Raw genomic sequence first — 43,053 nt, forward strand, 5'->3', positions numbered from 1 at the left:
CTCCAGTGGATCGATCCACTGTTACAAGAAACCGGCCATCGCTGGTAGGATTACCCTCGGAAGAAGGTTTAATTTCGAATAAAACAAGTGAATCATTGGCGTAGCTATGTTCTGTTGTTGTAATTTGTACTTCTTGAACACTAACGTCCAAGAATTGTTGAGCCAATTGAGTCGCTTTCTCTTTACTTTGGTCTATTGAAATCCATTGTTCTTTTTGTATTTCATTGATTTTGTTTGATTCTTTAGCTGCCTTCATATCGTTAATACCAATTATTTTATTATTTTGACCAACCCATACACGCATACTGTCGTCTGCGGTTACATAAGTGGCAGTTTCTCTTTCATCTTTTATAAGTGAAAATCCAGTCAGGTTAAAATACTTCTGCAATACGAGAGTAGCTTCTTCTGCAGTATTGACTGTCAGGCTTTGGATTTGGCCGCCTCCAGGCTTCGATAGCTTTGCCACTTCCACTGTTTCATTTGATTGGGTATTCCCTTGAGCATTTACTAATGAGAATGAGCAGACAGTTAATAGCGTTGCTAATCCTAAAACAGATAAACGCATAGAATTTTTCTTAAAATGTTTAATCATGAGTATTCTCCTCTTGAGATGCTTGTAATTACCCGATAATCCGACCAAACCTGGATATCTCTGGGCTCCTGTATAATGCTCCAATAAATTAATGATCGTCTGGCCGTAAGCTGCTTTGTGTTCAGCATGGATGTAGGACAAGGCTAATGCATCACAGGCTATCTCTTGATCTGCTCGCATTCGTGCGTAGACAACCCACATTATCGGATTAAACCAATGTAAAATAACCAGAACATGCATGAGCCAATTCATCGCAACGTCCCTGCGCTTGATATGTGCCAGTTCATGATTGAAAATATAACGGAATTGATCGGCATCCATCGGACGAATCAACGAACTGGATAATAAAATCCTTGGTTTCATAAACCCATAAACCGCAGGACTCGGCACTGCATCTGTTACGGTCAGAAGAATCGGTTGTTTGACCGACATTTGGCGCTTGCATTGCTCGAATACTTGTAATACCGCTGGATGGGTTACATTGGGCTGTTTTTTAATTCGTCTATACACGTTGATATTGGCTATAAGGGTTACAAGGCTCAAGATTATGACCCCTAGCAACCAACCAAACAACAGGATGTCTCGCAGCGTTATTTTGGATAATAGATCCACAAACGATTGCTTTGCAAGGACTTGTTTTTCAGGAACATTCGCAGAGGAATGAACTATGACATCGGATGGATCTTTGAGTGTCCATTCGCTCGGTGAATCCACGTTGTTCTTCAACTGATTCTTTCGTTCATAAAGATTGGAAATATCATCGAGCGATCCTAAAAGGGATTCATTAGACAACTGCTGCTTCATTGGCAATAGATTGTATACGCTGTACGAGCTTTCTGGCGCCCAAGGCAATACGAGCCGAATGACAACAGGAAACCATAGGAGATAATGCCACTTCGGCTGCAACTTGTTTCTGAGCATCCATTTGATCATGACAATGAGAGCAACCAGCACACTTGCCATCAACGAAGCGCGAATCACCCAGTCGAAAAAAAACTGCATATACATCTGCACATATGTCATGGCTATTTGCCTGTCTTCGATTTGTTATCATCGAATAATTGTTTCAGCTCATTGATTTCCTGTTCCGTCAGTTTTTTCTCCTGAAGGAAGTTCGCAAGCATCGGTTTAATGGCTCCACCGTACAATTTTTGCAAAAAACTTTTTGTTTCACTTTGCAAATACTCATTTTCTGAAACCAAAGGATAAAACATTTGGGCTCGTCGAGATTCGTCTTTGTTGATTCCAACCGCTTCTTTCTGCACCAGACGGTTAAGCAGCGTACGAATCGTCTTCGGACTCCAGTCCATTGTTTCCGTTAGTTGTTTAACAATTTCGCTGGATGGACATTCCTTCCTCGCCCAGAGGATTTTCATAACTTCCCATTCTGCATCTGTGATTTGTGGTAATTTTGTCATACTCGAAACCTCCCGTTACATGTAAAAGGATCACAATTGTAGGCCTACAAATCATATACTACACGTGTAGTCCTATTGTGTCAACGAACATCTCGTACCATTCACTTCCTATAACGACGAAAATAATAATAATTATGATGTGTAATACCTCTAGGTGGGAGATCCAGTGCAGCGAAAAATGCGCTCAGGCCGTCTAATAGGTGGAGGTGATGATTCAGTGATGCCGGCCGGCTCGAATAACAAGGAAAATTTCGCGAAAGATCCCACTCAAGCTCTAGAGCAGCTGATGGAAAGCTTTGGCTCGACGATCATGCGCACCGCGTATTTTTATACCGGGGATCGGCATTTTGCCGAGGATATCAGTCAGGAGGTATTTCTTCGCGCTTATCGCAACTGGAACTCGTTTCGTGGAGATAGCGCGGTTAAAACCTGGTTGACGACAATCGCTATCAACGTTTGCCGGGACAAGATGGGCGTACGGATGTTTACGGAACAGCCGACCGATCCCAGCCTGATGGAGCGGGGACGGATATTCAACGTAGAAGAAGAAGCGCTTAAAAGATTGCAGAAAAGCGAGATTTTGCGGCATATGCTGCGTCTGCCTCTGCCGTATCAGGAGGCTTTGTATTTATATTATTATCTGGACTTGGACACACGGGAAATTGCGAAAGCGACGTCGTCGCCCGAGGGTACCGTGAGAAACAGACTGCACCGGGCGCGCGAGGCGTTGGCTCGGGAAATGCGCAAGGAGGAGACAACCGATGACGGACATGGAGCGTAATTTACGTCAACATTTGCAAAAGGAGTCGGATGATATGTTGTTTTCTAAAATGGAATTGAGCGATAGCGTTAAACAGAAGATCAGGAAACAAGCCGCCGCGGAAGCGAGAGGCCGCCGCCGATTCGTTCTTCCGAAAGCCTGGCTTGTAGGAGCGGCAGCGCTGGTCGCGGCAGTCGTCATAGTGGCGGGATTGCCGATGCTGCAAGAGCCCGCCGCAGTCCCGACGCCAACGGATAATTCGTCGGAAATCGTGCCGCCAGGAAACGGAGGAGCCACAGGCTCGGAGTTGTCCCAATTGATTACAACTCCATTAGGAACGGCGGAGGCAGCGAAAGCAGCTTTCGGTTCCGGTGTGCTTGTTCCTCAAGTCGCCCCGGAAGGCTTCAAGCTGGCTGAGATCGTCGGCGTGGGAATGAAGGACCAACCGCTCAGAGATTTAAACTTCACATACGGCTCGGGTGATAAGACGGTGACGTTCAGCGCGAGCCGCATGCCGGCGGCGTTCCCGATGGACCTGTTCACACAGACCAAAGTGGGCGGAGCGGACGGCCTAATTTTCGAGCAAGCCGAGTTCACGGAGCTATTTTGGGTGGTTGACGGCATTCAGTATAGCGTGTCCGGTCCGATTTCGGGCGACGAGGCCATGAAGGTAGCCGAATCGGTGGAGCCTTAATGAGTTGATGCGTGTATATCGTGAATGAATGGAACGCCCCACCCGTCGAATGCTAGATAAAAGGGGTAGTGTAATAGCCCCACACGGGAGAGCATATCACTTGCAGATATGAGGTCAGGGGTGAGGGTCGCCCTAGGCACCTCCAAACAATTAATTCAAACCACTTCATCTGAAGTGGTTTTTTTGGTGAAGCCTAGTTGCTTCAGATGATTACAGGAAAAATTGAAATTTAGGATTGGAATCAAGATTGAATGCAATCTACGGTTGAGCCAGTTCATTGGAACGAGGGGGCAGGGGTTGACGAACTGGTAGATTCGAAAATTACAAGTTGAATTGTGATTGGGGACGATACCACATGATAGCGAGACGGCGCTCTGTTTTCATTAAATTAATATTGCCCCTGTAAAGGATAAGACTACCTCATTGGAACTTTATTGCAACACTCGTATGATAAGATAAGTCCCCAATATACAAATCGTGTTCCGGGAACTTATTACAGGGTTAAAAGAAGTAGTGAGATTACGTTATTTGCACGTACGCTTATCGCTCTTTGAATCTTGTTATTTTTTTGAGCTCGTGAAAACGCTAACATCGGGTCAATTGTGGACGGGATTGCATTTACAAGACTAGACATATGGAATAGTAGAGGTGATGCGGCAGCCAGCATAAAAGCGGGAAAGTGTTGTCAGGCCACACATGAGGGGTTCATATTGGGTGTAAAGGATCACTTTTTTTTGTGCACTACATAAAATCATAGAAAGTTTTGAATTTAGTATTTAAGTGAAGAAGTTTGAAAGAGTTATGGGATCTCTTCAAAACCTAAAAATAGGATATATGGAGGAAATTTGAGAATGAAAAAAAGACGATTATTAGCATCTTTACTTGTGACAGCGATGCTATTTACTTTGTTTTCTCCGCTTATGGCAGTCAGCGCGGCATGGGGAGATGATGTATCTCTTTTGACCGTAAATGCAGGCGCAGATGGTAATACGGCGACAAACGCCGATGCGCAGGACGGACAGAAAGCGTGGAGTTTAAACACCGGAACCTCAAAGGGCGGGGGGCCTTGGGATAACCTCTTCACGCCAAGCGTAGCGCCTCTAAAAGATGTATCCGCTTACAAGGACGGATACTTCGTTTTCGAGATGTATATTCCAAATGCGAGCTTTAAAAATATGCTAGGCAATAACTGGCTCGTCATCGTAAGCGACAGTAATCCCGCTGCGGATAAGTTCAACGCAGATTCTCGTCTCCAGCTTGATTTGAGCGGAGTCACAAATGCTGCAGTGGGAACATGGGCGACGGTCTATACGAAGTTATCTACGTCAAGTGCCGTAGCCGGGAATTTCAATGACGCCTGGTTAGACAAGGTGACCAGACTAGCCATGCATCTGCAATGGGATACGAGTGTCCCTAGCACTGACGTTTTCATAAAAAACCCGCGTTTCCAGAAAAGTACGTTAGGTGTTCCGGTTTCGCCGTCAACGGCTCCCGCACTTGATGTAGCAACAAAAACAGTAACTGCGAACGCACCGGCTAGCGGGCAAGCTGTTGAATTTGCAATAAGCGAAGATGGGATCGCTCCCGCATCCGGGTGGGTGGATGGAAGTAAAAACGATAATGTTTATTCTCATCAATTTGCCACATTGCCTTCAGCGCAGACTTATTATGTATTCGCGCGGGCGAAAGCAGACAACAGTTACAACTTCATCGGCGCATCTTCAAGAATTACGGTAACGTCTATTGATGAACAAACATTGGTTAATGAGGCGGCGGCGTCTCTGACATGGGATGCGATTAAAGGCAGTAATACTTCGAATAACGATGTAAAATCACAACTTAGCCTTCCGACAGCAATAGGAACAACTAACGTAGCCTGGTCTTCGGACAATGCGGCAATAAGCAGCACCGGAGGCGTAAATCGTTTATTGAATAGAGAAGTAGACAAAACCGTCGTACTCACGGCGACAATAACCAAGGGCAATGCAAGTGCTACACAAACGTTTACCTTGACGGTGAGAGCCGTGCCGGCGGAGGTCAACGCCCGGGCTGCGACGTATTTTCCTAATATAGAAGAGGGAACAAGCAGCGCTATTGCGCCGGACGGAAATAACGCGGTTAAGTTGGGCGCTGGAAAAATAGGCGCCGGCGTTGAACGGCTTTGGGATGCCCGCTTTGTTAGCAGCAGCGGCAATCAGGATTTATCAGCTTATGCGAATCAATATTTTGTCTTTGATATGTATGTTACACATACGGACCTTTTAAAGCTCAGCGGCAATAACTGGATCGCGATGGCAAGTGGCGGTAACAATCTTGACACCAATTCGCGTCTTAACCTTAATGTTAACGAAATCAAAAATGGAAAGGTTAATGAATGGATTACGGTTTATGCGCAATTATCAACGGCCAATTCTCCGAATGGTTTCAATCCCATTCATTTGGACACGGTACAGGCAGGGAGATTGCAAATGCAATGGTCATCCGTGCCCCAAGGCGACATCTATATCAAGAACCCGCGTTTTCAGAATACCGTGGATTCTCCGAAACCTATTCCCACGGCTGTTGAGACAACGGGCAACGTTACGTTATCCTCAGCAGCGCCTGCAAACGGCCAGGCTGTGCAGTTTGCAATCAACACCACTGGTAACGCTCCTGCGGTCGGCGATTGGACGACGGGTACTCTGGGTACAGGCGTTTATACTGCTTCATTTACAAAACCAACAGGCAACATCTATTATACATTCGCACGCACGGCTCAAAATACGCAATATCCTTTCGCAGGAACGCATACAAGAGTTAAAGTGGAGCATCTTGACGACAATCAAGCAATATCGGACGCAGCAAATAAGCTGACATGGGATACGATCAGGAATTCGAATGCTATTCAATCCGAAGTAAGAACAGGGTTGACACTTCATGCAACCGGTGCGAACGATACGGCTATTGCATGGACTGCTGAACCGGCAGGTATTATAGATCCCGCAACTGGCAGTGTAACTCGCGACCCTGACGTAGGAAAAGCCGTAACCCTTACGGCGAAAATAACCAAAGGCAATGCAGCACCTGTTCATAAAATTTTCAATTTGACAGTAGCCAGTACGACTAACGTACTTGCTGAAGTGTTCATTAACTTCAACGATCCTGAATCATTTGATGCCGTCGATACCATTGGAAGCGGTTTCGGCGACGGTGGAGATCCAGCTGGACCGTACAAAGGACTACAAGGCAATGGCATAGGCATCAGTCTTATCGGAGACGGCGGTACCGCAGTGGATGTAGTCACTCAAAGCGGCGTAGACGCTGTGAAGATCGGCAACTTTATGTACGTCATTGTAGACGATCTTAAGCTTAAGCAAGCAAACAAGGTCGAATTAGCGGTCACATACTGGAGACCGAGCGCAGCGGGCGGTATTTCGTTACAGTATAACACCATATATCCCGGCAGTTTCTCTGGATTTGAAGCGTATAGATCAGCGAGCCTTCCGGCGACAGGAAGCGGAAACGCTTGGGTGACTTCAAAGGGTGTGCTTAACGGAGCTAATTTTGCGATAGGAGCACAAAACCAAGGCGCGCACTTCCGGATCGGTGCAGCCGGAGCAATCATACAGAGCATACGAATAACCGAAATTCCTCCAACGGATGAAGAAGCGGTAAAACTTGTTTCGGACGCGCTTACTTGGGACGCGATCAAGGGTACGAATACCAGACAGGACCTGGTTGAAACCAATTTGAATCTTGCTAAGGCGGGTTCAGCGAGTACGAGCATTGTGTGGGCATCTGCCAATAACACGGTGATCAACAGCAACACCGGCGCAGTAGTTCGTCAAGGAGTGAATACATCCGTAACACTTACGGCGACAGTAAGCAAAGGAACGGCAACACCTGTTGTTAAAACTTTTAATATCGTCGTTCGCGGAACAGGGACCGGAACCGACGAGGAAGCGGTAAACGATATGTTGAATAAACTGACATGGAATTTAATCAAAGGCATGAATGCTTCTGAGACAAATGTGACGACGAACTTAGTTCTCCCGTCCATGGGTGAAAATATGACGGATATTACATGGACGACATCCGCTGCTACCCTTATAACCACTGCAGGCGTGATACCGACAAACCGTCCGGACGGCGGAGGCGAGGTAACGCTCACGGCGACGGTAAAAAGAGGTCCGGTAGCCGCTCCTGTAACCCAGTCTAAAACATTTGTGCTTACAGTTCCGGATCGATATGATTACGCAAAACACATGAGAGCGGCAATCGTTCAGGAACACGACGCGAAAGATTGGGCAATATCGGACTTTAACGTACTCGCTTTCGGTGCGAAAACAGCAGAGATGGCCGAAGCGGAGGGCTTAGTTGATTTCGATAATAGAGAGGCTTTCCAGGCCGCGATTGATGCGGCTTATAATGACGGCGGCGGCGTAGTCTATATTCCGGCGGGAACCTTTGCGTTCTACACGGAAACTACCGGCACAATAAGCGTTCAAAGCACGACAGGCAGTACAACCTACGAATATAAACAGGTTTTAAATTTGCGGGCAGGCGTACAGCTCCGCGGCGAATGGGATAATCCGGATGCGGACGATTACGATGGTAAAATCGACGGAACCATTCTCGCAGTCTATGCCGGACATAATTCCGCCAATTATGATACGTATGTTGACTCTGACGAGAGAGAAAATCAGACAGGCGGCAAAAAAGTAGCTAACGTGTCCGATAGATTCATAGACATGGAACAAGGCACAGGTGTAACAAACCTTTCCGTATGGTATCCGAATCAAGATATTAATGCTACAACCACTGTTGAAAAGAGGAACGCAGATGGTCAGAAGACAGGGGAATTTGAGGACATCAAAGGAATTCCGTATCCGTGGACGTTCTATCAGAGAACCGGAAACAGCGTGACGCTTGATAACGTTACTCTTGTAAACGCTTGGGGAGGATTCATTTCCCTGCCGAGCGAAATGCATTATGTTGTGAACAGCAATATGACGGCTCTCTACAAGGGCATCGTGGTTCACACCTGTACAGATATCGGACGTATCGAGAACGTTGACATTGACCCGAAATACTGGGCGAATTCAGGTCTTGACGGCGCACCGTCTCTATCGGACGCGAGAGCGTACACAAGAGCGAATGCTACTGGATTCATGATGCACCGATCAGATTGGGAATATGTCTCGGGATTAAATATTTCCGGGTATAAGACGGGGATGTGGATCGGAAGAGAACCTGGCGGCGACGAAGCACCGAACGCGCAGTTCTACGGATTAAAAATCGAAGACAGTCAAACGGGTATATACATTGACAACGTTAACGGTTTCGGTCTGCTGCTCTCGAACTCGGAATTCGGAGGCGACACAGCAGTATATTTCAACGAACGTTTCGACACTTCTGTTCAATTCAACGGAGTTGCATTTAAAGGTCCGATTGTAAGCAACGCCAGAGGCGGAGTGATATCCTTTGAGGATAGTACGTTTGACGAATATGACAATTATGCGCTGAACTTCCTGGGTCGAGGCAACGCATTAGTCAGTCAGAGCAATTTCAAACAGGCAGACAAACATGCACATTTGGGAGTAAACTTCGGAACATTCAAATCAGTAAATTCAGGTTATAACCTTAACATCGAGAGCGCTAACCTTGCCGCTCACATCGATAACCTTGAACTTGATGTTAAGGCTGACGGCAATAACACCGCTGTACAAATCGTTAATGATGTTGATTATCTGTTTGAACCTATTCCGAAAGACGTAAAAACAGATATTGACGTACACCCGAGACCAACATCAAGCGCAGTGCTTAGACTTGACTTCCCGCGCTCGTTAACAGGCAACGCACCGACCGTGGATATATCTGCAAAGCTGCAGGAAGCTCTTGATTATATTAAAGCTAATCACGGTGGCGGCACGATCTATTTACCTGGTGGAAGATATAGACTGAATAATCCCGTCATCGTTCCCGAGGGTGTTGAACTCAGAGGAACATGGGACGTACAGCATCATACTCAAGGCGGCGGCACGGCGATCTTTACAGCGTACACCGGCGGGAATGAGGGAGAAAATGGAAATTCTCTTATTCAGCTTAAGGCAAACGCAGGGCTCAGAGGACTTAACATTACGCAAACAAATATAACCAGCGTCAATCTCGACAACCCTAACCTAACGCTAAAAACTCCGTTTTTGGTACAGGGACAAGGCGCAGGCGTATATGCAATCAATTTAACGATCCCAATTGGGGATAAAGGGATAGATCTGGCTTCCTATAAAACAGATGGTCACTATGTTGATTATTTAGGAGGCACGCTCCTCAGAGCAGGCATTTGGGTCGGAGGAGGCGCGGAAGGCGGATTTATTAGAAATATGCAATTCAATCCGCATTACGCTTTGAGACTTCCGGGAGGCCAAGGATATTCGGCACCTACCGGCGATTTGTACGGTTTCGTACAAAGATACATGAGTGCGCTCAAATTCGCGGATGTGGAAGACCAGACGATTTTCAACAATTTCGTTTTCGGCTCGGTATACGGCATACACTTCCTGAAAAGAGACCTGGGGAACGGCGAATTCGCATACCCCGGAAAAATGACGATGATTGGCCACGGTTCGGACGGAACCACGTACGCTCTCTATGTGGAAGACGCGGACGAACACACCAAAATAATCGCGATCAACTCGGAATTGGTTAATACGAACATCACGACGGAGCCGAATAGAGCGTATGTCAGAATGGGAGATGCAGCTAATACCGCGAAAATCCACCAAGACGCTGAACTTGTCCTGTACAACAGCGCGTTCTGGGGTAGCCCGACCGTAGCGGGAGCAATCGTAAATAACGGTATCGTTCGCTTACAGCAAGCAAACTTCACTCAGCTGCCCGGCAACAATCCGGGTATTGATGTCCACGGCGGTAAGGCGCATGTATACACTTCTTACTTCCAGCCGTCCAAGAACGGCCAGAATAATAATGTGTATGCCATGCTGCGCGAGAGCGGCACATCGGTAGAACTTAGCAACAATTATTACGCATCCGGTTTGAGAAACAGCACTCCAGCGGACAATCCGTACGGCATTTACGGCTCGGATTTATTGGCGGAACCGTTTGTATTCAACCTAACCAAAAACGGAGATAAACAACAATTCATCGTTAAGTATAATGTCGGAGGAAGAGCCTCTGCACCCGGAACATTAACAATTGTATCCCCGGCTGCTTATGCTAAAGATTTCACTCCCATTACATTTAACGCGCTTGCGGCAGGCGAATCCGTAACCGTAGATTTACCGTATTATGCCGCAGGTCTGATTACATTCAAGCTTCAACTCGATGACGGAAAAGCATACACCTATACGGCAAAATTTGACGCAGCATACGCTGAAAAGGTAAGTTCTGCAGGTGCAGAAAATCCGGCAAAGAGTGCTGCAACGCCGGCATTTGTAATGGACACCAAAGATTATGTCACTTCAGGGACGTGGGATGGTCCGCAAGACCTCAGCGTTGGATCGCATTTCGCATGGGACGACAGCAATTTATACGCATACATTGTCGTTACAGACGACGTGCACTTCAATAGCCAAACTGGAGGAAATATATGGAGAGAGGATAATTTGCAGTTAGGCATTGATTTACGCAATCCCGCAACCAACAATACTACGCGGAATGAATTGGGGTTCGCGCTCACCAATGACAACAAAGATGTAATATGGGCATGGACTCGTCCCACAGGCGCCAATGCACCGACTGCTCCGATAACTGATATCGCAGCAAAGATTACGAGAGATGAAGATACGAAAACGACGATTTACGATTTAAAGATTCCGTTTAATACCGTTCATAATAATCCTGCATCGGAGCTTACGAACGGAAGAATCGGAATATCAATCATGCTCAATGAATCTGACAGCTCGCGTGAATCAGACAGCACCAGATCCACCTTTGAAGTTGAAAGTGGACAATTAAAAAATTCAAATTCATTTACAGACGTATATCTGTTAGGCGCAGGCAAATACAATGAAATGCTTGAAGCATCGGCAAGGGCTGCCGTTTCAAAGGCTCTCGCGTCTGGATTAGCTGCCGATAACGCTATAGCTCGCAACTTTGTTACGATTATGGCAGACGGCGAAGTTAAAACGGATCTTCTTAACAAAATCAAACCTATCGTTCAGGATAGTGAAATCAGCCCAGCAGCTGCTGAATTTGATTTGAACCCTAGCAAGCAGCAAGCGGCTACAATAAAGCTGGAGCTTAAAGGGAATACACTGACAGCCATTAAGAACGGCAGTGCATTGCTGCAGGCTGGCACAGATTATGTTGTGAATAGCGATCAGATCATGATTACGACGGCTTACTTGGCAAAATTACAAAAAGGCACTGCGAAGCTAACGTTTGAGTTTAGCGCAGGACAGCCGCAGGTGTTGACGATTACAGTAGTTGATACAACGCCTGACACCAACAACGGCGGTAACAACGGCGGTAACAATGGAGGTAACAACGGTGGCAACACCGGCGGAAATCAAGAGAACCAGGTTGAATTGAAGGATATTGCCGGACACTGGGCAGAAGCTGCGATTCGTAAGGCAGTGACTAAAGGTTTTGTGGTTGGCTACAAGGATCAAACCTTCAAGCCAAATGCGGCGGTAACCCGTGCGGAATTTGCAGTGATGTTATCCCGTGCATTGACTGTACCAAGTGATGGAAAGCAGCATGCCTTTAATGATGAAGCTGACATTGCTCCATGGGCAAAAGAAGCGCTTGAGCAGGCTGTATCAGCGGGGATTTTAAGCGGCTATGCGGATGGAACGCTGCGTCCTAATAGCGGTTTGACACGCGCTGAGCTTGCAGTTATGATTGCTCGTTCTTTGAAGCTGGAAGACCAAAAGGACAAAGCAGCAAACTTTACTGACCAAGCTAAACTGCCAGAGTGGGCAAAGGGCGCGATTGGCGCAGTAGCTGCAAAAGGGATTATGCAGGGCAAGGAAGGCGGCAAGTTTGACTTCAATGGCGTGGCAACTAGAGCGGAAGTAATTACAATTCTGCTCCGTATTTTGGAGCTGGAGGAGTATTAAAAAGATCAGTCAGCAGAATTATTGCCAGCGGATCGTAGAGTCTTAAACAGTGAGGATGTCAGCGGCGATTAGCCAAGGCTGACATCCTTTTTATTTGCCTTTGTATAGTTAGGCATTGAAGCGCCATTACAATGGCTGAGCGTACTTGACCAGAACACTAATCACCTATGAGCACGGCATCAAAATCGCTCAGCATTCCATCATTGAATGGACTTCTATGAATGTTAAATCAAATAGAGGGTTTGGTTTGTAGTTGGTGAAGTTATAAATCGGATGTTAGGATGAATGAAGAAACAATTTAATTATGATTAAATGGAACAAAAGAAATGAAGTTTAAGCGCAGCGACTAAAAGGTATGAATGGCGCGTAACCTTGGATTTGTTATACGTCTATAAGAAGAGAAAATTCGACTAACTCCGTATATATTTACATTTACATAGCCAAATTCCTCTTATACGATTAAAGGAATTCGTATAAAGTCAATTCCTCTATTTTAAATTCAATCTACAGCTAAGAGAATACTTCATAGACCACATGTCCTGCTTCAACAATTTCGACCCAAGCAATATGATTGCGCTTTCAAATATTCCTGTTAACATCTTAGATCGTTGTTGTAAACATGCAAAGTACCTTAGATAACAAGGCGGGGATCTTATGTACAAGTTGTTAATTGTCGACGATGAGGCGCTGGTTCGAGAAGCGATAGAAGATCAAATGGATTGGGAAAGGCTAGGTTTTGAATGCATAGGCAGCTGCGAGGACGGCAAGGAAGCGCTTGATTTCATTAACCGTCATACGCCGGATGTCGTGTTGACCGATATTGGAATGCCGTTCATGAACGGCATTGAGCTGACGCGCGAGCTTTCGACCAGTTTTCCGAAAGTGAAGGTCATTATTTTTACAGGCTACGATGATTTCGATTTTGCCCAGCAGGCTTTGAAATTGCAAGCGGTCGACTATATTTTAAAACCGGTTACGGCAGCGGAACTTGAGCAGGTCATTTGTAAGCTTCGTTCTGAGCTTGACAGCGAAAGAAATCAAATGCAAGATTTCGAGCAGCTGAAGCGTCAATTGAGGGAGAGCCAGCCTTTGTTGAAAGAGCGTTTTTTGGAACGATTTGCGACTTCGCCGATGACAGAAAAACAAAAGAATGAGAACTTCAGTTATTTTGATATAGAGTGGGACGGCTCCTTCGTGATCGAGCTTGCCATAGAAGTAGACGAGTTCGTATGGAGCCAGCCTGAGACGTTGTCCGACGAGGAACTTATTCGTTTTGCTGTTTATAACATTGCCCAGGAAATTATAGCTGACCGTTCCGGGACACTTATTTTTAGAGATCGGGAAAACCGTGTGCATGTCATTATTTCTAGTCATCAGAGGGATGAACTGCATGATCTATCGACGCAGGTGGCTGAAGAAATTCACAGTACGATAACCGATTATTTGCCTGTTAAGCTTTCTATAGGCATCGGACATGTATGCAGCTTAACGGACAAAGTGCAGCGTTTAAATCAATCTGCTTTGTCAGCGCTTGATTATCGTTTTGTCATTGGTACCAATCAAATTATATGCATATGGGATATGGAGCAGCGTAAGCGTCCGGAGTTGTTGTCGCTCATTGATTGGGAAAGTGAACTGGTCACGAAACTGAAAACCGGATCACCGGAAGAGATGGATGAATGGATTGGGCAAATCTTCATCATGTTCCGCGAACATGCTTTTCCATTCGATATTTGCCACATGTATCTGCAACGGATTGTATTGACGATTATGCACACGCTCTATGTCATGGGCATTGACAGTGCACAAGTGTTCGGAGCAAACCAAGCACCAATGAATGAAATGACGAAGTTTGCGTCGATGGGTGAAGTTGAAGTGTGGCTGAAGGAGCAATGTGCGAAAGTAGTCGGATCAATCAAAAGCATGCGGGAGCATCAATGCGTGTTCCAAGTCGCGAAGGCGATAGAGTACATCAAGCTGCATTATATGGACCCGAAGCTATCATTAAAGTCGGTGTGTTATCACGTATCGATGAGCTCAAGTTACTTCAGCACCATATTCAAGCAAACCAACGGTAAAACGTTCGTGGAATTCGTAACCTATCTGCGTATGGAGAAAGCGAAGGAGTTATTAATCGTGTCAGCTTTAAAGAGCTATGAGATCGCATATGCAGTTGGATACAGCGATCCTCATTATTTTAGCGGCGCATTTAAGAAGCATACTGGAGAAACCCCAACGGATTATCGCCATAAAAAAATAAAAGGGTTAGTGTGATACGAGTGAGAATGTTTTCGCGATTGCCTAGTATTCAGACAAATATGGTGCTTGCCTCGGTCGCGCTCATCATTATGACGAGCATTATGATGAGCGTTACTTCCTTTTACTTAACTAAGGATTCCGTCAATTCCACAGCGCAGACGTACACTACTGAGCTGGTGAAACAGGTAAACAACAATATTAAATCCTACATTAACGGCATGAAGTATATGTCTGATCTTGTGGCTGGCAATTATGCGGTTCAAGCTTATTTATCCTCAGCTTCTTTTAATAGCTTAAAGGAAGAGAAGGATTATAAGGAAGCGATCTCCGAAATGCTAGGTGCGATGCTGGTATCCCGAACGGATATTAGCTCAGCAAATATTTTCGGTTATGGCGGACAGTTCGTGTCCGGCCGCAAAGAGCTCGAGCTAAATCCAAACGTCGATATTACAAGTATGAACTGGTATAGGAACGCTAAAAGCATGGGCGGGCAAAGCGTTATTTCCTCTTCTCACGTGCAGCCTATTTTTAAAGACATGTATCCTTGGGTCGTATCATTGAGCAGGGAACTGGTCAGCAAGAACGGGAACAAGAAGCTGGGCGTTTTTTTGGTCGATTTGAATTTCAGCGTTATGAATGACATGTTCAAGGATATTCGACTAGGCCAAAGAGGATATTTATTCATCATCGATTCAGATGGGAAAATCGTCTATCATCCCCAGCAGCAATTGATTTATAGTAATTTGAAAACAGAGATGATCGATAAAGTGCTGGAGGTCAGAAACGGAACGTTCATAAGCAACCAAGGCAGCGAAAGCCGAATGTATACGGTTCAGGATTCTGAGTTTGGCTGGAAAATTGTCGGTGTCTCCTATGTAAGCGAATTAGCTGAAAATCAAAATAATGTGCTGCTGTCTATTATTGTTTTGGGAATCATCTGTATTATTATCGGAATTATTATTTCATTATTCTTGTCTCATAGAGTCAGCCAACCAATCAAACGATTGCAGGGCTATATGAAGGAAGTGGAAAAGGGGAATTTCGATATCCATGTCCCCGGTCACAAAACGGTAGAAATCCAGAGGCTTGCAAGAGCTTTTAATATGATGGTCGGGAAAATTAAAGAGCTGATGCAGCAGACGGTACTCGATCAGGAACTAAAACGCAAGAGTGAGATCAGTGCCCTTCAAGCCCAAATCAATCCTCATTTCCTTTATAACACCCTTGATTCCATTGTATGGATGGCCGAGAGCAATAAGTCTAGGGAAGTTGTGTTGATGACTTCGGCGCTTGCCAAGCTTTTCCGCTCATCGATCAGCAAGGGCGAGGAGCTGGTTTCGATTAAAACTGAAATTGAGCATATTACGAATTATCTAATGATCCAGAAAATGCGGTATAAAAATAAGCTGGATTATCATATCGAAATATCCGAATCCATTCAGGAATATCGGGTCATCAAAATCATTATGCAGCCGCTTATTGAAAATGCGATCTATCATGGCATTAAGATGAAGCAGGGACCTGGTTTCATCCGGGTTGCTTGCGAAGAAACGGACACGGACATTATTCTGATTGTTGAAGATAACGGGAATGGGATGGATGAGGAGAAATTAAAGTCGCTTCATCTTCCAGCTTCCATTACGGAGGGCGAAAGAGGAGTCGGCGTGCAAAATGTTCAGGAACGGCTTAAGCTTTATTACGGGGCGCAATACGGATTAACCTACCAGAGCGTGCTAGGAGAGGGAACAATCGTATATATTCGTATTCCTAAATTACGCCAAGTTTTGGAGGACGAGAGACATGGCAGGAAGTCATAAGTGGGTAACAACCGCCGTTGCACTCCTTCTCATCGCAGTGGCTGTTTTTGTATATGGGCATAATGGATTATCTGCGAAAAAGAAGATAGAGGTTACGGTCATCCTGAAAACAATCGATACGTCGGTAGAATTCTGGCAGGTATTAATCGACGGCGTGCATGAAGCTGCCCAAGAGTTCAATGTAAACGTTCAGGTATGGGGGACAAAGTCGGAAACGGACGTTGATGAACAAATTGCCCTTGTGGAGAAGGCGATATTAAATAAGCCAGATGCAATCGTATTGGCGGCGACCGATTACGAGAGACTCGTACCCGTCGCAGAGAAAATAAAGAAAAGCGGAATTAAGCTTATTATCGTCGATTCGGGAATCAAGTCAGATGCAGCCGACAGCATCGTAACGACGGACAACGTCAGCGCTGGCAGAGAAGCGGGCGAAGCGATGAAAAGCTTGATCAAAGATAAGGCTAAAATAGCGATTATCAGCTATGTCAAAAGCGCTGCTTCTCATATCGACAGGGAAAAGGGCGTTCATGAAGTATTAGAGAATTATCCTGGAATCGAAATGCTAGGTACGTACAATGGCGAGGGTTCCGAGCAAAATTCCTATTTGCTGGCTATGGAAATGCTGCAGCAGCATAAGGATGTGTTCGGAATTATTGGTCTCAACGAGCCGACTACGGTTGGAGCGGGAAGAGCCATTCAGGAACTGGGATTAAAGGGGAAAGTGCAGCTGATTGGATTCGATAGTTCTTTCAACGAGATTAAGCTTTTGGATGAAGGCGTCATGAATGCTACGGTGCTACAAAGGCCTTTTCAAATGGGCTATCTCAGCATCAAAACAGCCATGGAGGTTGTTAAGGGCAAGAAGGCTGCGAAGCTTATCGATACGGGCTCACTGCTTATAACGAAACAAAATATGTATGAAGAGGAGAATCAGAAGCTGTTGTTTCCGTTTGTTGGAAATGAATAGATGAACGAGATTGAGAATAATGGGAGAGTGGCAGAGTAGGCGAAAGCCTGCTCTGTCTTTTTGTTGTTAACGACTAAATAGGTTGAACTAGTAGTTTAAGCGAAGCGAGAAGATCGTTCTGGAGAAACGAAGTGTTCGCCTTTGCGGCCGGATTCTAACCTTTAAATGTCTAATCAAATCCAAGAATCTGGCTGCAACCGCGATCGTAAGAATGATCTGCTCGCATAGCGTCCAAAACAAATTGTTTAGTTTCCTCTAATGAATTGAATCCCAAAAATTATTCGACTCTTACAAGAAGAAATCACATGTAAGTGACGGAATGAACCGTGTAAAGTTATCGGTAACAACATGAATATGGAGAGGGGAGATGAAGCGATGAGTGAAAGCCTTGTACAGATGGAAGGAATCGTGAAAAGCTTTGCCGGGGTTCATGCCTTAAAGGATTGTAAGTTCGACCTGCGGCCTGGCGAGGTACACGCACTTGTTGGGGAGAACGGCGCCGGGAAATCGACCATGATGAAGGTGTTGACAGGCGTGTATCAGATGGACGAGGGACGCATTCTCTATCAGGGCGAAGAAGTACGTATTCCGGATACAAGAGCCGCTCAAAAAAAGGGAATCAGCATGATTCATCAGGAGATGAATCTCGCAGCCGATCTAACCGTCGCGCAAAACATTTTTATCGGCAAAGAGCCGCGGAAAGCGATAAAACTGTTTCTGGACGAGAAAGAGATGAATCGACAAACCTCCATTTTGCTCAGACAAATGAATCTCGATATCGATCCTACCACGCTTGTATCGAAGCTGACGGTCGCCAAGCAGCAAATGGTTGAAATTATAAAAGCCATTTCCTACGACTCTCAAGTGCTAATCATGGACGAACCGACAGCGGCGCTTAGTGATGCGGAAATTGAGGAATTGTTTAAGATTATCGTCCAGCTGCGAGCTAAAGGGGTAGGCATTGTATACATCTCTCACCGTATGGCGGAGCTGAAACGAATTACCGATCGCATCACGGTTATGCGAGACGGAAGCTACATTGATACGGTTGCGACCGCTGATACAAGCATCGAAAAAATTATTTCGATGATGGTGGGCCGAGAGCTCTATCAATCGGATAAGACGAACCGGTTAAAGGACGAATCGAGCGAAAGCATGCTTGAGGTACGTAATCTAAACCGTAGAAATGTTCTTCATAACGTGAGCTTCACGCTGCGGAAGGGAGAAATACTTGGCGTAGCCGGATTAGTCGGTGCAGGAAGAACGGAGGTTGCTCGGGCAATCTTCGGTGCTGATCCCCTCGATTCCGGTGAGATCCACGTGCATGGCCGCAAGGTACGGATTAACGGACCCCATCAGGCCGTGAAGCATGGCATTGGGTATTTGAGCGAGGATAGAAAGCACTTTGGTTGCCTGCTGGAAATGGATGTTTCAACGAATGCCACTTTGGCAACGACAGGCCGTTTCACAAGCGCGGGTTTTTGGATGAACGAAAAACGCATGAACGAGGTTTCGACTCAAATTGTTGAGGAGCTTAAGGTAAAAACGCCAAGCATAAAACAGAAGCTGAAATTTCTATCCGGGGGGAACCAGCAGAAGGTCATTATTGGGAAGTGGTTAACGAGGGATTGCGACATCCTGATCTTCGATGAACCGACTCGGGGGATCGATATCGGAGCCAAAAGCGAGATTTATAAGCTTCTTGAGAACTTGGCGGCTGCAGGCAAATCGATCATTATGATCAGCTCGGAACTGCCGGAAATTTTAAGGCTTAGTCATCGTATCATCGTGATGTGCGAAGGAAGAATTACCGGGGAGCTTATGAATGATCATCTCGCGACCCAAGAGCAGATCATGACTTATGCAACAGATCGAATCGGATAAGGTCGGGAGGGAAAGGAAGAGAAGCATGAATAAAACAACAGTGGTTGAGCAGAAATCGCATTTTGCGATTAAGTCAGGGCTGCAGCAGCTCTTAGTATTTGGAAGTTTGATTTTGCTCGTCATCTTTTTTTCTATCGCATCGGATAATTTCTTTCATTTCTCCAATATCATTGGCATTTTGCTCTCCACCGCGGTTATCGGCGTACTGGCGTTAGGCTCGACGTTCGTCATTATTACGGGCGGCATTGATCTTTCGGTTGGCACAGTCATGACGCTGTCCGCAGTCATGACTGGCGTCTTCATTACGATCTGGGGGCTGCCCATTCCGATCGGTATTATCGGCGGTTTGCTAACCGGGGCGTTATGCGGATTTTTATCGGGCTTTACGATTGCTAGACTGGGAATTCCGCCATTTATCGCCACGCTCGCGATGATGATGATTGCCAAAGGGTTAGCATTGGTTATCTCTGGAGCCAAGCCGATCTATTTTACCGACAATGAAGTTTTTATGGAAATATCATTAGGATCGGTATTAGGTGACCTTATTCCAGGCTTTGATATTCCGAACGCTGTCCTTATTTTTTTCATCGTAGCCATCCTCGGGAGCATCTTATTGTCCCGAACGATTGTTGGCCGTTACAACTTCGCAATCGGCAGCAATGAAGAGGCGACGCGTCTATCCGGCATTAATGTGCGAAATTGGAAAATCGTGATTTATACGATAACAGGCGTGTTTACGGGAATTGCCGGCATTCTGATGGCATCAAGGTTGAACACGGCACATCCTTCACTCGGTGCGGGTTACGAGCTGGAAGCGATAGCAGCGGTAATTATCGGCGGCACCTCACTAAGCGGCGGCAAGGGAACGATCTTGGGAACCGTAATCGGTGCTCTTATTATGAGCGTGTTGACGAACGGTTTACGCATCATGTCGGTTCCTCAGGAGTGGCAGACGGTCGTGGTTGGTTTTGTTATATTACTCGCGGTATATGCGGATATTTTGCGTCGTCGCAAGGCTTAACAGCGATATAGTCTCCTTGTGAGATTATATATAAATGCAAATATAATTCATGATGAAGGGGATATGAACATGAGAAAAGTATGGATGATGGCGGCTTTGGTACTTGTAGTATTCATTAGCGCTTGCAGCTCGAACGGAGGCAGCAATTCACCTACGAATGCACCAGAGTCAACTAAAAAACCGAGCTCTGAAGCGCCTGCTAACACGGAAAAAATGTATGTACCGGTTATTTCCAAGGGATTCCAGCATCAATTCTGGCAAGCGGTTAAGATCGGCGCAGAGAAGGCTGCAGCCGAGCTGAATGTGGATATTACTTTCGAAGGCCCAGAATCTGAATCTCAAGTAGACAAACAGCTTGAAATGCTGCAAGTGGCATTGGATAAAAAACCTAGCGCAATCGGTTTCGCCGCGCTGGACAGCCAAGCTTCAATCCCGCTGCTCAAGAAAGCTAAAGAAGCCGGCATTCCTGTTATCGCATTCGACTCCGGCGTGGACAGTGACATTCCGCTTAGTACAGTAGCAACGGATAATGCGGTTGCCGCTGGTGTTGCAGCAGATAAAATGGCGGAATTAATCGGTGGCGAGGGCGAGATTGCGATTATTGCCCATGACCAAACGAGCCGTACGGGCATCGATCGTCGTGATGGCTTCAAGAAACGTATCGAGGAAAAATACCCGAATATTAAAATCGTAGATATTCAGTATGGCGGGGGAGATCATCTCAAATCGACCGATGCGGCAAAAGCGATTATGCAAGCGTACCCAAAACTCAAGGGCTTCTTCGGTACCAATGAAGGCTCCGCTATTGGTGTTATTAATGCAGTAATGGAAGCCAAGACGGTCGGTAAAGTAACGGTTATCGGTTATGATTCCGGTAAAGCACAAATTGATGCGATCAAGAATGGCACGATGGCTGGCGCTATCTCCCAAAATCCGGTTGGTATCGGCTATGAAACGGTTAAAGCCGCAGTTGCGGCTGCCAAAGGCGAAACGGTTGAACCCGCTATCGACAGCGGTTTCGTATGGTACGATAAATCCAACATCGATAACGAAGAAGTTAAAGCCGTTCTTTACGAATAAATAGACAAGAGAATCATACTAAGGCCATATTGGGGCTGTACATAAAGGAACTTCTCTTTTAGCTACAGTCCCGATCGACTTGTCCCATTCATTATATGGAAATTAAGGAGGAAGCTCTATGCGAAAAAGGCTTGTTAGCTCTACTCCCTTTTTATTCTTTCTAAGTTACCGTAGCCGCTCCTGATTTATGTAAAATGTAGCACTTCCTCTATCGTCATAGAAAATATGCGGCGAGAGAGTAGAAGAATTAAAATGAAGTCTATAAGAGATTGTATAAACATTTGTTAAATCAGTAAATACGGAAGACTCCTGCTTAAAAAGCAAGAGTCTTCTTAACGTTGAGTCCATTATAAATTTTTTATATACTCTACTAATTCTGCCACAACCAAAACCTTTCTCCCTGACAGAGTATAATCCTTTCAAACCACGTTCTAAAATTGATTTTAAAAGAAAAGGTTTGTTGGTCAATAAGCTCTCCGAAATCTCGCCAAAATAAATAATTATCACCATCAGTTCGTGAAGAATCGATTAATAAAAGATCACCTTGGTGACTTGCTATGGGTATCCAGTTGTCAAGCATGTAATCATAATGGTTCTGTAATATTTCATCAATACTGAATAATTCAAATCCACCATAGGTTCTTACAACATCGAACAATCGCGCACCATTTGTATATAATAAAAAATGTATATAATCTATCGGTAATGACCAATTTTTTAATTCACACATGCTTTCAATTTCATGCAACGAAGCTGGTGGATTAAAAGTACAAATTGTTTGATATGTTTCTCCACCCGAAGTTTGAATTGTTAATACATTATCATTAAATCTAGACATTAAAGCTTTGATTATAGTCTCATATTCACTCACAAATAACTCCTCCTTAATAGGCAGCAAACCACGGATTGACCGTTCCAGTATGAAAAGTTTTTACTAGTGGGATTAAATTCGAATATACATTAGTACCACCTAAATTTCTTGGTCTAATATGATGAATTTGATAATCATCCCAATTCCAATTTGGAACTCCATATTGTGTTTCATACCATTTGATATATGCATCCCTGCCACTCCAGGAAATTGAAGGAACTCTAGCCCAACTCGTTGTAGCTGGCTCTATCATCACTATACCAGAATGTTGATCAGTATATGGTGGATATACTACCCCATTTTTATTGTAAAGCTGAGCTACATCGGCACCACCATTATGAACACTTACTAAAACCGTTCCGGAATAGATTTGTGCTGTAAAATCGCCTTTCCAATATTTTGTACTAGCTACTGTAGTAGGTTCAGATGCGTCTAGTACTTTTTTTATAGTTTCGCTTGATGTCGCTTCGGTAGAGTATGTACCATTTCTGGAGGTAGAAGATTTAAGACGATTAGATATTGAAATAGAAGTTGGGGCTTTACCAATATAACTTGAATATACTACTTTATGTGTGATTGTTTTATTTACCACACTAGAAGTGAGATATACATTAAATATTACTGCATTTGCCGGAGCTGCAGCAGCATTAAATGAATTTATGTTCCTATTTTTGTTTAAACTTTTCTCTTTTTCAATTAAATACTCTTCTAAAGTTAGAGATTTACCAGTCTTGTCATCATAAACAATAATATAAGTTTTATAAGAAGACGGTGATACACCAGCAGTAATTTCTTTTTTAGCTACTTCGTTTCTATATCCCGTCGTTAAATACTTCCTAACCTCTTTCAAAAATACATCATCTGGATTTTGCTCTATAGATTCAATAAGTTTTTTTTCTAGATTAAAATCCTCATATTTTATCTTCTCTGCTGATGATCTTTGATTAAAATCTATATGATGTAGCCACATCCTCGGGTCTGATTGGCATGGAGATGCAAGGAGCTATGACTATATTCGCTGTAACTCTTAAGCGGATATTGAAATTAATTGATTTAAATACAGGATAAGTAACATTATTTAGTACACAAAAAAGACATCCTTCTCCCAAAATATGAGAATGGATGTCTTTTTTTATGTTCTGCTAGGGACTGCCGAAAAAATGTGTGGGTTGTTCAGTGGCCTCAATAGATAGCGTATTTTTTTCGAAATCACAAGAGAACATATGATGAAAATACCCACAGCAAAGCTGGCTTTTCGTGGGCAGCGCAATGATTGGGCTTATGCTTGCTTGGTCACGAATCCTTCGAGCTCCATCTGCCCGAATCATCTTGGGTGGTTTTAGGGCCTGAGCTTCAGCTTTGTGTCGTGCAGAAAGCCGGGAATCGGAGAAGGCAAGCTGAACGCTCTTCTCGTATTGCTGTAGCGGAACGTCCTCCGGATTCGCTGCATCTAGCGCTTCTTGGCGAATTTACTGCGGAAGCCTGAGGGAGAGAGACCTTCTTTCTTGGAGAAACAGGTGGAATAATGCGAGATATGATGGAAGCCAACTTCATCTGCAATCTGGGCAATAGATTTGGAGGTTTGCAGCAGCAGCCGTTTGGATTGTTCAAGCCGGTAATATTGAAGATAGGTTACTGGGGTCATTCCGTACATTTTCAGCATCACTTTAGCCAGATAATTGGGGTGATAGTTCAACTTCTTTTGCAGCACCGAGTTCGTAATATCGCTGGCATAGTTCTGGCGGATGAACAGTTCGATCCGCTCGGCGAGCTGAATCGCGGTGGCGTTCGCGGGGGAAGCGAGATCGCGATCCAAATGTTGCAAAAATAACTGGAAGGAAACTTGTCGCTTCCAGTTCCGAAGCGACTGCGGTTCATTCTCCTGCTGAAAGAAGGTGTCAAGCGCCTCCAACGCTTTCGTCGACAGCTTCATGTGCTTGGGAAGGAAGATGGAACAGACATCGGCGTGATTGACATACGCTAACTTTTTGTGTTCCTCGATCAATTCCAGCTGGTTGCTCTGGCATTCGTTCATGTCGCGGCACATCTGCCAGCTGCCGAAGGTTTGAAAGTGAATCCAGATGATTTCCGTATCGGCTTTGCAGGGCGCATTGCCGTAATGATGAGCATTCGGGAGAAGGATGAGTCCTTCTCCCTCATTGACTTCCCAGCTATGGTCATTCTCGGCAATGGGGAGAACCCCTTTGCGGACGACAATCAGATCGAATACATTGATACAATTTCGGTCGATATGGGTATCTCCTACCTCGTAATAGGCATAACCGCAATCCACGAAATAGGGAATCGGTGGTGAGATAAAATGAAGAATCGTAGAGTCCACACTGTTTCCTCCTAAGATTGGAATCGTGAATATCAAGGTAGAAAATATTGTTATTTTTATAATACTTCATAGTTGTCTTTTAAATAAAGAGTTTCCTGTTGATCGTCTGGCATAAGCTCGATTTCCCGATATCGGGAAATCGGTGGCGTAAGAACGAAGGTTGAAAATATTAAAAATCAGGTTGGAAAATGTTGTTTTTTTTCAAGGTACTTCATGTCACAATTCTATTAAAGCGCTTTCCTGAATCATGTCATGTTGCAATGGAAAAACACGACGGTTTGGTCAGGCGTAGAAAGGCTAAACGTTTCATTCAAACGATTAGCATTTAACATCATTCAATTGATGAAGGGAGAACGGGGCAATGAAAGTAGGAAAAAGACTTGGGGTAGGTCTAATCTTGGCTGCACTGACATTCAGTGCAATAGGCTGTGGGAACAACGGTAACAAAGAGACAAATACAACACCATCGGCAGGAGAGGCTTCAAGTAAACCGGAGAATTCGCCTTCCAAAACGGAAAAGGTCAAGATTACGTATTCGATGTGGGGTAGCGAAGAAGAAGGGAAAACCGTCCAGGCGGCGGCAGACAAGTTTAATGCTTCCCAAGACAAAATCGAAGTAAAAGTGGAGGCAATTCCTTGGGAAAACTACATGACAAAGTTGAATACACAGGCAACGGCAGGCCAATTGCCGGATACGGGGATATTGAAGGAGGATGGCGTCATACAGTGGTCCTCCGACGGCATGTTGAATGATGTGAGCTCCATGTACGATGGAAGCGACAGCAAGCCGCTCGATAGCTTGGCCTACAAATATCAAGGCAAAACCGTAGCCTATGCTGCTGCCAATGAAATCCTCCTCCTTTATTACAACAAAGACATGTTTGACAAAGCGAATGTGCCTTATCCACCATCCGCACTGGATCAAGCATGGACATGGGATGAATTCGTAGCTGCGGCCAAGAAGCTGACGGTTGACAAGAATGGCAAACATCCTGACGAGGATGGTTTTAAATCGCAAAGCATCGTTCAGTATGGCGCCTCTATTGAAAATCTACCGTGGCAGTTGGAAACCTGGGCGCTTAGCAATGGCGGCGGTTTCTATTCGAGTGACGGGAACGAAGTGAGAATCGGAGAAGATGCCAGCACGGAAGCGATTCAGAAAGTTGCTGATCTATACTTGAAAGATCATGTTGCCCCGTTGTCGGTTGGTCAAACCGATGATGGCATTCAGCGCACTATCATTGCAGGAACGGTTGCCATGGCCACAAACGGTGCGTGGAATGTAGGAACCAGCTTAAATACAGCCAAGGAGAAAGGTTTGAACTATGGCGTTGCCTTACTGCCTTATATGAAGGATAAAGTTACCCTAAACACGGGCGGCGCCAATGTCGTATTCTCCCAGACCAAGCATCCGAAAGAAGCGATGGAATGGCTCAAATGGTACAATTCCGAAGAAAACAACTGGGGGCTCATCTCATCAGGCATTTGGATGCCAACGCTGCAAAAGTGGTATACGGATGAAACTCTCACCCATAAATGGGTCGACAATCCGAACTTCCCTCCGTATGACGAATACAAGTCTGCGGTAGTCGATTATGCGCAATCCGCCGCCGCTAGACCCGCATCGTGGTTCTATACAAATCATACGACGGACTTTAACACCTTGCTCGGATCGACTCTAGGGGATGTTTGGACCGGAAAGACGACCGCCAAGGAAGCCATAACCAAAAATCTCGATGCTTTGAATGCGGCTCATACAGGCAATAAATAACGGATAGGAGGAATGACCGCCAATATATTGCAAGTGGCGGTCTTCCTTCAAACATGAGGTGGGGAGCGAGATATGGAACCGATTAACAAACCGCTGAAGCGTCGTTCTCGCTTTTACTCAAGCGAGGCAAGAGTTGCTTATATATGCTTGATTCCGGCTTTCCTCGGACTGATCTTCCTGACCTACCTGCCTCTTCTGGGGGTGCTCGGAATCAGCATGACGAATTGGACAGGGTTAGCCAACCCCGAATTTGTTGGCCTCAATAATTATATCAAGCTGTTTACCACCGATCCGTACATTAAAGATTCGATTATCGCGACGGTCTACTTCGCCGTATTATCCGTAGCCGGAAGCATGATTTATTCGTTTTTCATCGCGATGTTGTTGAACCGTAAAATTCCGGCAAGAGGTTTTTTCAGAGCCGTATTTTATGTGCCGTTCGTTTTGCCGGCTGCGGCTATATACGTAGGTTGGTCCTGGCTTTACGAGGCGAATTTCGGTTTCTTCAACTTTCTCCTCTCCGAAATCGGGTTGAGCAAAATTCTCTTTATTGCGGATTCCAGATGGGTAGTTCCTTCGCTTTCCTTGATTGCGGTCTGGTTATCGGGGAACTTAATCGTTATTTTTTTGGCCGGGCTTCAGAACGTTCCGAGCGTCTATCATGAAGCGGCTGAGATGGATGGCGCAAGCGGATGGAAACGCTTCTGGCATATCACCTTGCCTTGCATGACGCCGATTATCTTTTACAACTTGTTGATGAGCCTGATCGCTAATCTCCAAGTCATTACGCCAGCTCTTTCTCTGACCAATGGCGGCCCGGGCAATTCTTCAAGGTTCATGACTTATCTGATGTACGATCAGGCTTTCGTCAATTACAGGCTGGGTTATGCCTGTGCGACGACCTTTGTAATTTTCGCCATCCTTGCCGCGTTTACCGGTGTTTTGTTCAAGACATCAAATCTGTGGATCTTTTCTGAAGGAGGCGATGGCAATTGAGTGAAGCAGCGTACGTCAGACTAAAGAGCAAGAAACGCAGTGAACGAACGATAAACGTGATTATGTTTGTAGTCGTTGTTTTATTTGCTTTAATCGTGCTCTTCCCGATCTGGTGGATTTTTCGTACGTCTCTGATGACCAATCCCGAGATCTACAAATATCCGCCATCCCTATTACCGGGAAATTGGTTGTTTTCCAATTATGAAGATACGCTGAAGGTATTTAAATTTTGGAAATATCTAGGCAATACGATGATAATCATCGTTCCTTCCTGTTTGGCGGGAACGTTTACGGCCACCTTGTGCGGATATGCCTTTGCGAGGCTGCGGTTTCGGGGGAAACAGTTGATCTGGACCCTATGTGTCGGTTCAATGCTTTTGCCTACCATGGTTACCCTCATTCCGCTGTACATTGGATGGACGCGGGGTTTGGGGGTACATGACAGCTATCTGCCATTGATTTTGCCATATTTTTGCGGAGGCGGCGCGTTTAATATCTTTTTAATTAGACAGTTTATTCTCTCCATACCGAGAGAACTCGACCAAGCGGCAACGATTGACGGAGCCGGATACTTCCGCATCTTGTTCAATATTATTATTCCAGCGATCAAGCCCGCCATGATCGTCGTCGCATTGTTTATTTTCATCGGCTTGTGGAACGATTTGCTCCAACAGATGATTTACATTAATTCGAGCGATAAATTCACCATAGCGTTGGGACTCACCAATTTCAGAGGTCAATTAAAGCAAGATTGGTCGATGACGATGGCCGCCACGTGCTTATCCTTTGCTCCAGGAGTCATTTTCTACCTGATTGGTCAAAAGTATTTTGTAGAGGGAATCACGATGACCGGATTGAAAAATTAGTTCGGATCATTGTCGCTTTGTCCCATTGAAAGGAGAATTATCGATATGAATGTTAGGCTTAATGACCAATTTTGGCAGCCCAGGGTTCGGCAAACTATCCAGGAAACGATTCCCTATCAATGGAAGGCGCTGAACGATGAAATCGAAGGCGCGGAACCGAGTCACGCCGTAGAAAACTTCCGCATCTCGGCAGGAGAACAGACAGGAACTTTCTACGGAATGGTTTTTCAGGACAGTGATGTAGCCAAATGGATCGAAGCTGCCGCGTACAGCCTGCGGCACTTTCCGAATCCGCAGCTCGAAGCCGTCATCGATGCGGTTGTTGATCTGATGGGACGTGCCCAGCAGTCAGACGGCTATTTGAACACTTATTTTTCAGTCGCTGCACCGGAACAGCGCTGGAAGGATTTTTCATTCGGGCATGAGCTTTATTGCGCGGGCCATCTGATCGAGGCCGCGGTGGCTTATTACGAGTCCACGGGCAAGCGGGCTTTTGTGGATATGATGTGCCGTTACGCCGATTATATAGACCGGATTATGGGTCCGGATTCGGATAAAATGCAGGTGTACTGCGGTCATGAGGAGATTGAGCTCGCGCTCGTAAAGCTGTTCAAGGCAACGAAAGAACAAAGGTATTTACATTTGAGCCGATACTTCGTTGAGGAGCGTGGAAAGCAGCCGAGTTTCCTGAAGGAGGAGCCCGAGTTCGGCGGACCTTCCAAGGATCGCTGGTTCGATCTGGATTACCATCAGGCTCACGCCCCCATAAGAGAGCAGGAAACGGCAGAAGGACATTCTGTGCGTGCCATGTATTTGTATTCGGCTATGGCGGATCTCGCGATTGCATACGGAGACGCAACGCTGACCGAAGCGCTTCGCAAACTATGGGTTCATATGACTTCCAAGCGGATGTATATAACGGGAGGGCTCGGCTCGCAAGGTCATGCCGAACGCTTTACGATTGATTACGATCTGCCTAACGACACGGCATACACCGAAACATGCGCATCCATCGGACTTGCCATGTGGGCATTTAGAATGCTCCAGATTGAAACGGACAGCCGATACGGGGATGTGATGGAACGGGTTCTATTCAACGGGGTGCTGAGCGGGATGTCGCTAGATGGCAAACGTTATTTTTACGTCAACCCATTGGAGGTTCATCCTGCTGTAACTCAATACCGTTACGATATGCAGCACGTCAAAACCGAGCGCGTGCCATGGTTCGGCTGCGCTTGTTGTCCGCCTAATATTGCGCGGCTGCTAACGTCTTTGGATACTTACTTCTTTACGCAAAAAGACAAAGACATCGCTATGCATCTTTATGCTTCCAATGAGAGTACATTCGATGTTCAAGGAAGAAAGATGATATTGCATACGGAAACACATTATCCATGGGACGGAAATATCCAGATCCGACTGCAAACGGATGAGCCGACCGATTGCACGCTTTCTTTCCGAATCCCTTCATGGTGTAGAGATCCTTACATCAAGGTAAACGGGAACTTGCAAGCGCTGGATACGATCGTCAAGAGCGGATATGCGCGTATCAGCAGAACGTGGATGGAAAACGACGAGATCAAGCTGTATTTCCCGATGATCATCGAGCGTATTGAGTCGAACCCCAAAGTGCACGAGAATGCTGGCAAAATCGCTTTGCAATACGGTCCGCTCGTTTATTGTATGGAGGAAGTGGACAACGGCCCGGATCTTACGGATATTAGCTTTCCCGAAGATTCTGAATTAACGGCAGTGTATAAGGAAGATGTTCTAGGCGGTATTGTCGTGTTAACCGGAGAGGGGCTGCGTTCAGATTTTTGTTGGGAAGATGACCTGTACAGGCCGGTCACACGAAAGAAGAAGAGCGTCCCAATCTTGGCTGTGCCATACGCATTCTGGGGTAATCGGAAGCCGGGCGAAATGACGGTTTGGATTCGCGAAAAATAAAAAAAAGTCGAACGAAATGCTTTTTGGATGAAGACGATCCTAACTGTGAAACTTGAGGTCGTACCCGTTCGTCCCAGTCTCCCTGCGCTTGAACCGATGGCCTCTTGCATTCATATAAATAGACTTGTTAAGCCGACATGAGACTTCTGCTATGCAGAAGTCTTTTTTGTATGATAATAGTAATCTTCTTGCGTTTCAGGGCGATAATACCCCTATCATTTCACCCGCGTGGACGTAGTGTAAGGTGGATGATCGACAGAAGGTTGTCAATATGGTAACCTGCAATCATGACAAACTCGACTGGAAAGCCGGATGATTCGCTTGTCCGATTCTCATATGGATTAATTCTGAACAATATGGTTTCTATGAACTGCTCATTTAAGGAGAAGGGACGGCAATGAATGAAAAGTATTTTTGATCGAAACCATACGAACGAGATTTTAGCACGTATCGATAAGTTAGAGGGTCATTCAGAACCACATTGGGGGCAGATGAATGCTGCTCAAATGCTGGCTCACTGCTCCGCATTCCAGAACATTGCCTCGGGCGTTTCTTTTCCAAAGAGAGGATGGCTTGGGGTCGTGATTGGAGGCTTCGTGAAACCAATAATGTATAATGACAAAACATTGCCTCGCAATATGTCAACGATCCCGACCATTAAATTTACAGATGAAAGAGAATTCGAGAAAGAAAAAGAATTATTGAAACAAAAAACCGACTTATTTCAGCGCAATGGACCGGAGAGGTGCACGACTCATCCCCACCCTTTTTTCGGCAAGCTTACCTCCGAGCAGTGGGGCATCGGTATCTATAAGCACTTGGATCATCATTTAAAGCAGTTTGGCGTTTAGTTTTCTCTGTGTGATGTTCGGGATAAGGGAATATTAGGATAAGCCAGTCAAGTCGACGAATTATTTCGTGGACTTTTTTTTATTTGGTGGACAACCTAGGGAGTTGAACCCCTTGTAACTTGTTTGAATCTTTTTAATTTATTAATTGAAATAATATATATTATCTGAATTAACGTGTAAGTTTGGATTCGTAGAGATTTTTTTCATACAATTTCCCATAATTTTTTGGTATTTTGGCGATAATCATTTGTTAGACTAAGCACAGAAACATGAAGGAGATCACGCTGCTTTGACACGCCAAGTGAGGCGTGTCTTTTTTGTATTGACGGAGCACATAGGTGAACCTCGGTGGGGAGTCTGCAACGTAATTGTAGTTTATATCAATCGTTGGACAAAAAAGAAACAGCGGCTGGACTAACTTGAAATAAATGATCAACTTTAAAAAATCGCTTGACCCTGACACTAGTGTCAGGCGGTATGATTACAGCACACGGAAAAGGTGATGATTTTTGAATGATAAGGAGGGCAGTTCGGTATACGTGAAGTAACGAATGTGATAGCGGAAGGACACAATAAATCACCGGAGCATAGGGCGGAAATAATTGATGTCGCCATTCGATTGGCGATTCAAACGGCAAGAATTTTGAAAGGATGGAGATGTGTAAGATGGCCATTTTAGACGTAACTGACGAAAGCTTCAAAGACGAAATTGAATCGGCGGAGACAGTTCTTGTCGATTTCTGGGCGAACTGGTGTCCACCCTGCAAAATGATTGCGCCGATTTTGGAAGAACTAGAAAAAGAAATGCCAGACTTGAAGATCGTCAAGTTGAATGTGGATGATAATCCGAAAACCACCAGCAGCTTCAAAGTGATGAGCATCCCGACGCTCGTTGTGTTCAAGAACGGACTTCCAGTAGATAAACTCATCGGTTATTTGTCTAAGGACGCACTAAAGACTCTCATTAGTCGGTATCTATAAAATTGCGCTGAAAGAATCATTCTTTCAGTTCCTCGACTGGACGTTCATTCAAGATCGAGTGGATGCGATCCTCCAAATTCAACTTGATATTTTGCAGGAGAAGGATCTGATTTTCGATCTCCGCAAGCTTTTGCCGATAAATGGGGAGCACTTCCCGGCAAAATGCTTCTTTGTTTATTAAGACGCACTGTAGAAAACCGGCTATTTGTTCCGTGGATAGTCCGAGACCTAGATAAAACTTTATTGTAGAGACCTGATCTTCCGCGAGCGACGAGTATTCGCGGTAACCGTTCCCTTGTCGAGCGGGAGCGAGCAGGCCCTGCTGTTCGTAATAACGCAACGAGCGAATGCTAACCCCGGTACGGGCGGCAAGTTCTCCGATTTTCATGCGATGTGCCTCCTTCTTGTAAGATACAGTTTCATTATAACGCCTGACATTAGTGTTAAGGTCAAGGGATTCTATATTAAGAGATGTCTGTACTTTTAACTTCGTAGGAGAGCGCATCGCTGGCAGCGATGCGCTCAAGGGTGAAGGCCCCACTAGGTTCCACCAATATAACAAATCAACCACGTTCTGGACGTGGTTTTCTGTAGGAATAGATGATGTTTTTTTAGTTTTATTTTATACTATTACATATACCGTTTATTGTAAAAACATCTGGCGCGTAGAAACCACATTTGTTTGAACGGCTTGATAATCACGAATCATGGTCATCTTCTTTCATAGAAAAAATAAGGAGAAACAATGAACAATCCGATACATATTCTAGTTGCCGAGGACGATAGCGATATCAGCCGATTGCTGTGCAATATTATTAAGAAAAGCGGTTATATACCCCAGCCGGCCTACTCAGGAACAGAGGCGCTTCTCTATCTCGAGCAGCGCCAATGGAGCATGTTGCTTCTCGATCTGATGCTGCCAGGAATGACAGGTGAAGAACTGCTCAAGCGGTTCGACGGACGTGACGACATGCCGGTAATCATCATTTCGGCCAAAGGTGAGCCGCGGACCAAAGTGTCTGTCCTACGTGGGGGAGCGGATGATTTCATTACTAAACCATTTGATGTTGAGGAAGTCTCTGCACGAATCGATTCCCAGCTTCGCATGTATGCGCGAATCGCGCAACCGCCTAAGCCTAACATGCTAAAACATAAGGAACTTATACTTGATCGAGACGCTATGTCGATTACTGCAGCTGGGGCGGAACTGACTCTCACGGCTAGAGAGTTTGAAATTCTCTCATTGCTTTTGTCGGCACCGAAAAAGGTGTTCACGAAGTCCAATTTGTACGAAAGGGTTTGGCAAGAACCTTTCTACGGCGACGACAACACCATTAACGTCCATTTGAGCAATTTGCGCAGCAAGCTGGTCAAGGCGGCACCAGGAAGCGATTTTATTGAGACGGTATGGGGCATGGGCTATCGGCTAAGACCTTAAGACATTCTTAAGTATTGGCTTTAGTACCTCTTATGTTTTTGTTTCTATACTTGGTCTATCACATAAAGGAGGCCAAGACGAAGATGCAAGAGTATGTATTAAAAACAAATCAGTTATCCAAAAAGTACAAAGGCCATACAGCGCTGGACAAAGTTAATTTGTCAATCCGCAGAGGCTCAATTTATGGATTTATTGGACAAAATGGAGCCGGAAAATCAACATTGATCCGCCTTGTGACGGGACTTGCTTTTCCAACCGATGGATCGATTGAGCTGTTCGGCGCTAGCGAAGAGCAGGCATTGATCCAAGCACGCAAGAGAATCGGCTCCATTATTGAGAGTCCTGCCTTGTTCCCTCAGATGACAGCCAGCGAGAATCTGGAAGCGAACCGGATTCTGCGCGGCATTCCTGGCAAAGAATGCGTTCCAAGGATGCTGGAGCAGGTCGGACTACAAGGGACCGGCAAGAAAATAACGAAAAACTTCTCACTTGGAATGAAACAGCGGCTAGGTCTGGCGATCGCTTTGCTGGGTGATCCGGAATTCCTGATTCTGGACGAACCCACCAATGGGGTGGATCCGATGGGCGTCGTCGAAATGCGGGAGCTGCTCATGCAATTAAATCGTGAGTTGGGCATTACGATATTAATATCAAGCCATATTCTTAGCGAGTTGCATTTAATGGCAAGCCATTATGGCATTATCCATCGTGGTCGTTTACTAGAGCAGCTCACTGCTGAGGAATTGGATTTGAAATGCCAGCAGTATGTGTATATCAAAGTGAGTGATCCGGGCAAGGCAACAACTGTTATTCAAAATGAGCTGGGCACGGCTGATTTCGAAGTGATGCAGGATGGGGCCATAAAGTTGTATAGTCCTATTGAGCAACCAAGTAAAATATCGTCGTTGCTTTTCTCCGCAGGCCTTGAAATTGAAAAGTTTACACCCATGGGTGAGGATTTGGAGAGTTATTTCACGAAGCGGATCGGGGCTAATTCGCATGTATAATCTGATCAAAGTAGAGTTTTTTAAGCTCCGCAAGAACAGATCGTTCTGGACGTTGCTGATCGCACTTGCCCTAATCTCGCTTGCTTACCCCTTGCTCTACTATTTTGATCATCGATCAAATGGAGAGACTCAGTTCACGGGAGCCGAATTTTTGGTTACCTTTATTTCAAGCAATGCCTACGCTATCAAGTTCGGAGTAGCTGTTTTGGCTGGCTTCTTTATCTGCAATGAATATTCTACAGGTATCATGAAAACAATTGCTTCGTCGGGCAACACTAGAGGGCGACTGTATGCAGCAAAGCTGACGGTGTTCGCAGTTGGTGCGATGTTGATTTCTCTCGTCTTTCCAATCGTCAGCACAGTCGAAGTCACGCTGCTTTCAAGCTTTGGTCATTTACCTGAGGGAACTACCATTCTTTTCATACCTCGAGCTCTTGGGCTGACACTATTGTACACGGCGGCCTACGCGGCCATTGGTGCGCTGTTCACTGTGATCCTTACTGACAGCGGCAAAACGATCGGGTTTACAATGATTTTCTTTTTAGTGATCGATATCGTTTTGGCTGGCATAGGTTCGAAGGTCGAATTTTTTGGTATGTTGTACGATTATTCCATCTTCAAACTGGTTGGCCAAATCGGTGAACCTAGGATCGATAGCGGAGATTTGCCCACGCTCTTACTCGTGCCGCTGCTGACAATCGGCTTATCCGCTATTATCGGTATTTTCGTGTTCCGCAGAAAGGATATTAAATAATAGATGGGAGGGGGAGGGCATGTTGCTTATCCTGACGATCTTGTCGATGGCGGCAGCAGCTCTCCTGTTTGTCCATCTGCTGATGCTAAGGCGGGAGTTAGGTCGGATGACGGATCAATTGCGAAGCTATAATGAAGGGTTGACTGGTAAAAAAATCGACGTTGCTCTATTCGATCAGAAGCTCGAGCAGCTTGCTGGGCAGATCAATCGTCAGTCCCATTTCATCATCGAAGCGGAAGCTCATAGAAAAAGAATCGAAAATGAATTTCGGCAGGCGGCCGTAAACATTTCCCATGATATCCGTACTCCGCTAACCTCCATTCTCGGATACATCCAACTGTTGGAGGTGGAGACTATAACGCCTGAGGAGAAACTCGAATACGTCGCTACTGTTAAAAATCGGACAAAGCGCCTACAGGCATTGCTAGACGATTATTTCGAACTATCCGTGATCGAATCGCTGGATTATTCCCTTAAAACCGAAAAGCTTGAGCTGACCAACCTGATCACCGACATTCTTGTCGAATTTTATGATGCATTCAACGAACGCGGCATTACGCCTGACATACAGCTTCCGGACGAAAAAATGACCATATACGCCGACGAATCGGCTGTACGGAGAGTTGTTGAAAATTTGCTTGTCAACACGGTCAAGTATGCGGTCGGCCAGGTGGAAATCTGTTTAGAACGGCAGCGATCCACGGTAGATTTGACGATTATCAACGACGCGAAGGAACTAGCTGGAAGCGACGTCAGCCTCTTGTTCGATCGGTTCTACACTGCAGACCGTGCAAGGTCCGCCCAAACATCGGGGCTTGGCCTCTCAATCGCCAAAAGTCTGATGAATAACATGGGTGGTACGCTGACAGCCGAACTGTACGGTGAAAAGTTGATGATAGTTTGTCGCTGGAAACTTACAACCGAGGTACTGATTTCGTAATGAATGGAGTATCTGTAGCGGAAAGTTAATGCTCTAGAGAAAAACCAGCGTAAGGAAAGAGCCACCAGTTTTCCCTGGTGGCTCTTTGTATGACTAACGATCTTATAAGCACTCCTTTAGCTATAAGGTACTAGGGTGTTCCTCAGGTAGTAATAATTGTTCGGCATAATCTGGATCATCCAAGAGAGGGCGGCCAATCGCGATTCCATCCGCTAGTTGATCCTCGAGTATACGATTGGCAAGACTGCGGGTATAAATCTTTCCAACTGCAATAATGGGGATGTTGAAATGCTGTTTGATCGCAGCCGCATGCGGCAGCTGATAAGCATTGTATACGTCACTAGGCTGCATTGGCATATTCCCGCCTGTAGAGACATGAATTGCATCCAATTCAGATTCGAGCGGTTTTAACATTCGAGCCCACTCTATGGGGGTTAACCCTCCTTCGCAATAATCGGTTGCAGAAATTCGAATAATAACCGGATAGTTATTGCCAACTTCTCTTCTAATCGCATAGAGGACCTCCTTTAGAAACCTAGTTCTGTTTTCGGAAGTACCACCATATGCATCCAGCCTTGTATTCGATAGTGGTGATAAGAACTGGTGGAGTAAAAACCCATGTGCTGCATGAATCTCAATGCCATCAAACCCTGCTGCCATACTTCGTTTGGCCGCAAGACGATATTCCTCAACGATTTGCTCAATACCTGCAACTGTCAAAGACTCGGGTGTGCCATAATGATCGTCGTATGCAATCGCGCTAGGTGCGACTAATGTTTTCGTAACTTCAGGTGAAGATTTTCTTCCGCCATGCGATAACTGAATAAAGACGGGAGTTTGGTTTGCGTGGATAGCGTCCGTAATTTTTTTAAAAGGTTCCACGTGCTGATCCGTGAAAATTCCGATATCATTTCCCCACAACCTCCCATTTGAAGAGATTGCAGTGGATTCCAAGATCACGAGCCCGACATGTTTTGCCCTCTGGCTGTAATGTTCAACATGATGAGCTCCGGCAAAAGCTTCGGGAGTACCCATGTACTGCTGCATAGGTGCCATAATTAATCGGTTTCTTAATGTTAACCCTCTCAGAGGCAGGGGATCATTTAATGTAAATGCCATAGCGCATTCTCCTTTTCAAATGTGTGTTTACATTTTATTGCATAAAAACTATGATTTACATAGTGTTCTTAAGGAAGAATGCATCCAAAACCTAAATTATGTAGTTCTTCTAAGTTCACAACCTTTAAAAATGAGGTGATTTCGTTAATGGATCAAATCGACTCCAAAATTTTATCTTTAATGTTCGAAAATGCTCGGATTCCGATTTCTGAAATGAGCAGAATGATTGCGATGTCGCAGCCGGCTGTAACGGAAAGGCTTCGAAAGTTGGAAGAGCAAGGCATGATAACTGCCTATCGTGCGAAGCTTAATCCTCATAAATTAGGCTTGTATACAACTGCCTTTGTACTGTTCAAAACGAATTGTTGCAATGATTTTATTACATTCAGCGAATCATCCCCTGAGATTATCGATCTTTACAGAATAAGCGGAGAGTATAACTTTTTAATGAAGGTGTTATCCGAAACTACAGAATCAATGACCAACTTTCTAGATAGGTGCAGCCCATTCGGATTTTCAACGACCTTAATTGTTCTCTCGACGGCTTTCGAAGATAAAAGTTTGGTAGGAAACAATATGTGATAAGGAATGAAACGGAATACCTAGATAGTTTCACTACAGAGACGGCAGCGATGCCGTTTTTTATTTTGATCTTTGTGTGTATGATATTCCATTAGAAAATAATGAATAAAGCCTTTCGGAATAAACTCCAAAAGGCTTCATATCTAAATTCTATAGCTAGATTTTCATCATTGTGTAGTCATCGTAGAAACCGAGGCAAGAATTCAACTACCTCGAATTATTTATTGCGAGCAGAAATTTGAATGCAGTATTGTGGTATGGAATCGGTTTGATATCAGGGTATGGTTTAGTTTACATAAGATAAAGCAGAGAGAGGGTACTCCATTTTTGTGTATTTAATGTATAAGCAGGGAAAACAGAGTTTAAAATAGAGCGTACTTGTCCGCTGAGTCAGCTGTTCCTGACTTAGCGGATTTTTTATAACTACATTGCTGGGGCAACTAGAAGCATGATAGTATTTTAAGTAATGGAATGTTGCTAAATGGTTATTAGAAGAAATTAAAGCAATCCATAAATTAATCCGAATACAACTAGAGGTGAACAGGATGCTGAAAATTAACCGTGAGGACAAGCGTCCAATATGGCAACAACTGCTTGATCAAGCAATCCATAACATCACAACCGGCAAATGGCAGCCAGGCGAGTTGCTGCTGCCTTCTCGTGAACTTGCACTATTAGTGGGTGTCTCTCGTTCAACGATACAGATTGTTTATGAGGAATTATTTAGTCGCGGCTACACGGTTACTTCAAGGCGCGGCGGAACAAGGGTGAGTGACTGGACCAGCAGAACAAGTTTTACAGAGGATGTGAAACCCCAAGGGCCTATCACCCCAGAGTTACCTTTATTAAACGAAGCAGTCAGTCATTTGCAGAGCTGGTTTAGAGGCAAAGAATATCAAAATGTTGAGATCGATTTCAGCCCCCATGAGCCTTATTTGGATCAACATTTTCAGAAAAACTGGAGACACTCATTTTTGCAAGCCTCGAAAGAAACGGACCTGGACAGTTGGACATATGGCAACGCTTATGGTTTCGTTCCACTACGCGAACAGATTGGGCGTTATCTGTCACTCGAGCGAGGTGTTCACGTTCATATCGATCAAATTATTTTAACTTCGGGCGCACAACATAGCCTTGATTTGATCGCTCAAGCACTTTTAAATGAAGGAGAAACGGTTTCCGTAGAAGATCCCGGGTTCCCCGCCGCATGGATGGCCATGAAATATCGGCGGATGAATGTTGTACCTGTCCCTGTTGATGATTACGGATTACAGGTAGACCACATTCACCCACAATCAAAGCTTGTTTATGTTACGCCTTCACATCAGTGTGCAGTTGGGGTGATCATGTCGGAGCCCCGCAGGCAACACTTGCTGAATATGGCTGCTCAGCAGCAATTTTGGATTGTGGAAGACGACTATGACAGCGAATTTCGGTATCGCGGCGACCCGTTGCCTACGTTGTTTAGCCAGCAATCTCAGAACACATTGTATATGATGAGTTTTTCAAAAATGATTGCTCCTGGTATACGAATATCCGCAATCATTGGACCCCAAAAAGCCATTCGCCAGCTAGCACAAGTCCAAGAGCTAACTTATCGTCACCTTCCGATTATGGAGCAATTAACGCTTACACACTTTATTGAACATGGGTATTTCATGCGTCACATGAGAAGGGTCAGAAACGTATATCGGCGCAGACATGAAGCGATGTCGAAAGCCATTAGCTCATCTGGGTTAGGAGAACGTTTCAAGCTAAGCGGCGTAGAAACGGGATTACACATGTTTTTAGAAGCGGAAGACTCGTTTAACGAACAAGCCTTTACGAACCAAGCGTTAGAAAACGGAGTACGCGTTTATCCGCTTAGCCATTATTGTTTGGAAAGTAATCGAAAAGGGTGGGTGCTTGGTTTTGCTAAAGTAGATGAGTCAGCAATAACAAAAGGGATTTATCGTCTTGCGGAGATGCTGCTATAATTCGAACATCTCCGTCTCTTAGCTGAGTCAATCTGTCTCTGTATTTATGATCATGTTTCCTACTATTTCTGCTGAGCTTGTTTTATTCTACTCATTCTGGATGATTTTTGTGCGGTTTCATCCCAGTAATACTCATCCGGTAAATATCGCTTGCCAAATACGCTTGTCCCTACTCTTATAATGGTTGCCCCTTCTTCAATAGCAACCTTGAAATCCCCAGACATGCCCATCGAGAGAATATCCATTGTTACCCTTGGCAGCTTCTTCTCTATAATCTGTGATTGAATTTGTTTTAATAAGCGGAAGCAATGTCGAGTCTCGTCATTTGTAGCATTCAGTTTTCCAATAGTCATCAAGCCTTTAACATTTAATGTTTCAAAATGAGACAATTGTTGAACCAACTCCAGTGCAGATTCCGGTAAAACACCGAATTTGCTTTCTTCAAATGATGTATTGACTTGTACCAAGATATCCAAAGTTTTGTTTTCTTTAAGGAGCTGCTGATGCAAGGCTTTTCCGAGCTTCAAACGATCCACAGAATGAATGAGGGTGACATATTTAACAACGTCCTTCACTTTATTCGTTTGCAGATGTCCGATAAAATGCCATTCTACTTGGTTGTACTGCTGCATAAGCGGGAATTTCTCACGAAGTTCTTGAGCTTTATTTTCGCCAAATAATACCTCACCCGCTTGTATGGCAATGTGCAAATTTTCAAGCTGAACCGTTTTTGTCGCTAACAAAAGCTTCACTTCATCTTTCTTGCGTCCTGAGTGCAGGCAAGCCAATTCCATCTGATCCCTTACGGATCTAAGATTTTGTTCAACGAAATGAACCATGTTCGTTCAGCCTTCTTTCTGGAAACGCGCAGACTATGCGCAATGTTTTTTCTGTGTAGTCATCCATTATACTTTTTTTACTTGTACATTTTTTCTGCTTCAATTGGATTTTCTTTTGCTGTTATTTGATGGGGATCAATTCGGTACACCTGAACAGATGTATTGAAAACAGCAGACCTGTATTTATCTACATGCTGTTTGGACAAAGGGCGGTTATAATAACCAGGCACATATTTGTGGAGCATTTCCTGCAACATATATGTAGCTTCGTCCAGATCAACGATGAGCTCGGCCTTGCCGAAAATCATGACGCTCATATAGGCTGTGTCTGTCTTAGCCGGTACTGGATCAGTAATGGTTCCATATTCTTCACAAACCGTAAAACAAACCTCAGGGTTTACACTCATGACCTGATTGCGTCTCCCGCCTCCGGCACCATGAAAATAAAGCTTCTCATTTGCCCAAACAAAGTTGAGCGGAACAACATAGGGCAGCTGACCATCAACCATGCCTAGATGGCCAATTCGCGCTTTGCTTAGGAAAGCTTTAATTTTGTTGCTATCGAGCACCTCTCTAATCTTGTAACGAACCATATCCATTCTCAACCACTCCTTCAATACTGATTTATTTTCGCTAGCATATCAGTTATTGGAGTGAGTAAGTAGATCCAAAAATGCGTTTATCGAGCAATCCATATTTATTTGGTGGTACGAAAATTTCTATGGCATTGCAATCGGAGGAACAATGTGCCTGTTGACATTTCTGAAAGTTAACGATATTCTAAATGAAATTATGTTAGTGAGTACTAACTATAAAATTCTATGATCTACTATAATAAATGAGGATTTGGAGAACAGGATGACCACCGACAATAAAAGCAAGCTGATGCTGGCTGCAATCGATTTAATGGCTGAGAAAGGCTACAAAGGCGTATCAACGAAGGAGATAGCTGCAGTGGCAGGCGTTAGCGAGATGACCTTGTTCCGCAATTTTGGAAGCAAGCAAAATCTACTGGACAAAGCAGTCGATCATTATCATTATTCGATTGAAATGACTAAAATTTTTCATGAAAAAGTGATTTGGGATTTGAGAGCGGACTTGCTCATGATAAGCCAAATGTATCATGAGATCATGGATCGAAACCGTAAACTGTTTCTCATTGTTTTGAGTGACAACGAGCTGGCCGAGATTCGTGAGAAGGCGCAGAAGCATCCGCGGAAACTATTGGAGCTCTTGACGAATTATTTTGCAGACATGCAGGAGAAGAACAAACTGATTGCAACCGATGCGGAAACACAGGCGATTACCTTCATGTGGATGAATTATGGCGCTTTCATAACACAGCTGTTTGGTGCGTCGTCCATCACTAAGGTGACCCAGCAAAATTTTATGCAATCGAGCATTGAATTGTTTGTTAGAGCTCTGACTCCGTAGTTTTTTAAGCATTAGTTAGTGAGTACAAACAACCATTTGGGAGGTGTTGCAATGAGCAATAAACAATATTCCGAATCAGGCAAAATAGTTGGTCAAACGGCATCGGTGGGTTATCAAGTTGGTGTTCGGAGAACGTTTCCGATTTCGCAAGAAGAGGCATGGGCGTTTCTTACCTCTTCCGAAGGGCTGAAATTATGGCTCGGCAGCCTATCTTTCTTAAATTTGCACAAGGGAGAGACTTTTACGACTTCTGAAGGTATTTCTGGCGAATTTAGGGTTGTAAAACCGTTTCAGCAGCTTCGCTTAAAGTGGGAGAAGAACGAATGGGAGAAACCTTCGACGCTGCAAATCCGGCTGCTATCCGATAACCCTGACAAAACAACGATCAGTTTCCATCAAGAAAATCTGGATCATCCGAATACGCGTGAACAAATGAAGCTTTATTGGGAAGATGTATTGATGGCAATTAGACTTAAGACAAGTGATTCCGTAAATGATGAAAGGAGATAATTAAATATGAATAAGCCCAGTCATATCAATCTTCGAGTAAACCATTTGGAAAGTTTGCTGTGCGATGAGGTCAGAGGTTAGGCTCCAAATAAACTTCATAAACAATAAATAAACCACTTCATCCTGAAGTGACCCCAAAAAGTTAGACAGGTTATTTTATTAGGCGATATTCTGGGAATGAGTCCGGTACAGTACCGGACTCATTCCTTTTAATTTTGTCCTAATACGCTTGTGATTGTAATAATCGATATATTTTGATAGCTCATGCTTAAA

General features: G+C 44.7%; 33 protein-coding genes (1 of these 33 running past the window's edge). 23 read left to right on the forward strand and 10 right to left on the reverse strand.

The genetic code is table 11. The features are described from left to right. Positions 1-1,615: the 5' portion of a M56 family metallopeptidase gene (locus tag AC1DOV_RS22350; RefSeq protein ID WP_477551109.1), read on the reverse strand. Its footprint begins 29 nt before the window's first position; the window shows 1,615 of its 1,644 coding nt (coding positions 1-1,615); the start codon lies at positions 1,613-1,615; the stop codon falls past the left edge of the window. 2 nt (positions 1,616-1,617) lie between these two features. Continuing rightward, the gene (locus AC1DOV_RS22355; protein ID WP_441880830.1) at positions 1,618-2,010 is read right to left on the reverse strand and encodes a BlaI/MecI/CopY family transcriptional regulator; all 393 of its coding nucleotides are present in this window, start codon (positions 2,008-2,010) and stop codon (positions 1,618-1,620) included. A gap of 220 nt (positions 2,011-2,230) precedes the next feature. On the opposite strand from AC1DOV_RS22355, the gene AC1DOV_RS22360 reads away from it, so the two are divergent. From AC1DOV_RS22360 to AC1DOV_RS22400, 9 genes are all read left to right on the forward strand, one after another. After that, a complete protein-coding gene (locus AC1DOV_RS22360; RefSeq protein ID WP_477551135.1) occupies positions 2,231-2,791 on the forward strand; it encodes an RNA polymerase sigma factor in 561 nt (186 codons plus the stop codon). Further along, positions 2,772-3,464: a DUF4367 domain-containing protein gene (locus AC1DOV_RS22365; protein ID WP_477551110.1), complete on the forward strand. Its 693-nt coding sequence runs from the start codon at positions 2,772-2,774 to the stop codon at positions 3,462-3,464. Before AC1DOV_RS22360 ends, AC1DOV_RS22365 begins: the two co-directional genes overlap by 20 nt. 851 nt (positions 3,465-4,315) lie before the next feature. Further along, a complete protein-coding gene (locus tag AC1DOV_RS22370) occupies positions 4,316-12,526 on the forward strand; it encodes an immunoglobulin-like domain-containing protein (protein WP_477551111.1) in 8,211 nt (2,736 codons plus the stop codon). A gap of 654 nt (positions 12,527-13,180) precedes the next feature. After that, entirely contained in the window at positions 13,181-14,800 is a 1,620-nt protein-coding gene (locus AC1DOV_RS22375; RefSeq protein ID WP_477551112.1) for a response regulator transcription factor, read from the forward strand. A gap of 23 nt (positions 14,801-14,823) precedes the next feature. After that, positions 14,824-16,602 carry a sensor histidine kinase gene (locus tag AC1DOV_RS22380; protein WP_477551113.1) on the forward strand — a complete coding sequence of 593 codons (1,779 nt, stop codon included), beginning with the start codon at positions 14,824-14,826 and terminating at the stop codon, positions 16,600-16,602. Continuing rightward, positions 16,586-17,572 carry a substrate-binding domain-containing protein gene (locus AC1DOV_RS22385; protein WP_477551114.1) on the forward strand — a complete coding sequence of 329 codons (987 nt, stop codon included), beginning with the start codon at positions 16,586-16,588 and terminating at the stop codon, positions 17,570-17,572. The genes AC1DOV_RS22380 and AC1DOV_RS22385 overlap by 17 nt, the downstream gene beginning before the upstream one ends. Positions 17,573-17,947: 375 nt before the next feature. After that, entirely contained in the window at positions 17,948-19,456 is a 1,509-nt protein-coding gene (locus AC1DOV_RS22390) for a sugar ABC transporter ATP-binding protein (RefSeq protein ID WP_477551115.1), read from the forward strand. A 25-nt stretch (positions 19,457-19,481) separates the two neighbouring features. Further along, positions 19,482-20,477 carry an ABC transporter permease gene (locus tag AC1DOV_RS22395; RefSeq protein WP_477512820.1) on the forward strand — a complete coding sequence of 332 codons (996 nt, stop codon included), beginning with the start codon at positions 19,482-19,484 and terminating at the stop codon, positions 20,475-20,477. Between the two features lie 63 nt (positions 20,478-20,540). After that, positions 20,541-21,557, forward strand: a complete 1,017-nt coding sequence (locus AC1DOV_RS22400; protein WP_477551116.1) for a substrate-binding domain-containing protein — start codon at positions 20,541-20,543, stop codon at positions 21,555-21,557. 370 nt (positions 21,558-21,927) lie between these two features. Here AC1DOV_RS22400 and AC1DOV_RS22405 read toward each other — a convergent pair whose 3' ends face one another. The 3 genes from AC1DOV_RS22405 to AC1DOV_RS22415 form a co-directional block, all read right to left on the reverse strand. Next, entirely contained in the window at positions 21,928-22,428 is a 501-nt protein-coding gene (locus tag AC1DOV_RS22405; protein ID WP_477551117.1) for an SMI1/KNR4 family protein, read from the reverse strand. Between the two features lie 13 nt (positions 22,429-22,441). After that, on the reverse strand, positions 22,442-23,398 hold the full coding sequence (locus AC1DOV_RS22410) for an HNH endonuclease signature motif containing protein (protein WP_477551118.1): 957 nt from the start codon (positions 23,396-23,398) through the stop codon (positions 22,442-22,444). A gap of 480 nt (positions 23,399-23,878) precedes the next feature. Further along, entirely contained in the window at positions 23,879-24,769 is an 891-nt protein-coding gene (locus AC1DOV_RS22415; protein ID WP_477551119.1) for an AraC family transcriptional regulator, read from the reverse strand. Positions 24,770-25,130: 361 nt separating this feature from the next. Here AC1DOV_RS22415 and AC1DOV_RS22420 point away from each other — a divergent pair, with 361 nt between their 5' ends. The 6 genes from AC1DOV_RS22420 to trxA all read left to right on the forward strand — a co-directional run bounded on the left by AC1DOV_RS22420 (position 25,131) and on the right by trxA (position 32,181). Then, the gene (locus tag AC1DOV_RS22420; RefSeq protein ID WP_477551120.1) at positions 25,131-26,540 is read left to right on the forward strand and encodes an ABC transporter substrate-binding protein; all 1,410 of its coding nucleotides are present in this window, start codon (positions 25,131-25,133) and stop codon (positions 26,538-26,540) included. A gap of 72 nt (positions 26,541-26,612) precedes the next feature. Next, the gene (locus AC1DOV_RS22425; protein WP_477512826.1) at positions 26,613-27,536 is read left to right on the forward strand and encodes a carbohydrate ABC transporter permease; all 924 of its coding nucleotides are present in this window, start codon (positions 26,613-26,615) and stop codon (positions 27,534-27,536) included. Continuing rightward, the gene (locus tag AC1DOV_RS22430) at positions 27,533-28,402 is read left to right on the forward strand and encodes a carbohydrate ABC transporter permease (protein ID WP_076270453.1); all 870 of its coding nucleotides are present in this window, start codon (positions 27,533-27,535) and stop codon (positions 28,400-28,402) included. The genes AC1DOV_RS22425 and AC1DOV_RS22430 overlap by 4 nt, the downstream gene beginning before the upstream one ends. A 45-nt stretch (positions 28,403-28,447) precedes the next feature. Then, complete coding sequence (locus AC1DOV_RS22435; protein ID WP_477551121.1) at positions 28,448-30,349, forward strand: glycoside hydrolase family 127 protein; 1,902 nt, start codon at positions 28,448-28,450, stop codon at positions 30,347-30,349. 401 nt (positions 30,350-30,750) lie between these two features. Next, positions 30,751-31,200 (forward strand): DUF1569 domain-containing protein, encoded by a 450-nt coding sequence (locus tag AC1DOV_RS22440; protein WP_477551122.1) that lies wholly within the window; start codon positions 30,751-30,753, stop codon positions 31,198-31,200. A 666-nt stretch (positions 31,201-31,866) separates the two neighbouring features. Then, positions 31,867-32,181: a thioredoxin gene (gene trxA, locus AC1DOV_RS22445; RefSeq protein ID WP_477551123.1), complete on the forward strand. Its 315-nt coding sequence runs from the start codon at positions 31,867-31,869 to the stop codon at positions 32,179-32,181. 16 nt (positions 32,182-32,197) lie between these two features. Here trxA and AC1DOV_RS22450 read toward each other — a convergent pair whose 3' ends face one another. Further along, complete coding sequence (locus AC1DOV_RS22450; protein ID WP_477551124.1) at positions 32,198-32,569, reverse strand: MerR family transcriptional regulator; 372 nt, start codon at positions 32,567-32,569, stop codon at positions 32,198-32,200. Positions 32,570-32,926: 357 nt separating this feature from the next. Between AC1DOV_RS22450 and AC1DOV_RS22455 the strand changes: the two genes are divergently transcribed. From AC1DOV_RS22455 to AC1DOV_RS22470, 4 genes are all read left to right on the forward strand, one after another. Continuing rightward, complete coding sequence (locus AC1DOV_RS22455) at positions 32,927-33,619, forward strand: response regulator transcription factor (RefSeq protein WP_477551125.1); 693 nt, start codon at positions 32,927-32,929, stop codon at positions 33,617-33,619. A gap of 83 nt (positions 33,620-33,702) precedes the next feature. Next, entirely contained in the window at positions 33,703-34,626 is a 924-nt protein-coding gene (locus AC1DOV_RS22460) for an ATP-binding cassette domain-containing protein (RefSeq protein WP_477551126.1), read from the forward strand. Continuing rightward, positions 34,619-35,380 (forward strand): ABC transporter permease, encoded by a 762-nt coding sequence (locus tag AC1DOV_RS22465; protein ID WP_477551127.1) that lies wholly within the window; start codon positions 34,619-34,621, stop codon positions 35,378-35,380. Before AC1DOV_RS22460 ends, AC1DOV_RS22465 begins: the two co-directional genes overlap by 8 nt. Positions 35,381-35,399: 19 nt before the next feature. Then, complete coding sequence (locus AC1DOV_RS22470) at positions 35,400-36,320, forward strand: sensor histidine kinase (RefSeq protein WP_477551128.1); 921 nt, start codon at positions 35,400-35,402, stop codon at positions 36,318-36,320. Between the two features lie 120 nt (positions 36,321-36,440). On the opposite strand, the gene AC1DOV_RS22475 is transcribed toward AC1DOV_RS22470, so the two are convergent. After that, complete coding sequence (locus AC1DOV_RS22475) at positions 36,441-37,439, reverse strand: oxidoreductase (protein ID WP_477551129.1); 999 nt, start codon at positions 37,437-37,439, stop codon at positions 36,441-36,443. A 147-nt stretch (positions 37,440-37,586) separates the two neighbouring features. Here AC1DOV_RS22475 and AC1DOV_RS22480 point away from each other — a divergent pair, with 147 nt between their 5' ends. Together AC1DOV_RS22480 and pdxR are read left to right on the forward strand one after the other, a co-directional pair. Further along, positions 37,587-38,021, forward strand: coding sequence for an Lrp/AsnC family transcriptional regulator (locus AC1DOV_RS22480; protein WP_477551130.1), 435 nt, complete (start codon positions 37,587-37,589; stop codon positions 38,019-38,021). A gap of 545 nt (positions 38,022-38,566) precedes the next feature. Continuing rightward, complete coding sequence (gene pdxR / locus AC1DOV_RS22485; protein WP_477551131.1) at positions 38,567-39,997, forward strand: MocR-like pyridoxine biosynthesis transcription factor PdxR; 1,431 nt, start codon at positions 38,567-38,569, stop codon at positions 39,995-39,997. 62 nt (positions 39,998-40,059) lie between these two features. Here the strand turns inward: pdxR and AC1DOV_RS22490 are convergent, their stop codons facing one another. Beyond that, positions 40,060-40,836: a YggS family pyridoxal phosphate-dependent enzyme gene (locus AC1DOV_RS22490; protein WP_477551132.1), complete on the reverse strand. Its 777-nt coding sequence runs from the start codon at positions 40,834-40,836 to the stop codon at positions 40,060-40,062. A 77-nt stretch (positions 40,837-40,913) separates the two neighbouring features. Beyond that, a complete protein-coding gene (locus AC1DOV_RS22495; protein ID WP_477512832.1) occupies positions 40,914-41,435 on the reverse strand; it encodes a pyridoxamine 5'-phosphate oxidase family protein in 522 nt (173 codons plus the stop codon). Between the two features lie 259 nt (positions 41,436-41,694). Here AC1DOV_RS22495 and AC1DOV_RS22500 point away from each other — a divergent pair, with 259 nt between their 5' ends. Further along, positions 41,695-42,270: a TetR/AcrR family transcriptional regulator gene (locus tag AC1DOV_RS22500; protein ID WP_477512833.1), complete on the forward strand. Its 576-nt coding sequence runs from the start codon at positions 41,695-41,697 to the stop codon at positions 42,268-42,270. Between the two features lie 51 nt (positions 42,271-42,321). Continuing rightward, positions 42,322-42,780 (forward strand): SRPBCC domain-containing protein, encoded by a 459-nt coding sequence (locus tag AC1DOV_RS22505; RefSeq protein WP_477512834.1) that lies wholly within the window; start codon positions 42,322-42,324, stop codon positions 42,778-42,780. Positions 42,781-42,939: 159 nt separating this feature from the next. Here the strand turns inward: AC1DOV_RS22505 and AC1DOV_RS22510 are convergent. Then, the coding region (locus AC1DOV_RS22510) for an IS3 family transposase (RefSeq protein ID WP_477551136.1) at positions 42,940-43,053 on the reverse strand (114 nt) is incomplete at its 5' end.

This window comes from Paenibacillus sp. 01T47, assembly GCF_056398245.1.

Coding starts and splice junctions, on each gene's coding strand:
- AC1DOV_RS22465 (WP_477551127.1), top strand. CDS start 34,619: ATGTATAATCTGATCAAAGTAGAGTTTTTTAAGCTCCGCAAGAACAGA.
- AC1DOV_RS22475 (WP_477551129.1), bottom strand. CDS start 37,439: ATGGCATTTACATTAAATGATCCCCTGCCTCTGAGAGGGTTAACATTA.
- AC1DOV_RS22400 (WP_477551116.1), top strand. CDS start 20,541: ATGAACATGAGAAAAGTATGGATGATGGCGGCTTTGGTACTTGTAGTA.
- AC1DOV_RS22490 (WP_477551132.1), bottom strand. CDS start 40,836: ATGGTTCATTTCGTTGAACAAAATCTTAGATCCGTAAGGGATCAGATG.
- AC1DOV_RS22495 (WP_477512832.1), bottom strand. CDS start 41,435: ATGGATATGGTTCGTTACAAGATTAGAGAGGTGCTCGATAGCAACAAA.
- AC1DOV_RS22365 (WP_477551110.1), top strand. CDS start 2,772: ATGACGGACATGGAGCGTAATTTACGTCAACATTTGCAAAAGGAGTCG.
- pdxR (WP_477551131.1), top strand. CDS start 38,567: ATGCTGAAAATTAACCGTGAGGACAAGCGTCCAATATGGCAACAACTG.
- AC1DOV_RS22470 (WP_477551128.1), top strand. CDS start 35,400: ATGTTGCTTATCCTGACGATCTTGTCGATGGCGGCAGCAGCTCTCCTG.
- AC1DOV_RS22480 (WP_477551130.1), top strand. CDS start 37,587: ATGGATCAAATCGACTCCAAAATTTTATCTTTAATGTTCGAAAATGCT.
- AC1DOV_RS22505 (WP_477512834.1), top strand. CDS start 42,322: ATGAGCAATAAACAATATTCCGAATCAGGCAAAATAGTTGGTCAAACG.
- AC1DOV_RS22390 (WP_477551115.1), top strand. CDS start 17,948: ATGAGTGAAAGCCTTGTACAGATGGAAGGAATCGTGAAAAGCTTTGCC.
- AC1DOV_RS22440 (WP_477551122.1), top strand. CDS start 30,751: ATGAAAAGTATTTTTGATCGAAACCATACGAACGAGATTTTAGCACGT.
- AC1DOV_RS22450 (WP_477551124.1), bottom strand. CDS start 32,569: ATGAAAATCGGAGAACTTGCCGCCCGTACCGGGGTTAGCATTCGCTCG.
- AC1DOV_RS22420 (WP_477551120.1), top strand. CDS start 25,131: ATGAAAGTAGGAAAAAGACTTGGGGTAGGTCTAATCTTGGCTGCACTG.
- AC1DOV_RS22375 (WP_477551112.1), top strand. CDS start 13,181: ATGTACAAGTTGTTAATTGTCGACGATGAGGCGCTGGTTCGAGAAGCG.
- AC1DOV_RS22360 (WP_477551135.1), top strand. CDS start 2,231: ATGCCGGCCGGCTCGAATAACAAGGAAAATTTCGCGAAAGATCCCACT.
- AC1DOV_RS22455 (WP_477551125.1), top strand. CDS start 32,927: ATGAACAATCCGATACATATTCTAGTTGCCGAGGACGATAGCGATATC.
- AC1DOV_RS22410 (WP_477551118.1), bottom strand. CDS start 23,398: ATGTGGCTACATCATATAGATTTTAATCAAAGATCATCAGCAGAGAAG.
- AC1DOV_RS22370 (WP_477551111.1), top strand. CDS start 4,316: ATGAAAAAAAGACGATTATTAGCATCTTTACTTGTGACAGCGATGCTA.
- AC1DOV_RS22425 (WP_477512826.1), top strand. CDS start 26,613: ATGGAACCGATTAACAAACCGCTGAAGCGTCGTTCTCGCTTTTACTCA.
- AC1DOV_RS22500 (WP_477512833.1), top strand. CDS start 41,695: ATGACCACCGACAATAAAAGCAAGCTGATGCTGGCTGCAATCGATTTA.
- trxA (WP_477551123.1), top strand. CDS start 31,867: ATGGCCATTTTAGACGTAACTGACGAAAGCTTCAAAGACGAAATTGAA.
- AC1DOV_RS22385 (WP_477551114.1), top strand. CDS start 16,586: ATGGCAGGAAGTCATAAGTGGGTAACAACCGCCGTTGCACTCCTTCTC.
- AC1DOV_RS22355 (WP_441880830.1), bottom strand. CDS start 2,010: ATGACAAAATTACCACAAATCACAGATGCAGAATGGGAAGTTATGAAA.
- AC1DOV_RS22435 (WP_477551121.1), top strand. CDS start 28,448: ATGAATGTTAGGCTTAATGACCAATTTTGGCAGCCCAGGGTTCGGCAA.
- AC1DOV_RS22395 (WP_477512820.1), top strand. CDS start 19,482: ATGAATAAAACAACAGTGGTTGAGCAGAAATCGCATTTTGCGATTAAG.
- AC1DOV_RS22460 (WP_477551126.1), top strand. CDS start 33,703: ATGCAAGAGTATGTATTAAAAACAAATCAGTTATCCAAAAAGTACAAA.